Source organism: Yersinia entomophaga (genome assembly GCF_001656035.1).
GTDB lineage: Bacteria > Pseudomonadota > Gammaproteobacteria > Enterobacterales > Enterobacteriaceae > Yersinia > Yersinia entomophaga.
On record NZ_CP010029.1, the window covers coordinates 1,152,308 to 1,209,978 of the forward strand.

Sequence of the window (57,671 nt, forward strand, 5' to 3'; positions counted from 1 at the left end):
TGGGGCACTGGAAGCTGCATCTGGTGGTATTCCTCAGCACTTTTGCGCTATTTCCGCTGTTAGGGCTGGGAATGAACGTGTTGGTGCCGGGAATTCTAACGCCAACGCTGTATTTGGGATTCCTGTATCCTGTGCGCCTTGCCTGCCACGGTACAATCGGCGATTGCTTATACCTCGGTTGCAGGTGGAAACGTGGCGGCGGCGATTTGTAGCGCCTCGGCGTCCAGTATTCTCGGCGTTTTCTTGTCACCGTTGCTGGTGGGCGCGCTGATGCAAACTCAGGGCGGCAGTACAGATACCTTGCACGCCATTGGTTCTATCATCATGCAATTGATGGTGCCGTTTATCGTCGGCCATTTGTCCCGCCCACTGATCGCCAAATGGGTCGAGCGCCATAAAAAACTGGTCAATATAACTGACCGGTCATCGATTCTGCTGGTGGTTTATGTGGCTTTCAGCGAAGCGGTGGTGGAAGGTATCTGGCATCAAATCGACGGCTGGTCGCTGCTGGCGATTCTGGTGTGTTCGCTGGTGCTGCTGGCTATCGTTATTGTAGCGAATACGCTGGCTGCGCGTTGGCTAGGCTTTAATACCGCCGATGAAATTACCATTGTGTTCTGCGGCTCGAAGAAAAGTCTGGCCAACGGGATTCCCATGGCCAATGTACTGTTCCCGGCTTCCGTGGTCGGCGTAATGGTATTGCCGTTGATGATATTCCATCAGGTGCAATTGATGGTGTGCGCGGTGCTGGCACAGCGTTACGCTCGTCGAGTGGCGCGTGAGCGGGATGCGAGCGAAAAACGGGAGCAGGGCGAAGCCTGAGTTCACTCATTTATCCACTGATTTAAATCATAAAAAAGGGTCAGATCATTTCCGGCCCTTTTTTTTATTTTATCGTTTTCACCTGATGCGGGTTTACCGAGCTACACAGGCAAAGCCGTTAACCACGAATTTTATCGCGCAGCGCCTGCTTTTCCGCTTCACTGATAAAGGCCATCGTCAGGCCGTTTTCCTGAGCCTGACGAATTTCATCACGAGTCAGGCCCGCTGCAGGAGCTGCTACGTGGTACTCATTGGTAATTTCAATCCCCTGAACCGCCGGATCGTCGGTATTGATGGAAGCCAACACGCCGTGACGCAGGAAGGTCGCTAACGGATGTTTGGCTAAGGAAACCACGGTACTGGTCTGAATATTGGAGGTCAGGCAGGACTCGATACCGATATTGTTTTCTGCCAGATAATCCAGCAGGCGGGAGTCATCGATAGCTTTGACGCCGTGACCGATACGTTCCGCGCCCAGTTCGTGAATTGCCTGCCAAATGCTTTCCGGACCAGCGGCTTCACCGGCATGAACGGTAATGCGCAAACCCGCATCCCGCGCACGGTTGAAATGGTTGAGGAACAGCCCGCCGGGGAAGCCCCGTTCATCACCGGCCAAATCCAGCGCGGTAATGCCGTCACGGTGAGCCAGCAGGGCATCCAGTTCTTGCAGGCAGGCCTGCTCGCCAAAAGTCCGGCTCAGAATACCGATCAGACGAATATCAATGTCGCGATCGCGGCAGCCAGCCTGAATCCCATCAATGACCGCTTCAACCACACCGGCAACGGGCAGTTGGTGTTTCATCGCCATGTAATAAGGGGAAAAACGCAGCTCGGCATAGTGCAGACCGGCGTTAACCGCGTCCTCTACGTTTTCATACGCTACGCGGCGGCAGGCATCTAAATCGCCCAGTACCGCCACGCCCCAATCCAGTTTTTGCAGGAAGCTTATCAGGTCCGGTTCGGTTTTGGTGATTTGCACATGAGGGCGCAGCGCTTCTAACTCATTGGCCGGTAACGTCATATTGAACTGACGCCCCAGATCCAGAATGGTTTGGGCGCGAATATTGCCATCGAGATGGCGGTGAATGTCTGTCAGAGGAAGGCGGGAATCGATCATGGATGCACTCACTTATATTTATGAATGATATTTATTCTGGGTAAAGTGCAGAACAGTATAAAAACAAATGGATGAAAACATCCAGTGAGTTGCAGAAAAAAGAGATTCAGATCACACTTAATAAGCCGTTTTTTAATAAATTCGTTGATTGACGGCCCAAATAAGGCATATGACAGTGAAAAACACACCCTGCGTTAAGCAGGGTGTGAGGATGGGGGAAGGTTTACGATATATCAGCAGAAACTAGCGAAGCCTAATGATTACCGATGACAGCGTTCAAACCATTTATCAGTTTATCCATTCCGATTTCCACCTTACTGCGGGCGCAACCGACGTTAAGCCGTAGGAAGCCGCGGCCTTCTTCGCCGTAGGTAAAGCCCGGCATTATCGCCACTTTTTCCTGCTCAATCAGTACTTCCTGCAATTGGCGGTCGTCGATATGCAACGGGCGTAAATCAATCCACGCCAGATAGGTAGCCTGCGGCGGTTGCCAGTTAAGCTGCGGAAAGGCCTGATTTAACCGTTCCGCGACGTATTGCAGGTTGGCCTGTAAATAGGCGCGCAGCTCATCCAGCCAGGGCGCGCCCTGACGGTAAGCGGCAATATGTGCCACCAGCGCCAGCACCGCCGGGGAAGACAAACCGTCGCGACTTTTCAGCATGTTGCTGTAGGTTTCGCGGGTTTCACTGTCGCTGATAAAGCCGTAAGCGCCGGTTAACGCGGGAATATTGAAGGTTTTTGAACCCGATGTCAGCAGCGCCCAAGGAGATTGAGCCACCTGACTCCACGGCGTATGGGGCTGTTCTCCCCAGGTCATATCCATATGAATTTCGTCGCTAATGACCTTAACCTGGTGGCGTTCACACAGTTCGGCCATGTGCGCCAGTTCTTGCAGGCTCCACACTTTACCGGTTGGATTATGCGGGCTACACAGCAGCAGGATTTTGGTTTGTGGGCGCGCCAGCAGTGCTTCCAGATGAGCCATATCACAGTGCCAGTGATTATCCACTTTATGCAGTGGGCAAGATAATAACTGACGCTGATTGCCCAAAATCACCTTATAAAACGCATCATAGGCGGGCGTGTGAGTCACAACGTATTCACCCGGCGCAGACCAGCAGCGAATCAATTGCGCAACCATATAAATGACCGACGGGCCGTACACCGCCGTGGCGGTGTCGATACCGCATTGAAAACGTGCCTGATACCAATGGCGAATTGCCCCAAGAAAATCTTCGTGCTGCCAGCGGCTATAACCCAGAACGCCGTGCTCCAGACGTTGGGTCAGGGCTTGCAGAATCACCGGCGCGGTAGGGAAATCCATATCGGAAATGGTAAAGGGCAGCAGGTCGGCGCTGCCAAAACGGTCGGCAATATAATCCCACTGGGTACACCAGGTACCGTGGCGATCTACCGGCGTGGAGAAATCAAACATCAGGCTCTCACTTTTTATCGATGAGGGAAAAAACAAACGGGGCACCGGAGCACCCCGCAGAGTTGTATTATCGAGACTTATTATGCTGAGGCTATGAGTGAGTCTAATTCATCTTTCACCGATTGCACCTGAGGGCCGATAACTACCTGTAAATTATGGTCGTTCAATTGGATGACGCCCAGCGCCCGATTGGCTTTCAACACCTCTTTGTCCACCTTGCTCATATCTTTGACGGACATACGCAGACGAGTAATACAGTTATCCAGCGAAACGATATTCTCCGCGCCGCCCAGCGCCTGCAAAATAGCCTCGCTGTTATAACCGGATTTACCGACCACACCCGGCGTCGGTGCTTTTTCTACGCTGGCGCTGTCACTCTCGCGACCTGGCGTTTTGATATTGAAATGCTGAATGGCAAAACGGAAAATCAGGTAATAAGCCACGAACCACAGGCTGGCTACCACAGGCACCCAATACCATTTGGTGGCGGTACCGTGCAGAATGCCGAAGACTACGAAATCAATCAGGTTTCCGTCGGTATTACCAATAGTGACCCCCAGCAGTGCCATTACGGTAAAGCCTAGACCGGTTAACAGCGCGTGGATCAAATACAGGAACGGAGCCACAAACAGGAATAGGAATTCCAGCGGTTCGGTCGTGCCACCGATCACGCAGGCGACTACGCCGGAAATCAGCAATCCTTTAATTTTATGGCGATTCTCTGGCTTGGCGCAGTGATACATCGCCAGCGCAGCGCCCGGTAAACCTCCGAGGAAGGCGGGCATTTTACCTTGAGACAGGAAGCGAGTCGCACTTTCTGAGAAGCCGCTAGTGGTTGGGCAGGAAAGCTGCGCCTGGAAGATAGTCAGCGCGCCACTGACACTGTGACCACAGACATCCATCGTGCCGCCGGCTTCAGTGAAGCGAATCAGCGCCACCAGTATATGGTGCAGGCCGAAAGGCAGTAACAGGCGTTCGCCGCTGCCGAAGATCATCGGGCCAAAAATCCCCGCGCCGTTAATCAAGCGGCCCAAACCGTTAATGCCCGCGGCAAACCACGGCCAAATGAGGGGAATCAATAAACCGACCAGCCCCAGTACCACGGTGGTAACAATAGGAACAAAACGGGTGCCGCCGAAGAAGGCCAACGCATCCGGCAGGCGAATGGTATTAAAACGCTCGTGCAGCAGGTAAACGATGATCCCCACGATCACCGCGCCCAAAATACCGGTATCAATCGACTGAATGCCTAAAATATTTTGGATATTGTGGGTTTTCAGCACCAAGGGGTCGGTAGTCGGCAATACGCCGCTGGTGGTGAGATAGAAGTTGGTCGCCAGATTCAGCACCGCAAAACCGACGAAACCGGCAAAGGCAGCAACACCTTTGTTTTCCCGCGCCATACCTAAGGGAATGGCAATGGCAAACATCACTGGCAGGAAGCTAAAGGCAAAGGAGCCAACTTTGCTCATCCAAGTGAATAACAGCTGGAAAGCCGGGTGGCCTAACACCGGCAAAAGGGTAATAACGTCTTTGCTGCTTAACGAACTCCCAATGCCCAGCATAATGCCGCAGAAGGACAGCAAGGCGACCGGCAACATGAAGGTTTTCCCCAGACTCTGGAAAAACTCCCATAGCGTAATTTTTTGTTTTTTTACCGCCGACATAGGTGGCTCCTGGTGTGTGAAAAAGGATCTGTTCTGTGGATCTTTAGCGTCCTGAGGTTAAATTAAGATAAAACGTTTAACCTAAATAATATGCGCGGCAAATCACAGTTATTGTGGCCTTTAACGCCGGTAAATGAAATTCTGTGAGATACGCCCGAAAATGCCATTTTGTCGATAGAAACTCACTTTAGCTCAAGCTAATGATAAGCCGAGGGTGAAGTTTCCAGCCATAACAGGCACGCTGATGTTTAGGCTCAGGCAGGTCTTCCCGGCTTTTGGGGCGCAGGCCTGGACGGGTGCCGCCAGTAGGTGGATGAGAGGTTAAAATCGCTATGTAGCGCACAGATACTGATTAAAACGATTAATCGTTTTACCCAGATTATTGAATTGGGTGTAACATTTGCCCCGAAGCATAGATTTGTCTGCCAAAGGACGTGAGACAAAAATGATACCGAATAGCCGCGATGAATCATAAAAAGATCACCATTACCGATGTTGCCAAACACGCCGGAGTTTCTGTTGCCACGGTCTCGCTGGCCGTCAGCGGCAAAGGTCGTATTTCACCGACAACCGCCGAGCGGGTGAATCAGGCCATCGAACAGTTAGGTTATGTGCGTAATCGGCAGGCGGCTCAGCTGCGCGGGGGGCATTCCGGGGTGATTGGGTTGATTGTGCGCGATATCGGCGATCCTTTTTATGCGGCGATGACGGCAGGACTCAGCGAAGCTATTGAAGCCGAGGGGAAAGTGCTGTTTCTCACTCAAAGCGGCAAAGAAGGGAAAGGTCTACAGCGCTGCTTTGATTCCCTGATAGAACAGGGGGTTGACGGGCTGGTTCTTGGCGGCGGCGCGAATCAGGAAAGTGGCCTGAAAGAGAAGGCCGAGCAACAGGGCATCCCGTTGATTTGTGCCGCGCGTGCCAACGTATTGGACGGCGTCGACGTGGTTCGCCCGGATAATATGCAGGCGGCCAAAATGGCGACGGAACTGCTGATAGGCAGAGGACATCGTAAAATTGCTTATTTGGGCGGTCACGGTCATTCATTGACGCGGGCAGAACGATTGGGCGGATTTTGTGCCACGCTGGTGCAGTACGGTCTGCCGTTTCGTTCGGATTGGGTGATTGAATGTGATAGTCAGCAGCAAGCCGCGGCTGATGCGGCGGAAAGTTTGCTTAGCCATCATCCCAACGTTAGCGCGATTATTTGTCATCAGGCTTCCGTGGCGCTCGGTGCTTATTTTGGCATTCTGCGCACCGGCAGAGGAATTGGCAGCGCTGGGGTGGATACTTATCTCGATCAGCAGGTGGCATTGATCGGTTTTGGCGACGTACCCGAAGCAGAATTAACAGAGCCGCCGCTCACTTTTATTACCAGCTCGGCGCGAGAAATTGGCTATAGCGCCGGCCAGCGGTTATTGCAGCGTATTGCCGGTGTCGATTTGCAATTGCAAAACGTTATTCTCCCGCCGGTGCTTATTCGTCGTGGCTCGGTGTAGCCGGCACGATTGGCGCTATTGGCACGTAACAATCCATTTATCCTTCTGTTCCAGATTCGCTATAAACATCGCAATAATCCTATTCAATAGTCGACGATAATCGTCCGATCAAACAGAGACACCGATCCCTGTCTCAATTCTGACTGCCTACTGATGATTTAGATATTTGGTTCATTTTTGAAAGTAAAATTTAGCATTAACAGCTCTAATGAATCTGCGTGTATTATTCTTTAAATCTATAGTTCCAATCCGTTTTACAAAAAAGTGCCGGATGCATTTTTCGATTTTTATTAAATCAAGGAGGGGATATGCCAATTATTAGTTCTCCAACGTTGCGCCGCTATTTAAATTTAAATTTGGCGACTAAAGAATTAAAAACGCTGGAAAAAACGAACCTGCTGAAGGTTTCAAATGTAGTAATGACATGTTTGACCAGTACGTCGAGCAGCACAAAAAATATAAATAAAATCAACAGAATAAATAGCATCATAGCAAAGATAAACGATGTCAGATATCTCGCCGTCGTAGATAAACGCCGTAATGAAGTCAGTGAAGAGTTATCCGATTTGATGCGGATGAAAGTGACGCTAAACAGATTAAAATTCATAGAACAGGAAAAGGCTGCCGCGGCAGTGGAAGCCAGTAAAATAGCCGCCAAAGTGAGTGAGGCCAATCATCGTCGGTTAATAGAACAAAGTCAGAAAGAACACATCATCACCGGTTTGCTTTATTCCAGCACCACACCGCCAAATATGAACATCGACCCAGCTCCGGTTACGGCTGAATTGCAAAAACTGCCGCTGAATATATTAAAGACTGCGGACTCTTTGGGGCAGTTTATAACATTGACCAACGATAATATAACCAATCACCCACGAATGAACGCGCTGAAAGGTCAAACGCCGCGTGGTTGGACCAATGGCAAAACCTGGGATTCAGTCCCCGGAGTTGGGGCTTTGGGTAAAGGGGCAGAAAATGAGTTTCATGCCGATGAAACCGTGGTGGCATTAACGCAACTCGCCAATGGCAGCTGGAAATTAGCGACGGAGCATGGTTCTGCCAATCTGGTTTTGCATGAATACGCGCATGCCATTGATCGCAGCTTTGGTGAAAAGGCAAATATGGGAGATAAAGGTCTTGGTGAGGTTGGCGATAGTTTGAGCTGCCGTCAAAGTTTCCGCGATATATGGCAGACGGAGCTGGGGTCAACCTCCCAAACCGATAGCAATTATTATTATTGGCAAGGCGGTAGCGACGGCGGCGCGGAAGAAGCATTTGCTGAGGCCTTTAGCGATCTTTACGGAGGAACTTCCCAGCGTCCGTGGCCTAATATAAAAGCTTATATTGCCGCAAAAATGGCATCGGTTAATCCGGAGAATTAATCCTGTCGGATAGAGAGTTATCTTCGCCGTACTGATATTGCTGTCATTTTACCTCGGGCGCAGCTAAACCCACGCTTACACATCTACATCTATCGATAATCAGGAACGTGGCCATAAAAAATGCCAGCCCTGTAGCAGGGGCTGGCATTAATCATTATGTTTCGATCTTGGCCCAATCAGCGTTTACCTGAGGATAAGCGACTTCTTGTTCCGAATCGATATTACTCTGCGGCAGGGGCTTCAGCAGCAGGGGCTTCTTCTTCCTGCGGCATACCGCCAAACATACCGAACAGACCGGCAAATTCCTGCAGCGTCATTTTCTGACCGTTCAGATCGATTTTGTTATCGGCGAAGCTGAAGCTGCTGCTGATAACGTCATCTTTGGTCGTGGTCAGTTTGAACATCTGGCCCATCGCGGCAACGCCCTGAACCTGCTGAACGGCCATTTTAGCGGCTTCTTCAGCGCTGTAACCCTGCAAACGTGCAGCCTGAGTCGTGAACTCGGTCGCCATTGGCATTGGGATGGTCAGATTAGCGTCGATTTTCTTGATAGCACGAGTCAGGATTTCTTCCTGGCTGGTGATTGGCGTTGTCACTTTGCTTGGATCGGCCAGCACGACGTCCAGTTTCAGGGCGCTTTCGCCTTTGCCGTTTTTCCAGCTCAGCGGAGAGATGCTGAAGCTAGGATCGCCTTTCAGCAGGCTTGGCAGCTTGGTCAGAACCAGCTCGGTCATCTGCAACTGGTAAGTTTCAGGATCGATGTTACCGGTTTGCAGACCCTGCATAGCGATTTGGTTGTAGGAGGTAGCGAAGTTCTTCACTGCTTCGCCGTCCAGACCGGCAAAGGTAAAGTTCAGCTTACCGGAACCAAAGTCATTACCCTGAATTTTCAGGGAATCCAGCGTGTAGCTCAGCTTACCGTTCAGGTTTTTGTCCGACTCGCCCATCTGCGAAGTTAGCGTAAAGCCATCAAGAACCAGCGCTTCTTTGCCTTCCACGCTCAACAGAACCTGTTTGATCGACAGATTCTGGTCGCCGATGCTGAGATCAAACTTACCGGTTTTGCTGTCGTTCTTCAGGCTAAGGCCTTTAACAGTAAAGGTTTCTACCTGATCCATTTCGTTTTTCTTGAACAGCACGATGCTATCGCTTTCGCCGTTCAGTTTAACGTCACGCATATCTTTAGAGAAAGCAGCGTCAAGGCTGGCACCGGAGAAGTTCAGGTTCAGGCCGTCTTTCTCGTAGGTGATAGGGATCAGTTTGATCGCAGAATCGGTGCTACCGTTATAACCAATGCGTGAATCAGCGGTAAACGGTGATTTGCCTTTGGTGATATCAAACAAAGCTTTAACCGCAGCCGTGTTTTCCAGTTCGGAGTGAACCGACGCCATGCTAGGGATCAGGTTGAATTTCTTCAATTGAGCCATTGGGAAAGGACCGTGATCGATAGTTTCGATAAAGGCGATCTCTTCACCTGGCTTCATCACTGCATTTTCGCCGGTGATAGTCCCGTCTGGTTGCAGGATATAACGGACTTTACTGCTGAAGGTTCCGCGGTGGTAATCGGTATAAGCCAGTTTCAGACCGGCCTGTGGCGCCAGTCGTTTAATTTGTGAATTGGCGTTATCGACGATTTCACTCATCCGCTGTTCCATCAATTTGCCGGTGTACCAAGAGGCACCTGTCCATGCAGCGCCGAGAACGACAATAACGCTGACAGCCACTAACGATTTTTTCATGGTTCTGTTCATCCTTTTCTAATTCAGCAAATTCAATACGTTGAACGCGGTTGTAGGCACAATAACGCCCATAAGCGCGTTATTGTGAATGCAATAGCTACTGATTGGCAACAAATAAGAAAGATTTGTAACACCAATTAGTTAAATAATGTTGTAAACCCGCGCAATATGACCAGAACCGCGGAGGTTAATAGGGGATTCATTGGCGGAAACAAAGCAGGATTCCCCAGGTTGTAGCACAATCTGCTGTGAGTCTTTTTGCACAATACTCTGTCCGTCGATACAAAAGATAATCGCCGCGCTGTTCTGCTCGATGTTTTCCGACTCGTCCGTCAGGCGATGAATGGCAAAGGCAAAATCATCCACAGGGATCGGGAAGATCAGCGCGTTACCCTGTTCCTTCGGCGCGGTCAGTAACTCCGACTCCGGCTTGGGAACAAATTTCACGTTAGCAACTAACTCGGGAATATCGATGAATTTCGGCGTTAACCCGGCGCGTAGTACGTTATCCGAGTTAGCCATCACTTCCAGACCCACGCCGTCCAGATAGGCGTGCGGCGTTTCTGCATACAGGAACATGGCTTCACCCGGCTGTAGAGTAATAACGTTCAGCAGAAGGGGGGAGAACAAGCCGCTATCCTCAGGGTAGATTTGCGCAATGTGACGAATAGTATCCCACGGTTCGCCTCGCTGATTATTCAACGCGGATTTCAATACGCCCAGCGCTAACGCTTTTTGCTCGCCTTCCATACTTAACAGGCTGGCAAACAGCAGCGCCAGATGTTCGGCATCCGGCTGAAGCAGGAAGGCGCCGATATCCGGATGCGCCGCAGACACTGGCTGCAATAGCCCAACTAACTGCTCTGGCGTGCGGAAACCATTCATAGCGTGGAAGGGCGTCAGTGCATAAACCAGCTCCGGTTTATGGTTGGCATCTTTGTAATTACGCTCGGCGGCGTCTAAAGGAATACCGGCGGCATTTTCACGGGCATAACCGATTTCCGCCGCCTGTTTACTAGGATGAACCTGAATAGACAGTGGCTGAGCCGCACAGAGTACTTTGAACAGGAAAGGTAGCTCGCCAAAACGTTTAGCGACTGCATCCCCTAAATGGCCCGACGGGTCGCTGTCGATAAGCTGGCGCAGTGATTGTGGCTGCCCCTGAGCATCGACTATTTTTGAACTGCTTTTAGGATGCGCGCCCATCCACAATTCCGCCATCGGGATATGTTGCGGATTAGGAATGCCATAAAGACGGGTCAGGGCGTCGGTACTGCCCCAAGCGTAGTTTTGTACTGCATTGATCATCTTTTGCATGATTGAGGTCTGCTGTCTCAGCGGCTGAAAGGAATTCAGGCCAGATTAAAAATATAAGCTAGTAAACAATGAGGTTAGATGGGTTGCAAGGATTGCACACCGGGAATTATGCTTTTTGCCGTAAATTTGCGCGACGATCCCATTGGGAAGGATAGCAAGGATGGGAAGTCATCTGTGTTCTTGGCGCTGATATTTTGGTCGTTTTAGCGGCTAAAAACTGCGGTATAAAAAGAAGGTTTCCCAACAATCGATAACTTGGATAGATACTTTGGCAATGAAACTTGTTAAAGAAAATATAGATTCATGAACCCCAGCGTATTACCGCCAAACTGCTGGTGGGCAATAGGCAATAGGCGGTGAGCGGAAAATCGGCCGTTTACAAAAAATCAACATAAAAGTTATCTCCCAAACCTACAATAAAGGCGTCCCGGTCGCATAATCAGAATGATTGTTATGGCATGATAATCATTATCATCAGCAACTATTATTGCTGATGTTCGATACCTACTTATTCCGCTATCTGTGCTAAGGAGAGAGTCATGGCAGCCACTCGCATTGAAAAAGACTCAATGGGGCCAATAGAAGTACCCGCCGACCACCTGTGGGGGGCACAAACGCAGCGTTCACTGGAGCATTTCCGTATCTCCCAGGAGAAAATGCCGACCGCGCTTATCCATGCGTTGGCGCTGACCAAACGCGCTGCCGCTAAAGTGAATATGGATTTAGGACTGCTGGCTGAAGAGCGGGGCGTCGCCATTATTCAGGCCGCCGATGAAGTTCTGGCGGATAAGCACCCTGATGAATTCCCTCTCTCCATTTGGCAAACCGGTTCTGGCACTCAGACCAATATGAATATGAATGAAGTGTTGGCTAATCGTGCTAGCGAAATTTTGGGTGGAGCCAGGGGGAATGCGCGACTGGTTCATCCTAATGATGATGTGAATAAAAGCCAAAGTTCCAATGATGTCTTCCCGACGGCGATGCATGTCGCGGCGGTACTTTCGCTGCGTGAACATCTGTTACCGGAGCTGAAAGTATTACAAAAAACGCTAGCGGATAAGGCCGAAGCTTATAAAAGCATCGTAAAGATTGGTCGCACCCATCTACAAGACGCCACGCCTCTCACATTGGGGCAGGAAATTTCCGGTTGGGCGGCGATGCTAAACTACAGTCTGCATCATATCGAAGCCTCGATTCCCCATATCTGTGAACTGGCGCTAGGGGGAACGGCGGTAGGGACTGGCTTGAACACCCATCCGGAATATGCAGTGCGTGTGGCTCAGGAGCTGGCAAATCTGACCCAACAACCTTTTGTCACCGCGCCGAATAAGTTCGAAGCGCTGGCGACCTGTGACGCACTGGTTCATGGACACGGTGCGCTGAAAGGTCTGGCGGCCTCTCTGATGAAAATTGCCAATGATGTGCGTTGGCTTTCTTCCGGACCTCGTTGTGGTATTGGCGAAATTGCTATTCCGGAAAACGAACCCGGCAGCTCTATCATGCCGGGTAAGGTGAATCCGACCCAATGTGAAGCCATGACTATGCTGTGTGCTCAGGTGATGGGGAATGATGTTGCAGTGAATATTGGTGGCGCGTCCGGTAACTTTGAGCTGAATGTGTTCCGACCAATGGTTATTCATAACTATCTACAGTCAATTCGTTTGCTGGCTGACGGTATGCGTGGCTTTAATGAGCATTGTGCCGTCGGTATCGAACCGAATCGGGATCGTATTACTCAACTTCTGAATGAATCACTCATGTTGGTTACGGCGCTGAATACCCATATCGGCTACGACAAAGCGGCCGAGATTGCCAAGAAGGCGCATAAAGAGGGGCTGACCCTTAAAGCGGCGGCGTTGAAACTGGGGTATCTGACGGATCAACAATTCGATGAATGGGTAAGGCCAGAAGAGATGGTAGGAAGTATGAAGGATTAGCTCTTCCTTAAGCTAAGGATATAAGAAGTAATGATAAAAGCGTTGGCGGTGGGAAAGCTGACGCTTTTCAGTTTTAGATGACCGCGGTTGGTTTAAGGCAGGGTTCCGGTCAAATTCCAAATAGTCCCGCTATCCATACTTTGGTTCAATACGGAAACGGAGGCATTCACTGCGCCTTTTTGATTGATAGGATCGGTGATCGTTTGAACTGAATGCGCGATCATGGCAGCAGCCACCGTGCCGGTTCCTATTTGAACTTGAATATTGGCATCTCCTGCCGCCGTCCTTCCTTGCATGTCGAGACGGGCACTGCCCACAGTATGTAAAGTCCCAGGGCCACGGCCAAGGTCGGCATAATCAAGCATAAGGATAACTGCCTGACAATCTTTTCGTTGTGCGGAGGTAGGGTTAACAATTCCGCGAATAGGATTTTGAGTATTTGTCTTAGTTAATGGCATAGTATACCTTCCAATTCTATTAGGATTATGGCATTGCGCTGTGAAACGCTGTGAAAATATAAATAATATCGAGCTCTATTAACCCGGAATTATAAATATGCCTGATTCTGGTTATAAAAATAAAAAAAACACGAAAGATTTAGCTGCTTAAATAAATTAAGAGTGAACATTGTGTTAATTTGTTTCTTATGTGATTATTCAATCGGCTATATTGTTTCTTGCGAATATTTAAAATATCGTGTGACAGACTGGATTGGTTAGCCTGCTACTATTTTATCTTTAAGAATCAAACTAAAATCATTTTTATCACACAATTAATTATCTATATTCTGTGTGATGAGTATTAATCATAGCAATAAACAATAAGACTGCCAGAGAGTAAGCGATATTTTTTTCATCGCATCATTGCGCGTAACTAAATGATTTAAGTTACGGCTGTTTTTGGATAATGGGAAAATAACCCATTGTTTTTTATAAGCGGAAAATCCGCTGAGTCATTCGATATCTGTATAAAGATGCAGTCGTGGAATTAACAACCGCAACGGTTTAGCCTGCGGTTTATGTTTGTGTTTAATCTGTGTGGCATCGTAATTGGGTAGCTCTCCAATTTTAGGCATACCGGCACCTAACTCTTTTTGGCATAAAGCAATTAACGGCATAGGACAGGGATGCTGCACCTGCTTTTGCTGTTCCTGATACCAGACACGGGCAATGGGCTGAACCTTGACAGGGCGTTTAATTTTCAATTTTGCAGTTTCGGGTAATCTTTGCACGTCGGCAATTTCTTGACTTACCCATTCGGCCCATTCTTCTTTGGTAAAGGGCGGCACGGCGCGACCGGCATTCAGGCTCTTATTTAGCTGCGCCAGCAAATCTTCTTTGGTTATATTTTTAATTATATTCTTATTTGCCCAGCCGAATCGCACTGAACTTGGATTAATCAATGGGGTGAGGGTGCGGTAAGTATTTAGCGTAATCAGGCCGTGCAGGTGAGTGTGAACGAATTCAAAGCGTTGCTCGCTGGGCAGGCCGGACTCAACGGTAATAATCTGCTCTAACTGGTGTTTCAATTGATTAATATGTTCAATCAGGGTGATGCAGTCCCGATATTCTGTCTTATTCAATGCGAAACACAGTACGCCGGGGAGGCGAACGGCCGCTTTGCTGCTGACATTTTGCTTATTATGATGAATAAACAGGCGACGGAAGTGCTGTAAACCCAATTCGCGGGCTTCTTCTCCGACTACTGGCGTGACGTTAATCTGTTCAATCTCTTCATGCTCCAAGCCTTTTTCGATATCGGGCAGGGTGAAGACTTGGGCGGCCAATAATGGAAACTCTGCCAGCTGCTGGTGGAGCGACGCCAATGATAATTCCAGTTGGTTAAAACTGGTATTCATTCTCAAAATCAAATCGTACTTATCCATAGAGTTATCTCGTTAAAAACACGCTTTAGTTACAACATACATTAAGCTTCTTGCAAACAACAGTGCGCATTCAAGCAAAAGTGCAAAAACATTAAGGACAGAGCTAAATTCTTCATGCAGAACGAAGGGGGGCCGTGGGCAGAATTATGATTTTACTAAACGGTTATATTAATTTTTTCATAAGGTTAGCTTTATGCTGGCCGATTAGTGTAGCAGAATACGTGGGGGACTATCGGGCGAATATGTCTGACTTTTCGATATGAACGGCTTATCGGTATTTCTGGATGCTCGCTATTTTTTGATCGAACTGATGTTGATTATTTATTCCCTAGAAAATAATCCCTTAGATGTGAATCTGGGTAAGCAGGCTCTGGTTAACGCCCAGAGCCACGAAGATAAATATTCAACAGTTAAATACGCGCAGCTTCAGGTAACACACGTAAACGTTGGCCGACGGCCAACGCAATAAGCAACAGCAGCGCGATAAACCCGGTAACGCCGTACCAGCCCAAATTCAGCCAGAATATGCCTCCCAAGGTGCCCGCGACGCTGGAACCGGCGTAATAGCAGAATAAATACAAAGAAGAAGCCTGCGCTTTGGCGCGTCTGGCGCGGCGGCCAATCCAACTGCTGGCAACCGAGTGTGCTGCAAAGAAACCGGCGGTAAATATCATCATCCCAATCAATATGGCGATAACCGATGAAAATGCAGTAATCAGCACGCCACCCAGCATCAGGCCAATTGACCAGAGCAATACTGGCCCACGTCCCAAACGCGTGGTCAGGGCGCCGGCTTTAGGGGAACTGTAGGAACCAGTGAGATAAACAACGGACAGCAGGCCTACCAGCGCCTGACTCATCCCATAGGGTTCCCCCAATAGGCGATAGCCGATGTAGTTAAACAAGGTGACGAAACTGCCCATGATCAGGAAACCCTCGGCAAACAGCAGCGGCAGACCGGAATCGCGCCAGTGCAGTTTGAAGTTAATCGCCAGCGTTCTGGGGCGTAGCGAAGTGGCACGAAAGTGTCGGGAAGGTGGCAAAATACGCCAGAACATGAAAGCGGCGGCCAACGCAAACAGCCCAATCACCGCCAGCGCTACCCGCCAGGAAAAGAAATCGCTTAATACGCCGGCAATCAGGCGTCCGCTCATTCCCCCAATCGAGTTACCGCTGATATACAACCCCATCGACAGCGCGACAAAACTGGGATGAATCTCTTCGCTTAAGTAGGTCATGGCAACCGCCGCCACGCCGCTGAGGGATAAACCAATTAATGCGCGCATTAATAATATGCCGTGCCAGCTGGTCATCAAGGCACATACCAGGGTGCAGATCGCTGCCAGCATCAATGACACCACCATGACCGGTTTGCGGCCAATCGCGTCGGAAAGCGGGCCGGTAAACATCAATCCTACCGCCAGCATTCCGGTGGCAGTGGATAAAGACAAGCTGCTACTGGCGGGGGAGATACCAAAATCTTGCGACAGCAAAGGCAAAATAGGTTGCACACAATACAGTAAGGCGAATGTCGCCAGTCCGGCGGAGAAAAAAGCCAGCGTGACGCGAATAAACTGCGGTGTGCCGCGTTGGATATAAGGACGTTTATTAATCGGTAAAGTCGAGGTGTGGCGGGCAGAGGCAGTATTATCATTAGCTACCGGTGTCGGCGCTACAGAATTCGCAGAGCGCAAAGAGGTGTTCACTTTCATTCCTTATCCAAAAAACCACACTAAAACAGGCTGTTTGCCCCATAGAAAGGGGGAACACAGTGATCATAGGAATAGCGCAGTTTTTTGTCTAATATATTAATAATTGGGAATAAGACGTTTAACCTATTAATGGATTTTCATGCCAATCGAACTCAGACACTTACGCTATTTTATTGCGGTCGCTGAAGAACTGCACTTCGGACGGGCGGCGGAGCGACTTCGGATTTCGCAACCGCCGTTAAGCCAGCAGATTCAGATTTTGGAAGAGCAAATAGGCGCCCGGTTGTTAGCTCGGAATAACCGTAACGTCAGCCTGACGCAGGCCGGAGAGCTATTTCTCAAAGAGGCTTACCAAATTTTGGCGCAGGTCAATAGCGCGGCGGAAAAAGCGGGGCGGCTGCACCGAGGTGAGTTGGGTGAGCTGACCATCGGTTTTACATCGTCCGCCCCCTTTATCAGCGTGGTATCAAAAAATCTGAGAATATTTAGGCAGTTGCATCCATGCGTGCATATAAAAATGCAGGAAGTCAATACCAAACAGCAGATTGAACCGTTGCTTGATGGGCGTCTGGATCTGGGCGTGATGCGCAATACGCGTTTGCCCGATGCGCTGCAGCATCGTTTACTGCTACGGGAACCTTTGGTCGCGGTAGTCCACGAGGAACACCCGTTGGCCGCAGTGCCATTGGGAACGCTGAAATTCCATATGCTAGCGCAGGAACCTTTCGTTTTTTTTGCTCGTGAGGTAGGAACGGCGCTATACGACGAAATCTTGAATTTGTTGGCGCGAAGCGGCATCACGCCTTACATCACGCAAGAGGTGGGGGAAGCCATGACCATCGTTGGCCTGGTGTCTTCCGGCCTGGGAGTTTCGATCCTGCCAGCCTCCTTTACGCGGGTGAAAGTGGACGGAGTGAAATACCTGCCGCTGGATGAACCTGAGGCAACAACCGAGGTGTGGTTGGTCAATCATCGGCATCGTCCCGTTACTGCTCCCGCCGACGCGTTGATTCGTTTAATGATACCGGAAACGGTGGCGCAATCTGTTTGAATAAACGCCTTAAAGGGTGATATATACTGGGAATGTGTGCAGTAAATCACATAACTAATCAAATAGTTGACGCCTTATACCAAAAGCCCCAACATAGCCGTTAATATTTATTTAGAAGCGCGAAAATACTCGGTAAGTGGCAAAGAAGGAGCCGGTTTTGTGATTATGGATGGACAGCCTGGGCATATTGATCAAATCAAGCAGACCAATGCCGGGGCGGTATATCGCCTGATCGACCATTTTGGCCCAATCTCCCGCATCGAACTCTCGAAACGCGCGCAGCTGGCGCCCGCCAGTATTACCAAAATTGTGCGGGAACTGGTTGAAGCTCACCTGGTAAAAGAAACCGAATTTCAGGATGTCGGCAGCCGTGGGCGTCCGGCTATCGGGCTAGTGTTGGATACCGAGGCGTGGCACTATTTGTCTGGCCGCATCAACCACGGCAGCATCACTCTTGCGCTGCGGGATCTCAGCAGTAAACTGGTGGTTGAGGATTTACTCCCACTGCCAGATTCCCACCCCGAACCCTTGCTAAACCGCATTCTTAACGAAGTAGACCAATTCTTTATCCGCCACCAGGAGAAGCTGGAACGTCTGACCGCTATCGCGATTACCATGCCCGGCATGATCGATGCACCTGCCGGTATCGTGCATAAAATGCCGTTTTATGATGTGGATGAGATGCGCCTCGGCCCCGAACTGGAACAACGCACCGGTCTGCCGGTATTCCTTCAGCATGATATTTGTGCCTGGACTATGGCTGAAGCCTTATACGGTGCCGCCAAGGGCAGCCAGAATGTTATTCAAGTGGTGATTGACCATAACGTCGGCGCAGGAGTGATCACCGGCGGCAGGGTGCTCCACGCTGGTAATCGCAGCGTAGTCGAAATCGGCCATACTCAGGTTGATCCTTATGGTAAGCGCTGTTATTGCGGTAATCATGGTTGTCTGGAAACCGTTGCCAGCATTGAAAATATGCTGGAAATCGCCCAACAGCGGCTCAATGTCTCTATGAGTTCGTTGCTACACAGTTCTCCACTTACGGTGGAATCGCTATGTCACGCCGCAATGGCAGGCGATCAGTTAGCCAAAGATATTATTCTGGGCGTGGGTCATAGCGTGGGTCGGATTCTGGCCATTATGGTCAATTTATTTAATCCGGAGAAAATATTAGTCGGCTCGCCGCTTAATCTGGCGTCTTCTATTTTACATCCAGCAATTGAATCCTGTATTCGCCAGCAGGCATTGCCGGCTTACAGCGAAAATATTCAGGTAGAGTCCACCCGATTTTATAATCGGGGAACGATGCCCGGAGCAGCATTGGTTAAAGAGGCGTTATATAACGGCTCATTATTAGTGAAATTGCTACAGGGTTAATCCACTGCTGCTAATAACTTAGAGTTAATTATTAATAGGTATTAAATACTCTTTTCTCCGCTAATGACTCTCGCGCCATCCGCTCGTTAGCTAAAAAAACATTCCAGTCCGGCAAAACATTGCGCTAACGCAAGCTGTTTATCTTCATCATCGCCTAGACTTTTCAGCTCATCGACAATTTCGCCAAGGTTCGGCGGGACTATTTTGAGTTAAAACGGCAAAATTGCGGAGTAATTCCTTTATGTTAACGCGCGTATTTGTTACTGGAACGGATACCGCCGTGGGTAAGACGGTGGTGTCTCGGGCTTTACTGCAAACTTTCAGTCAGCACGGTAAAAATGCTGCGGGATATAAGCCGGTTGCCACCGAAAGCAAAGAAACACCGGACGGGCTGCGTAACGCAGATGCCTTGGTGTTGCAGGCTTCATCATCCATTGCGCTAGATTATTCGGCTGTGAATCCTTTCCCGCTACATGAGGAAGTGATCCATGCCAGCACTGACACCCTGATCGACTATGATCGGATGAGCGCCGGGTTAGCCGCGTTAGAGCAACAGGCTGATAGCGTAGTTGTGGAAGGCTGTGGCGGCTGGAGCGTGTTGATGAACGATCAACGCTTTTATTCCGAATGGGTGGTTAAAGAAAAATTACCGGTTATTTTGGTGGTAGGAATTAAATTAGGCTGTATCAATCATGCCATATTAACTGCTCAGGCAATAATCAACGATGGGTTACCTTTATTAGGCTGGGTCGCTAATAGGATTAACCCGGGTTTAGCGCACTATGCAGAAACTATTGATGTATTACGCCACCAGATACCTGCGCCACAATTAGGTGAATTGCCTTATTTACCTCGGCCGGAACAGCGCGATCTGGTTAAATATCTGGATTTATCTCCGCTGATTAAAGAGTGAATAAGTTATAATTTTTGCCTCATATCTCTTTTATTTTATATCCGATTTTGGCGGTTATATTTCCCGCTAAATCGGCGGCTTATCCCGAATGGTAAACCGATAATGGTCTTATCCAACGGGCAATTGCCGTTGCGATCACGCAAGATAATAATAAGCCCGGCAAGAGCGTGTATTCGCCCGTCATTTCACACACCATCAGAGCCGCCATAATCGGCGCATGAGTGGTGGCTGCCAGCAGTGTGGCCATGCCGGTCAGCGCCATAAGCAGGGCGACATGTTCACCTAAAGATGGCCATAAGGCGAAAATCTGCCCGATCAACATCCCCAAGGCTGCCCCGACAAATAACGTCGGGGTAAACACCCCTCCAGGCGCACCAGAACCGCTACTGGCTAATACCGCAATTAATTTACAGATCAGAACTCCGCCAATCAGCAATATTCCCGGTGGTACGGCCAGCATCGATTGCACCACGCTATAACCATTTCCCCATACTTCAGGGAATATTAGCGACAGCAAACCAACGATAATTCCTCCCAGCCCCAACTGAAGCGGAAGGGATAAATTCAGGGAACGAAAAACATGACCGCTGGCGGTCATGGCTTTCAAAAATAGTGGCCCGCTAAATCCAGCAATCACACCCAATGTGGCCATCAGCAGATATTGCATCGGTAACGGAGAAGGAAGCGCCTGCACCTGATATAACGGTGCCTGTTCGCCTAAGAGTATATTAGTTGTTAACAGCGCCGTCACTGCGGCAATAATCACGGGGCCTAGCGAAGCCAGCATTAAAGTGCCAAACAGAATTTCGGCAATAAACAGGCTACCCGCTAGCGGAGCGTGATAAGCACTGGCCATACCGGCGGCCGCGCCGCAGGCGACCCAAAGCTTCCACTCGTTAGCTTTGGCATAGCGTTGGGCAAAAACCGATGCAAACAGCGCCGCCAGCAGCACCATGGCACCTTCGCGACCGATGGCGCTACCGCTGGATACCACCAAGAGAGAAGCGAAAGACTTAACCAAACTGGCAGAGATATCGAGCCGACCATCGCCAATCTCGATCGCCTCCATATAATCGGTAGGGGCTGTGGGCCGTTGATGGCGATAGCGCTGGAATAACCACAACACACCACCTGCCGCCACTCCACCCAGCGCCGGTGTTAACGCCCGCCGCCAGCCAGAAATCGAGGAGGCAGCGGCCACCAAACTGCCATCGGTACGGGCAAATAGCAGCCACTCTAACCCCAACATGCCGCGGTGGAACAGCCAGACAATCACCGCCGAAGTCATCCCCAGCATGATTGCAATCAGCAACCGCCGTAACATGGCGCGATAAAAATGATGATGGAGTGGCTTTTTCATGCGTCGCGAGTTAACTGATTGAATTCAGACCACCATTGTTACTTGGCCGGATGTGAATGGCTAGTGAATATTTAGCTTGGATCAAAACGGAGAAAAATGCAGGCAGTTTTCGTTAAAGAAGAACAATGGAAGTAAAAAGGAAAGATTTAACAAGCTAGAAGCTCCCGCCAGAGGCTGGCCGCAAGGCGGGAGCAAAGGCGATTAAGCGTTATTTTTCAGATGTCAGCGTGAAATAGCTAGTCATCAAATTACGATAATCAGGAATGTGGTTGGAGAACAGCGCGCCCAGACCTTCTACGTCATTGCGCCAGTCGCGGTGCAATTCGCAGGCTGCGCCAAACCATGTCATCAGCTGAGCACCGGCGGCAGACATACGATCCCATGCGGCATCGCGAGTTAACGGATTGAAGGTGCCGGAAGCATCGGTAATCACGAACACATCAAAGCCTTCTTCTAACGCGGACAGCGCTGGGAAAGCCACGCAAACCTCGGTTACCACACCGGCGATAATCAGCTGTTTTTTACCGGTGGCTTTAATCGCTTTAACGAAATCTTCGTTGTCCCAGGCGTTAATTTGTCCTGGGCGAGCAATATAAGGCGCGTCCGGGAACAGGGCTTTTAGCTCAGGAACCAGCGGGCCATTAGGACCGGTTTCAAAACTGGTCGTCAGAATGGTCGGTAAGTTAAAATACTTAGCCATATCGGCCAATGCCAACACGTTATTTTTAAACTTATCCGGATCGATGTCCCGCACCAGAGACAACAAACCCGCCTGATGATCTACCAGCAGCACGGCTGCATTGTCTTTATCGAGACGTACATATGGTTTGTTCATTTCTCACTCCATTGTTTACTACCTGAATGGCCGTTGGTTGATATAAACCAACCCAACAGCGTGTAATCAGCGGCTAATTCCGCTGAGCAACTGTGTAATAAAGTATAGATAAAGTTCCAATAAGTGATAAGTAGCTCAAATTAAGCCACAGTGTTCCATAAACGGAACAATGAGCTTAGCGCGAAGGAAGAGGGAACCTTATTGGCGAACGGAGGAATAGTGCGCTTCAGACCGGATCACAACGAGGAATTTTGGAATGGAGAAAACGTAAATTGAGAAACCGTAAAAATAGAAAAGGGCGCAACCCGTGCGCCCTGATGAATATAGCTTAACGAAACTATTCGCCGCTGGTAATCCGGGTATAAACAATCTTTTGCGTATCGTTTTCGCAGTGCCCAACAACTTGGCCGCCGGCTTTTTCAACCTGATCGTTAGGTACGATTTCCAGCGTAAAACCCGACTCCGGTACACCGTTATTGATAATCTTTTGCGCAATATCCGCTTTCACGCTTTCGCAAGATGCCTGTGCGGCCAAAGGCGCAACCGCCAGTAACAATGTGCCGATAATAAGCGTTTTTTTCATCAGTAAATCCTTATTTGGGATGAATTGCTAGTGTCGCTAATAGTAGTTCAGACAGCCTGAACTTCAAGTAAAAAGCACCGTTCTTAGCTATTAAGGATTAATCTTATGGCCGCTTTGACGATCTAAACAACGCTGGGTATTCGGTTCCCAATAGGCATTGAAATTAGAGCTGCTCAAGCATTTATCTTTAGCATCTTCAGCAACGTCGTATTTGTCGAAATCTTTCTCTTTACGCGTATTAACCTTATTACGTAGGCGGCGGGTTTCATCCCACTGTTCTTTGCTTTGACGGGCGGCTTCTTTCGCCAAAGGGTCATTGGCATTATTGCCGCCAACGGTAACGCAGGTGCTTCCTTGCGAACAATGACTTAATTGCGCCTGCGCCATAGAGGACCAGGATAAAGGCAGCATCAATACCGCAGCAGGCAACAGAACGCGCAATGCGATACGCAGGCGATTGTTTTTCATCATTAAATCCTTCTTTATCGATGAGTTAAGCGACTCATTTTGTTTAAGCATACAAACCTATAGATAAACTATATCATTGCTCTGTGACGATGTACCCACTACCGCAAACTCATTTAACCTTTAGAGAGAAAACTCGTCGTTATGTTGAAGACTTCATTACTTTTTTTTGCCACCGCACTCGCGGAGATTATAGGCTGTTTCCTGCCTTACCTCTGGTTGAGGAAAGGGGCACCGGCCTGGCTGCTATTACCGGCTGCGGCGAGTTTAGGCCTGTTCGTCTGGTTATTAACGCTACATCCGGCAGCAAGTGGGCGAGTGTATGCCGCCTACGGCGGGGTTTACGTGGCTACAGCCTTAATCTGGCTGCGAGTGGTGGAGGGTATAAAGCTATCAATGTTTGACTGGTTAGGTGCAGGTATTGCGTTGATTGGTATGCTGATTATCGTGGCTGGTTGGCGGGTCAATTAGCGGAAATCAGTGAAAGTAATGAGTAAAAATAGAGCACAGTGACTTCACTGCGCTCGATCTGACACCGCGTATTATGATTCTCGATGAATGTTCAACCCAGCGAATGATTGGCTAACCGGCATCATTTCTAACGTATTAATATTGACGTGAGCGGGCAGAGTCGCTACCCAATAGACCGCTTCGGCAATATCACCTGGCATCAATGGGTTAGCTCCATCATAGGTTTTATTCACCTTTTCATCATCCCCTTTGAAGCGAACGGAGGAAAACTCGGTTCCTCCGACCAATCCGGGTTCAATATCGGTCACGCGAATACGCGTTCCGTGTAAATCCGCACGCAGCCCTAGGCTGAATTGCTTCACAAAGGCTTTAGTAGCGCCATATACGTTGCCACCGGCATATGGCCAGTTTGCCGCGGTCGAGCCAATATTAATCACGTGGCCAATATTACGGCTGACCATTTCTGGTAGCAACGCGCGAGTCATATTCACCAAACCCTTGGTATTGGTATCGATCATGGTTTCCCAATCATCGGCATTGGCTTTGTGCGCGGGCTCCAAACCTAATGCCAAACCGGCGTTATTCACCAGCACATCGATATTTCGCAGTGATGCAGGTAATTCGTCAATAGCCTGTTGAATGGCGGCGCGATTGCGTACGTCCAACCGCAAAATATGCAGGGCCTCACCTAATTCGTTCTTCAGTTGCTCCAGTTTTTCTAAACGTCGCCCGCTGGCAATAACCTGATGGCCGTGGCTAACAAATTTACGGGCAATGGCTTCGCCAAAACCGGAGGTTGCACCTGTGACAAAAACGATCATATTCCGTTCCTTACCAATAAAGTGGGGCGATAACTGATTTTATATCATTAGCATACTCGGATAATTTTTATCACGATATAATTACCATTACTTGGAAAGAATCCGAACTGAATAGGGTGGTCATGGTTAAATCGTGACCGAATACACCGATGTGCGTCATTTTCTTCGGTTACTTTACCGGAGGCAACTTCATCACGGTGAAGCAAAAAGGAAACTAACAGACAGGGAGAGAAAATACCGGGGAGCTATATTCCTCTTTGATTCGCTACAGCCTCTATCCCGAGCAGATTAAGACATTATAGCGTTACAAGAGAGTCTCACTAAAAATTACCGATTGTGCTTATCTCAGGTAAACATTAATCGTGACGCATTCATATGGTCACTGATAATGGAACGATAAAATTCTGGTGCCAATATGAATGGCACCAGAAAAGTTCGAGCATAAGCTATTATTTAAAGTTATGGTTAATTTAACTTTATAATTCTGAGTTTCGCTTTGTAGTGCTGTGAGTAATAAATTTATATAGGGATATTATTTTTTTTGGTTGTTATCGCAGCTTGTGTAAAAATGAAACACCTCACATTATAATTCAGATGGGAAATACTTTTTAACTAAGGCGGAAAGGACTGCGAGCGTTTCTTCATCCATTTTACCGTCATAGCACTCTGGGCGAAAATGTAGTTGGAAAGCTCGAATTAAAATCTCATAACCTATGTTAGTATCAGCACTACTGGTATCATAACCATAAATATTAAATAATTTTAGAATTTCATCTTTATCCGGCATGGAGTGATTATACTGGCATAAATATTCATTTTTTGTTTCATCATCATACCAGGCTCCGACGCCACACATATACAGTTCAAACCACGGGAAGGCAGCCCCGGGATCACTTTTACGCCCCAAGGAAATATCTGAATGAGCCAATACATGGGTGGGGGATATATCCGGATAACGTTGTAAGATGTTAAGCGCTAAATCTTTTACGGCTTCAATTTGCTCATCATTATAGGGTGGGAAAGTAAAATTACCATTATTATCAGATGCCTGGTTAACAATCTCAATGCCAATCGAACTGTCATTCAGATTGGTTCGCTGGTGCCAGCGACTTTCCCCTGCATGCCAGGCCCGATCATTTTCATCTACCAAATTAAATATACGCAGCTCGTCAAATCCGGCGGCTATATAGCTCGGATCCATAGGATCTGGAATTAAATAATGCGAACTGACTAACGGGCCAGTTAATGCGGTGATCGAACCGGTGAAATCAACGACGGTATAGTGGAGAATCAAATATCTAACGCGTTTATCGAATCCTTTCACAGCACGGAATGAATTATAATCTATATTTATTAATTGAGTGTTTTCCATTTAAGTACTCCTTGTTATTTGTGAATGATTAAAATTATTTTATTCATCTTGCCGTCCATTAACACCGATTGAGATTTACATTAATTTAATTTAATCGAACGGGCAAGTTTGATTTTAAATTATGGTGCGAACAACGACCGTTTTATATCACTAAGTCAATGTCGTATTGAATAGAATCAATAGCATATAGAGATGACAAAAAGTCATTCAGCTCATCTGATTGGTGTGAAACTTAAAAATCATTAAACATGACATCTGAAAGTTGTGTGTTACTTATTTAATAGATTTATGAATGGGCCGGGGAAACTAAAAAAATACTGGCGCAGCATTTATCAGATACAGGATGGTTCAGGATTTTATTTCTACTAAATTGATATCTTCGCATCTTAAACTCGCTAAAATGACAGAGACTCATATTAATGACATTATGGATGGGATGCTTAGTTATAATATTCAAGTAAGAAATTATTATTTTAACCGCCTGTTGAAGAACCAATAAAGAGCCAATGTAGCCGCTACGACCTGGAAAAAGTTATGCTGGTAAATATGTCTGTGGCCATGCTGACGACCTTAGGTTACCCCGGCGCTAATTGGCTGGATAACGTATCTCTCTGATCTGTATGTGGCATTTTTTGTGGTTGTGGCCGTATTCCTGATTATTACTTTAGGTGCCTATACATTACAGTATTAGATTTTAACTGAGTGGCAATTGTGCCTTTTATCCTGATTATCTTATACCGCAAGGAGTTTCAATGAGCGTCAAACTTATCGCAGTTGATATGGATGGCACCTTTCTAAACAGCAAAGGTCAGTATAATAAATCTCGTTTCAGAAAACTGTATCAACAGTTATTGCAGCGCGGTATTAAATTTGTTGTAGCCAGTGGCAACCAATACTATCAGTTGAAAAGTTTTTTCGATGATATTGACGACCAAATAGCTTATGTGGCTGAGAATGGCGGATATATCGTTGATAAAAAACAGGAAGTTTACTGTGGAAAGCTACCTTCTGCGCAGGTGGCTCAAGTGCTGGAATGCATCAGTACCTTATCGGGAATCAATTTTCTGGTATGCGGTAAAAAGAGCGCTTATATGCTGGAGACTGGCGCTCCCGATTTCTTTAATGGAATGCGTACCTATTATCACCATCTCAACACAGTCTCTGATTATGCGCAGATCGATGACGTTATCTTTAAGTTTGCCCTTAGTTATGAACAAGATGACGTAAGCGGGCTGATGGATGAAATAACACAAAAAATAGGTGACATTGTCACAACTGTTTCTAGCGGACATGGTTCTGTAGACCTGATAATTCCCGGGAATCATAAGGCTAATGGTATCAAGCGAATCCAAGGCATCTACGGTATTGCAGATAATGAAGTCATGGCATTGGGTGATGGCGGTAACGATCTGGAGATGTTAAGACACGCAGGTTACAGTTTCGCTATGGAAAACGGCTCGCTGGCGGCAAAACAAGCGGCGAAATACCGTGCTCCGGCAAATAATGAGGACGGTGTATTAAAAGTGATCGATGATTGCTTGAATAATCGACCACCATTTGATTTATACCACAAATAAATGATGCAACTACGTGAAATCAGCAGGGTCATAGCCGATGATTTTTCTCAGATTTCACGTAGCGCGATCGGAAATAGGCAGTGGTTTGCTGCTATAGCCAACAATTAATCGATGAACATCCCGTGAGCATCTCGATTAAAATTAATCTTAACGCAGTGTCATTGGTCAATGGGTAGTCAGGTCGTTCACATTAAAATTGGTTCAGAAGAACTGGAGTACTCGAAGGAGCAAGTTGAGTGAGCGAAGCATTCAATGAGTTATCGGTTAGCGGGAATACATGTCGGTCAGTAAAAGATATAGGTAACAAAAGAATGAAGCTGTGAATGAGGAATGTTTGCGAGCTTGACTAAGGATGAGTGCATTATTCAGAATCAGGTTTTAGTTGGGATAAATAAAACCCAAAATGAGCCTGGAATGAAGAGCAACAGGAATAAACAGCCAATGGATAAGGATTAAGGCCAAAATCGGGAAACTCACACACCTTTACCTCGGTTCGCATAATGTATATTATGTTAAATAGAATATGATGGTTGTTAATGAGTTCATGCACCATATCTCGGTGTGTTTATTAAGCCCTTCCCTTTAACAGAGATGCCTCGCTAACTTTGCCATAACAGCGCTTGACCTCCGTCCTTCCGCCTTATTGATTAAATACCCGCCACGGATAATACTGCTAAAGTAAGATTCTAAAATCTCGTGGAACTGGACATGAAAATTATTATCATAGTGCTTGTGTTGTGTATGAGCGCCTGTACATCTTCTAAGCATATAGGTATTAGCGGCGGTTCGGGTGGGATTTCGGGCGTTAGCATGGGCACTGTTATTCGGTAATTTACCGCGTATGTGGTTGATTATAGTGATGACGAATACCGCCTTTCGCGGCATGAACGGTTGTTTCCCTCGTAATATCCTCGATGCAATCTATGGTATAGAGAATAAATGTGAATACAGTCAGGAAATGTGGGACGGTTATCAATAGATACCTTTTTTGTTAATTTTATTACCCGCTATGACTTAAAAACTCTCGGTTTGCAGTACCAATCCTAACGCAGAATATACAGGCCGTTGCAGACTGACATGATGATCAGTCTGCATACAGCTGAGCGAAGCAAAACCGAGAGTGAAAATCAAACCCGCGCTTGGTTAATTAACCACGTAATAAGATAAAGTGGCTTTATCGAGGTGAATATCACATCGATTCTTATCCTCATGAGGCGTTTCCGCTACGGTAGAAACCAGCCATTGCCCTTTCGCCGTAATAGGTAGCGTTAATTTCCCATTGCTGTCCGTCTGGCCTTTTAAATCCACATCTTCAAAGGCGTAAGTGTGCGCCAAGGCGGGATGAGACAATGTATTATTTTTTTCATGGGCGTGATCGTGATGATGGTGTTCATGACCCTGTCCCTCGGCGTCGCTGCGTTCCTCCCCATCATTAAAAATAACGCCAAAGGTGTGATTCGCCAAAGGTTTACCGTTATACAGCAGTTGTAATTCCAAATCGTCGCCAATCGACAGTTCATTCGGATTCTGTAATGGGACAAACTCTAATCTTAATCCCATCGGTTGGGTAATAAACGGATTGGCATCGGGATTTTTCACAAAGCTGATGGTTTTACCGGACATAGTGTTATCGGTGCAAAAACTACCTGGCCATTGGGTTTTATCTTCTTCCTGACGCCATTCGTCTTTCTCCCCTACGCGCTTCACTGACCAAATAGTTGGCTTATAGGTAGACAGAGCGATATAAGAGCCAGGCTTCAAGTTCTCCTGCTGGAATTTGACGTTTTTACCGTCGATGTTAAAACTGTATTCCTTACTGCCGTTGGTCAATTTTAGCGGGGCAAAGAAATGCAGTCTTTGAGCCGGAATCGCTTCCCCATGTGGAAATCCGTGACCATAGGCCATTTCTACCGTTGCCGTAGTGGTGTTCGCCGGAGGCATATTGGTCCATAAATCATGGGCGCTGACCGTTGAATGTAACAACGAAGCGCACAGGCCAAGAGAAAAACACAGGGTATGAGTTCGATTCATTTAACTACTCCATATTTAATATCCAACAATATCTGGACGTTAAGGTCAGCTATCCCTTCCCGGCCACAGAATTTGAGTGTGATAATGTAACAAACTTCATTTCCTACGGCGAATGTTTTGTTATGTTATAACATAATTATCATCGCGGTAATTAACGATATCTCACAAAGTAGCGATAGTGAACATGGCCGCATAAATGCTCTGTAATGTTCTGCATGAAGCCATAACCCCCCTTTCCCGTTGAAGAATGATGAATTAGTGCTTTCATCACCTTTTCTATCGTATGATTGAAATCATATGCATTTCTAACAACTTGATTCCCCCAAATACGACAGCCGTCGCTCACGAGCTCATTTCCGCTTTTCAGCCACGAGCTATAGATAAAATCCGGTTTATAGCTATTTTTTTATAACTGTTTTTTATAACTATTTTGTTTATCACCCCTAGGCTTGCAATGACTAGGTTTATAGACATGAGGCGGGAATAATTAAGCCTCCTGAAAACTGCCGGAGAGAATCATTCAGTGAGAAATTACGATGAAAAAAAGTAAGACGCTGTTCTGGCGGCACGCTAGCGCCCTGTTTGGTTGGGCGTTAATCTATTATGTTGCGGGTGTGGTTTCGCAACAGTTTGATTCCCCGGCGTTTCAAATATCTCTGGTGTGGTTTCCCTCCGGGGTGGCTGTCGCTGCCTTTTTGGCGGTCCGCTGGGGCTCGTGGCCGCTGCTGTTCTTTATTTTTTCGATGGTGAGCGTTCTACTTGAACAACACTGGCGCGAAGATGTGCTCAGTGCGTTGTTCTATTCCGTCCTGTCGTTACCTGCCAGCGTGGTTATTGCCTGGATAGTGCGGCGTTTTGCTCGCCCCAATGACGATTTGCACGCTATTTTACTGTGGATAAGCGCGACTCTTATTATCAGCGCGCTGGATGCATTGATAACCGGTGGCGGAATTGCGTTGGCGGCAGGTTTACCGCTATTCAGCCTGTTCTGGGTCAGCCTGATTGCCGACGTGACCGGCATTCTGTTTGTGACCATCATTATTATGGGTTTCCTGAATATCAGAGTGCGTTCCGCTCGACTCACGCTAAGGGCAAAGCTGGCGGGAGCCGTTGTTTGGTTACTCCTTTGTGCTAGCACCTGGCTAATCTTTTCCGGAAAACTACAGGATTTCGCGGCCAGCGGCGCCGCGCTGTATTTTGCGCTGTCCTGCATTCCTATCGCTATCGCTATCGTGCTATCGATTATAGCCGGTAATCGGGGCGGTTCGCTGGCATTGCTGACATTGGGTGCCATTGTGATTTTTTATACCTATCAACACCAAGGTCCATTCTTCTTACAAGGGCTTCATAGCGGCGAACCCTTGCTGCTCACTCAGTGTTATCTGACCGCCACGGCTTTATTGATGGTATTCCTGCGTGGATTATCTCACTCAATACACAGTTTCAACCCAGAAACCGGTCGTATTGAAGGAGACGGGGTGATGTACCAGCTAAACCTGGAATCGGGCGAAATCCTGTGGGATAGCGACATTGGTGCCCTATTCGGTGAGCGAGGATCGACCGCTTTCCTGCATATTGATGCTGTATTGCCGCGCATCCATCCGCAGGACAGAGAAAAACTGAAACAACATTGGCGGGCGGCAGAAGGTCGGGAGCCGCAAGGTGCTTTGGCGTTGCGCATCCGGACAGCCAACGGAGAATGGCTTTCTATCGTGGATGGCGGCTGTGTGCTGCTGACCGGTACTGAAGGTAATCGTGTGATGGGTAACTGGCAAATTAGCCAGTACAACTAGATTAGCCCGTACAAACAAGGGAAATAGAGGTATGAACCGTTATTTACCGCAGAGATGCCTACTATGATTCAAATCGCCCTGCTGTTATTTGGCGTTGATTTTGTCCGCTCCAAAGCCCGATTTCTTGGTTTTCTTGGCGCAGTCTGGGGATTAATTGGCATCGGGATTTTTATCGATGGTATCGATGGTACGCTGTATTTTCCCATAAAGACCTTTGGCGTGCTGCTATTACTGGAAAGTCTGGTGACGCTCAGCGTGGCCGCCAGCGGCGTAGGCGCACAAAAAGCAGTGCTGTATTTTAAAGGCGGGTTGTTTTGTTTCGTGGCGCTGCTGATCCTGTCGAATAAAACCTACAGTAATCTGCTGCTGGCGATTATCTTCGGCTTTGCCTATTTCATTATTGGTGCGTTAGTGATTGCTTCCGCCTGGGTGGTTCGTTATCCCCGCTGGAAACAGGCAATGGCCGGCGGAGGCTGTCAGATTCTATTCGCCATGTTTATGTTTAGCCCTTATCCCACGCACTATCAGGCTACTGTGTCATTCTTTCTGGGTGTCCTAATGTTTATCAGCGGGGTGAATACCCTACTGCTGGCAAGGCGCGCCAACCAGTTGAGTGAAGGCACTTCGGTATTCGCGCTGTTGGCTCCTTCGGATATTCTGTCCGGATTGACCAAAAAGTCTGCGGCAAAACCGAGGGCACTTCCACCTGAGCATGTGGATTTCACTGGACCACTGACCGTGCATATCTGGACGCCAGAAGGTGCCGCGAGTGCCAGAACCATTCCGCGCCCAGTGATCAATCGCTATATTGCGGCGGTGGATACACAAGGGGTGATTTCCACCGGCCATGCGGCGCTGGAATTATCGCCGAAAGTGTACATCAGTCTGTATCCCGCAGCGGATATCGATCGTTCTCCATCCGAGTTCTTGCGGTTGCTTAAGGCTACGCGCGATAACGACGTTGACGGGAGTTTTCAGCCGGATTACGCCACCGAAGCGGCCAATTGGTGTGAATCAGACAGAAAAATATTATTCCATGAATACAACGGTCCGGCGCTTTTGCGCTATTGGGACGTTTATCAGCGCCAGAAAACCTATAACCTGACATCACGTAATTGCTCCAGCAGCGTAGCATACGCGTTAGAAGCGTCATTAGATGGCGTACTGGCCGAACAGGGGAAACACTGGCGGCCAGCGTTACGAACCTTGTTTATGCCTGAACTGTGGATCGCAGCTCAGGTTCGACGACGAGCAATAACCATGGCCTGGACGCCGGGTTTAGTGATGGATTATGCCCGTGCGCTGCGAGCGATTGTGCATCCGGTGCCACAATCCTGGTATCAGCGAATGCCGTGGAAATGGCGCGTAAGCGATGATAATAAGGCGGGAACAGAAACTGATAAGATTTTTTAGACCCAATCTTGTTGATTAAAAGTGACGGCGTCACTCATTCGGTGACGCTGTCGTCGCATTCTGAAAGCGTAGGTAGCGAAAGTTTAACGGAACGGAGGCTCGTTAAAGGTGCGCAATTTACGCGAGTGTAATTGGTCGCCCTCTTCGCGTAACAAATCAATGGCGCGAATACCTATCTGCAAGTGTTCGGAAATCGCCCCCTCATAAAAATGGTTCGCCTGACCGGGCAATTTGATTTCTCCATGCAAAGGTTTATCCGAAACGCACAGCAAAGTACCGTAAGGAACGCGGAAACGATAACCCTGAGCGGCAATGGTCGCACTTTCCATATCCACGGCGACGGCGCGGCTCAGGCTAAACCTCAGCGCTGAAGCAGAGAATCTCAGCTCCCAGTTACGATCGTCCGAAGTGACCACCGTACCGGTACGCAACCGCTGTTTAACCTCTTTCCCCGGCATTCCGCTAACCGCTTTGGTCGCGTCATACAGCGCCCGCTGCACTTCGGCAATGCTGGGAATGGGAATATCCGGCGGTAATACGGCGTCCAGAACGTGGTCATCCCGCAAATAAGCGTGTGCCAGCACGTAATCCCCAATCGCCTGACTTTCCCGCAGTCCGCCGCAGTGTCCAATCATCAGCCAGGCATGAGGCCGCATAACCGCCAAATGGTCACAGATCGTTTTGGCATTGGATGGACCGACGCCAATATTCACCAGCGTGATTCCCTGCCCGTTTTTAGCGATCAAATGGTAGGCCGGCATTTGATGTTTTTTCCACGCCAAATCCGAAGTGGTTTTTTGCGGATCGGCGTTTTCCGCCGTGATAAAAGTGCCTCCGGCGCAGGATAATGCCTCATAAGGGCTACTCGGATCGAGAATCTGTTCGCAGGCCCAACTGACAAACTCATCCACGTAGCGACTGTAATTGGTAAATAGAATATAAGGCTGAATATGTTCGGCTGGCGTACCGGTGTAGTGTTTCAAACGCGCCAGTGAAAAATCGGTGCGCAGCGCGTCAAAGTGAGACAGCGGGAAGTTCTCCGTCGCGGTATCCAATCCATCGGTAATACCGTCGCCAATCTTGGCTAGATCGGTGGTGGGAAAGTGCTGCGCCAATCCGGCGGTCATGGTGCGGTCTAATACCAGATCTGAACCGTCGATCACAAAGGGATAGGGCATATCTATTTGTGACGGCGTCACTTCAAAACGTGCGCCGTACTCACCTTCCAACAGAGTCAACTGTTCGGTGAGATAGCGACGGAACAACGCTGGGCGCGTCACCGTGGTGCTGTAGCAGCCGGTTCGGGAAAAACGTCCATAAGCGCGGGTACGAATATTGTCGCGGAACTGGCCTTCCCAACTGACGCTTAGCTGAGGATAGGCAAATAAACCTTTGGCACGTTCTGCCGCATCGGGCAGTTTTCCTTCGTGCACAAAGTCGCTGATAGCTTCTCGCAACGCAACTAATGCCGCACTGTACAGCGCCTCGAGTTTATCCAACGCCTCCGATGCAGTGAGATGAACACTATCTTGCGTTTTTTTCAAAATATCTCCTTAAAGCAAAGGGTAAGGCGTTTGATTTAGCTTACTAATATAGTCGTCTTTAGGAAATGATTGATATAGTGATTTAGTTTTATCAGAAGAACAAACAGAGCCACCTTCCTGAATCCTTTCTTGTGAAATAAACAGTATGGCTCTCTGCACAAAATGGAGCATTCCAAGCTGACTACTGCCGAAATCATCTATAGTGTTCTGTCTGCTATATGGATGACAGATTTTCTGAAAATGGCCTCAGTGCTGAAGGAACCATGGTAAATAATATAAACGGCCCCGATCATACTAACAAACACCCTATGGCGGGTTTTCCGCAAGTTTGTTACATCAAAAATACGGTAACTAATCCCAATATTATTATCGGAGATTATACCTATTACGATGATCCTGATAATTCCGAGGATTTTGAGCGCAATGTTCTGTACCACTTCCCATTTATTGGAGATAAATTGATTATTGGGAAATTTTGCGCCATTGCCAGAGGTGTTAAGTTCATTATGAATGGTGCAAATCACAAGATATCAGGCGTCTCGACTTATCCTTTCCAAATATTTGGAAACGGCTGGGAAAAAGTAGCCCCTTCTCCTGAAGATCTCCCGTTTAAAGGCAATACTGTGGTGGGCAATGATGTGTGGATAGGATTTGAAGCGCTAATTATGCCGGGAGTGAATATCGGTAATGGCGCGATAATCGCGTCCCGTTCTGTCGTAACCTCAGACGTACCGGCCTATTCGATCGTTGGCGGTAATCCAGCAAAAGTCATTCAATATCGTTTTGCTCCAGACCTGATTGTTAAACTTGAGCAACTAGCATGGTGGGACTGGCCAGTAGAAAAAATCACTCAGAATTTATCGTTAATAGTGTCGGATGACGTGAATGCGTTGGTTTCAATCATGGATATCTAGCTAATGTTGGCAGAGCTGACCTGCGGCGGTTTCCCCGTGGTCAGCGAGTAAGCCATATGAAATAGCTATAACGGAGACTATCTGCGCCAAACGGTAATTCCGACTTTCCGACTTTATCTCCCTCCCTCCTTTTATTCATGCCGAATTAATCAGCGTCGAACAGTTTATTTATTTTCTCTCGATTCTTACCTTATTTGTAAGAAATCAGATAGTGCCAATCACTGCCATTTGAATAATAAGTTCACGCCCATATCTGATATTCAATACCATTATTTATTAAGTAGTTACCTGTGTTATGTCATTTGATTTGGCCAGTAAAGATGTGGAATCTAGGACTTCCCACAAGGGAGAAAAAAGGTAGCGCCAAATGGCTTCAAGGTTATAGGCGCTATAAATAACAACATTACACCCTTTAAATTAAGAGAGAAATATATGACGACTAACAATTCACAACTGAGACATGGCCGAATTACTACTCCTAAAACTCGCGGATTAGTGGCAACCGATTTAGGATTAATCGGCGAATGGGAAAATAATGAAATGGAAGGCGGGAAAAATTTCCCTGACTTAAACGCGGGTCCGGTTCCTGCGCCGTTCCAGGCGGATAATCCAAGTAATATTCCTCCTAAGGATGGGTTGATTCTCAGCGGCGGCCACGCAGGCAACCGTGAATCGGTCAACTTTACCGATCAGGAAATGCAGCAAAAGCTGCGAGCGCTGGGCAAAGCCGATGACAGTTTCAGTTGGCCTAAAATTGCGGTAAAACCTGGCGAGCTGTTTGACGTCAAATGGGCCTACACCGCCCCTCACACCACTCGCGGTTATCGCTGGTTTATTACTAAGGACGGTTGGAATCCGCAGGCGCGCATCACTCGCGATCAGCTGGAAGTGGCTCCGTTCAGCGAAGATTTCTACCCGTTCGTGCCTTATTACTCACATCAGGCTAAATTGGTAGCAAAAACCAACCATCAGGTTCTTTTACCTACAGGTAAAAAAGGCCATCACGTTATTGTACTGCTTTGGATCGTGGCGAACTCTGGTAATGCTTTCTATCAGGCATTTGACGTTGATTTCGGTGCATAAACCCCATGGGTGATGCTTGACTATAATTGTTATCGCGACGCCGGTCTGCTTAGGAGTACCGGCGTTTTTGCCTTGTTTCCCGCTTTTCTTCTTTAATGTCCCTCTTTTGTACACTATCCCTGGTTCGCCCCTATCTTTTCGCGTCAATTTATTCCGTATAGCGATTGTTTTTGATAAACAAGGGGTGGTTTTGCCACCTATTCAAGCGTTTGATTGGTGTTAATGAGAATTAAAGTATCCGCTGTTGCAGATAACACATTATTTTCTGCGTTAGACATCTCTCATAAAGGGTCCCTTTTGCGTGGCAAAATCATTTTTACGCAGTGGAAATTTAGATGACATGCTTGCCTTGGGCGAAAATGGGCAACCGGTTTATGCTTCGGCACTCCAGCTTCGGGAAGCGTTACGCTTAAGAAAACAGCAACATATTGCTGACTGTCTGGCGATTCCTCAGCCAAATGAAGACGGCGACCGCATGGATTGGTATTCCCCTATATCAGGCAAGGTTACCTCCTGGATTGCGGCCAGCCATAGCCAGCGCACTTCGGCCATAAAGCAACTGGAAATGTGCCAGGCCACGGTGGCGGCGATTAGCCAACGCGCTCAGCAGGCGGAAAAAACCGGTCATAAGCTATTCGGCGCGCTGTTGGCAAAAGCCTTCCAATTTCCCGATCAGAATCACGTTTATTTGGTAGATGACAAACCAGTCATTACCTTCTGGGGTTTCGTCAATCTGGATAAAAAATCCCGATCCGACGCTCTGGATTGCCTGCGTGCCACGGTGCATGAGCCAGCCGTTGAGATGATGCCAGCGGCTGCGCCGGTTAGCCCGAAAACAGCGTCTGCCGCGACCATACCGCCGACGATCCCCGAGCCGGTGATTGCCCCGCCGCCACCGCCAGTAGCAGAAAACCAGCCGGTGCCGCCAAACCGCTGGCGTCGCCTGCGTTTATGGCTATTGTTACCGGCCGCCGCCGTGATTGCGGTTTTAGCGCTGCAACTGTCAGCGACCAAGCCTGCCCCCGTAGCTAAGCCTGCAGTCAGCCCAACCGTGACCAAACCGGCCACTAAACCGGTAGAACATCCTGCTTCAAAACATCCAGCTTCGGCAGCTAAACCCGCGCCTATCGTGGCCGCCGCCCAACCAGCGGCAGACAAACCTGCGGCAGAAGTCGAAAAACCCGCGCCGACAAAGACCTCAGAAGCGCGGCTGCCAAACCCATTGCCGGTGACTCATGCGACAGTGATCGCTCCAGTCGTACCTGAGCCACCTGTGGCTGCCGCAGTAGAAACCGTTGCCGTGCCGATTCCGAAAGATGCGTTGGTATTGCCAGCGGACGCGGTAAAAATCGGCTCCACCAAGTTTCTGAATGGCCGCTGGCGTGTATTTGTGGATATCAAAGATCCACTGACGGGCAAACCACCGGTACTGAAATACCAGATAAATGATGGCAAAGGCACCGCCCGCATCACCTATGGTGACAACATCAGTTGCCGGGTCAATGTTAATGCCGGTCTGATGCAATCTGGCAATCTGGTGATCAATAGTCGTACCAAGGCCCGCTGTAGCGATGGTTCCCGTTACCAGGTTCCCGAACTGGTGTGCAAACAAGGCCTGACCGGCCCCGCTGAATGTACCGGCCGCTATGACGCTGAAACCCTTCTTCCAATGACGATGAAACGTGAGAGTAAATAAACACTATGCTGGCAACGATCACGGATTATAAACAACGAATTACGCTGATTCAGAACAGCGGGATTCAATTTTTGGACTTTGCCTTAACGCCCGTCGTGGATGCCGATTTGCCCCATGCCTTTGTGCGTAAAAGCGCCAATGGCCCATTATTGCGTTTGATGTTTAATCAAGAACGTGGCAAATACCTGTTACCGGTGGCGGGTTCAGCGCCTGAAGTGGTGAAACCTGAATTCAGTTTCCCGCTGGATCAGTCACTTAAGTTGCTGGAGAACATCTGGCTGCCTTTACCTTTCTTACGCTTTAATCCGCCGCGTAACTTTATCGGTGGCCCGGATAACTGGGCGCGGATGCAGATTTTAGCGTTGGAAACCCCGGATCAGGACGGCAATACTCACCGTGTCTGTTTGGCGTTTGATACCAAGGTTTATCCTGAAGGTCACGATAACGAATTCCTGGCGCCCACCGAGCATGATATTGATACCGGCACGCATTTTGCGCTGGCATATCAAAATGATGAATTAGGTGAATTTCTCGATCTGACCTGGGTAGACGGCTGGCTGCGGGAAACTTTTATTCAACAGGTTAGCCAGCAGGAACAACGTACCGAGCGCGAAATTAAGGCCTCGCTGCGGGAATTTGAATATCAGGCGCACTATCTCAACCTGCTGGATATGTTAGGTAAGCAATTAGGCATACCGGACATCAAAATGACCACCGCCACGCTGCAAGAGCCCGCGGTGAACGTGGATCTGATTCTGGACGTAGGGAATTCCCACACGTGCGGCGTTCTGGTGGAAGATCACGGCGACGGAATCAACGGGTTGCAGCAGTCTTACGAGCTACAACTGCGGGATCTCGGCCAGCCACATTTTTTGTATAATGAACTGTTTGAAAGCCGCGTCGAATTTTCTCAAGCGGCCTTCGGCAAGCAGAATTTCTCGGTGGAAAGTGGCCGGGACGACGCCTTTGTCTGGCCGTCGATCGCGCGCGTAGGCCGCGAAGCCAGCCGAATGGCGCTGCTGCGTCAGGGTACCGAAGGTGCAACCGGTATTTCCAGCCCGCGCCGCTACTTATGGGATGAAGAGAGTTTCACTCCTGGCTGGCGTTTTAGCCGTACCGCCACCAAATCTCACGGAGAAGCGCCGGCGATCGCCCTACCGTTGACCAATCTGATCAATGACGAAGGCCAGCCACTCTACGCTTTGCCGTTGGAAGAACGTCTACCGGTATTTTCCCCTCATTACAGTCGCAGCGCCTTGATGACTTTCATGTTGTCGGAACTGTTGGCGCAAGCGTTAATGCAAATTAACAGCCCAGCGCAGCGGCAGAAAATGAACCATGCCACCGCACCGCGCCAATTGCGTAATATTATTCTGACGCTGCCGTCGGCCATGCCGAAACCGGAGCGCGAAATATTCCGTCGCCGGATGCATGAAGCCATTGGGCTCATCTGGAAAGCGCTGGGCTGGCATCCGATGGACGATGATTTCACCCGCGCTGAAGATAAAGCCAAAAGCCGCGTACCTGTGCCAGACGTTCACATGGAATGGGATGAAGCCACCTGCGGACAGATGGTTTATCTGTATAACGAAACTCAGGTGAATTTCGGTGGCCGCACCGAAGCCTTCTTCGCCAGTATGGCGCGTCCGGATAAACAGCTCGCCGCAGATGAAACAGCAGGGAAAAGTCTGCGTATTGCGTCGATCGATATCGGCGGCGGCACCACCGATCTGGCGATTACTCAATACGTTTTAGATGATGGCGTTGGCAGCAACGTAAAAATCACCCCGCGCCTGCTGTTCCGAGAAGGATTTAAAGTCGCCGGCGACGATATTTTGCTGGATGTGATTCAGCTTTATGTCTTGCCAGCGGTGCAGGCCGCGCTGAAAAAATCCGGTGTGCCTGCTCCTGACCTGCTGATGACTAAATTATTCGGCAATGATGGCCGCGCCGATGGGCAATCGACACTGCGTCAGCAAGTGACTTTGCAGCTATTTATGCCGCTGGGGCGCGCCATTTTACAGGCATATGAAGGTTTCGATCCGTTAGACAGCAGCGCCGAGATCGACGCTAGCTTTAGCGAATTGCTGATTCAGGCTCCCACCGCGCGCGTGCTGGACTATCTGAATACCGAAGTGCAGCGTGAGCTGCGCGCCGATGCTGAGCCTTTTGATATTCTTCAGGTTGCGCTGATCGTTAAACTCAGCAAACTGCACGCCGAGTTTCTTTCCAACCGAATGAACCTGACCCAAAGCCTGCGTTCGCTGTGTGAAGTGGTGTCGCTATACGATTGCGACGTTTTGCTGCTGACCGGCCGTCCTTCCCGCTTCCCCGGTATCGCCGCGCTATTCCGCCATTTACAGCCGTTGCCAACGAACCGGATTTTGTCGCTGGATGGTTATCACACCAGTGAATGGTATCCGTTTAACAAACTGGGTCGCATTGATAATCCGAAATCCACTGCCGCCGTCGGTGCCATGCTGTGCCTATTGGCGCTGGATCTGCGTCTGCCGGGCTTCTATTTTAAAGCCGGTGATTTTCAGCCTTATTCCACCGTGCGTTATCTTGGTATGTTGGACAGCAATAACACCCTAAGTACGGATAATCTGTATTACAGCGATATCGATTTGGATTCACCGTCCTACCAGTTACCGGCGAAAGGCAGTTTCCCCGTGCGCGGCGCGCTGTGTCTGGGGTTCCGTCAGTTGGATAACGAACGCTGGCCCGCTTCGCCACTCTATACTCTGTCGATTACTGATACAGAATTAGCGCGAAAAGTGGCTGGCGACGGAGATCTGCGGGTAAGACTCGCGCTGGTGAAAGGTGTGCAGGATAACAGTCCGGAACGATTCGAAATTGCCGAAGCGTTACTCGGAGACGGCAGCCGCGTGCCGCTGCAACATTTACGACTGAAATTGAATACTCTGGCCGGTAATGGCACCGGCGAGACGCATTACTGGATCGACAGTGGGAGCGTATTTAAAAAATGAAATCTTTAACACCCGAACAGCTGTCGGCCACGCTCACCCATCAGTTACAGGCGGTTGTGCAAGGCATTGATCACAGTTTTGGCTGGATTGAAAGCTGTCGCCAGCAGGCTCCACGTCTGGATACCGAAGCTGAGCGGCTAAAAATCAAACTGCGCCGCCATAGGAGTGAGGCTCAGCGTTTGTCAGTTATTTCTTCTGAAGCAATGACCATCGGGTTTTTTGGTCAGTCTCAGCAGGGGAAATCCGCGTTGATTACCGCGCTGACCACTAACGGCGACAATAAGCTGGAAACCCGCTTAGGGGATAAAACCTATGATTATCTGATGCATATCAATCCGGATAATCAGGCTACCGCATTGGCAACCCGTTTCACCCGCCAGAATGTGCCAGAAGATCGCGCTTATCCGGTACGGCTCTCTTTGCTCAATGAAACCGATTTAGCCAAGATGACGGCCAACATCTTCCTGCATGATTTTTTACAGGAAAAGGCACTTTACCAGCCTGATGCCCACTCTATCACCGAACATCTCAACTTATTGGCGATGCATCGCCAAAGTCAGGCCGTGAGCGGTATCACGGAAGATGATGTGGTGACGCTGTGGGATTATTTGCTGCGTCAGGATAAAAACAGCCAGTCCCTACTGAATACGCATTTCTGGCCCACGGCTATCGAACTGGCGCCCTGCCTGAGCGTAGACGATCGCGCGCGTTTGTTCTCGCTGTTATGGGGCGAAATCCCAGCGTTAACGGCAGCTTATCGTCACTTTGCGCATACTTTACAGCATCTTAACGGCGCCACTGTGGTATTGGCACCTTTGAGCGTATTAGTTGATGACCTACAGTTACCGGCGAACGGCCTGATGAATATGACCACGCTGGCCAACCTGAATGCGCCGTCGGATATTTCGGTTCAGGTTAGGCCGCTCTGTCAGGGGGAAAAACAACGGGAAGTGACATTGTCACTATCTGAGCTCACGCTACTGAGCGCCGAGCTATGCATCCCGCTACACTCCGCCCCGCGCGATCCGGCTTTTGCCACCGTTGATATGCTAGATCTGCCCAACTGGGGAGCCCAGCTTGATACGCCTATGTTAAGCGAATCCGAAAATTTGCCGCGTTACCCGTTGGCACAGAATTTTTTGCGCGCCAAATGTGAATATTTGCTGGATCGCTATACCGACCATCAGGCTATTAACCTGCTGATGTTATGCAGTGCCGCGGGTCAACGTTCTGAGGTGAAAAAAGTCGCCAAGGCATTGGATTACTGGGTAAAAAAAAACTCAGGGAGAAAATGCGCAGGTGCGTGCACGTCGTCATCCGGGGCTAATTTGGGCGCTCACTCCTTTCGATCAACGCGTCACTCATGGCCAGCATTATGACGAAGCGGTACAGCGTCAGGTTGGCAATCCCGGTGATAGCTGGGGCTCGGTGCAAGCGCTGGATGAACGCGGTACCGAACGAATGGCGACCTATTTAATCGGAGAAATCGCCCGAAATATTAAAGGCGAGCGCCTGACGGAGCAACTGCATGAATTGCAACGGGAGTTGCAGGATAATCTGCTCGGCCACTGGTATCACTCCGAAGGTGTCAGCGATCCGCAGAAAAGACAGCGCATTGCCGAAACTTTGATTAAAACCCTGCAAACTCGTACCGGCGTTCACGGTGAACTGCTGGAGCGTTTATTACCTGCCAGAGAGGAACTGCTGCGGTTATTCCTGCAACAATCTCACAGGGTTACCAAACAACCGCGAGCCGATCAAAAGATAGCCCAAACCAGTAGCGAACCCTTCAGTGTGGGGATTGAAATCGATTTATTTAGCGAATTACAGGAAGATGTCGACACAAACCTCGACGTTACCCCATCATTCACGACAAATAACGACTTCAGCTATGCCAAAGAGGTATACCGCTATTGGATCAACCATCTGCGTAGTTTGCCAGAAAATGGCCCATTAGTGGCTCTGCTGGGCGTGTCGAAGCCGACGATTGAAATGCTGATGGAAGAACTGATTACCGCCAGTATTCGTCTGGATATGGAAGGTGCCCTACAGCGCAAACTGGCCGATCAGGAACTGCCAGGTACACCGCGGGAACAGTTGGCAGATCAACAAGTTTCGCGTGCGTTAACCGTGCTGGGTGATTTTGTCGCCTGGTTGGGATTCCTGCAAATTGAACCGGCGCAGCGTCCAGACAGCCGGATTAATCGCGGGCATAAGATTTTTGCTCAGCCAGAAAAACCGGTAGCAAACTGGGGCACATCCCAACGTTTGACTCGTTTGGCTCTAACGCCAACCAATACCACCGCGTTTTATATTTATGACTGGCTGGTTGGCCTCAATGAACTGATTATGCAAAACCTCGGTTACTCGGCCGGAAAAGAATTGAGCGTGGCGCAGCGCGATCGGTTGGGTGCGATATTGCAGTTGATTAAACCTATGGCACTGTAGCCAGAAAAAGGTGCCTGCGGGTTATTAACCGTCCGGTTATTTTTGTCTGCGCTTTCCCCCTTCCGCTTGCGGCCTTGAATATCAGTGGCCGCAGGCGGAATATCTGTCATCAACCGCCAACGGCTACCTTTTTTTCCCCAGGCTTTTTATCTCGCTGAATGCTGTTTTTTAATCAGCTTAAAGCCAGACAAACTTTCCAGCATATTTTCAATCTCCGGCCATTCCCCGTAGCCCGCCGCCGTATGAAAATGGCCACCGCCTGATTTTATCACCCTCTCACTGCCCCACTGACTGGCAAACTGCTGCGCGCGATCCAGCGAGAGATATTCGTCATTATCACTGCAAATCAGCGTGCTGGGGAACGGCAACGGTTTTGACGGAATGGGGCGCTGCACCTGAATAGCCGCCGGTGCCGTAATGGCATCCACATCGGCCGGAGCGACCAATAATGCGCCAATCACTTTGCCGGAATGGTAACGCTCTGCCCACTGAGTCACGGTAATGGCACCGCAACTGTGGCCTACCAGAAAAATATTACCGGGAATACCGTCGATAGCGCGAGCCAGCCTCTCCCGCCACGTGTCACGATCCGGATTATCCCACTCTTTCTGTTCAACTCGCACTGCATTGATATATTTGCGTTCGATAAATGACTGCCAGTGTTCGGGGCCGGAATTGGTATAACCGGGAACCAGCATAAAGGTACATTGAATCATGGGATATCCTGCAATCAGAAATAAAACAGATATTGAGTCTCGATTATAATGGAACAGTTTTTAGCAACGGCGAGTTCAGCATCGCTACCGGGGAAATTACCGGTGCGTCCAGCGGCACATTTTTGCCGTAGCGCTCTTTGATTTTTTGCTGCACGGCCGGTGCGGTCAGATTAAACTCTCTCACCTTTTGCAATTGACCAATTTCTAGCCCGGTGGCTCGTTGATACATTTTCCACACCAGTTCGGAACAATACATCCGTTCATTAGACCAATCAAAAGTCAGATCGTAAGGCTTGTTTTGGAAGGCTTTTCCTTGCTCATGCAGCTGCCTGACCTGCGCTGCGGTCAATGGCGTCTTTAACCGTTTCACCAGATACTGCCCGCGGGCACCGCGTTTGATCCAGCGATCCAGCGGTGTGTATCGCACCGTGGCAACCGCTTCATAAACATAGGGTTTTCCCTGCTTAAACAACACTATTCCCATATGGCTATAGCGGGAACCGGTAGCAAACTGAATGGCCTGACTTTGGGATGAAGTAGACGAATGGAAGATAATGTCGCCTTCCTGCGGCTGATAGGCAAAAGCCAGCGCGCTGAAAAAACAGCCCAATAGGACAAACGCCAACTTTATCATCGAGATATATCCCTATCAATGTCGCTATTAATCACAGCTGACATCCTAACATCCTTCCGTGGCAGATATATCCATGAATTTTTGGTAATAAAAAGGGAACTGACGTTATTTACAACAGGTCAGTTCCCTCACACAGCCATCATTTATAGACTAGGCAGCGTTAATTATGCCGCCGCCGCTGCTTCACTCACCAACTGCTGTAGCTGCGACCATAATGCTTCTACATGGCGGCGCTCAGTGCCCAAAGTGCCAATGGAAATTCTGACCATCCAACGCCCGCCTAAAGTTGCCGTAGTCACATAAGCATTGCCCGACTGATTCAAGGTTTCCGCCCAAGAACGGGTGTAGGCATCCAGCGCTTCTCCTTGTAAACCCTTCGGTTCATGCCGCACGCACAGCGTTTGCAAATTCAGCGGAGCCACAAGCTTCCAATCCTCATGTTCCGCCATTTGCTCTGCTAACCAGCGGGCATTATCGATATCGCGACGCAACCGCGCCTGTAGCCCTTCAACGCCCTGCTCACGGATTAAAAACCACAGTTTGAGCGCCCGGAAACGGCGTCCCAGCGGAATCCCCCAGTCACGATAATTACGTACTTGACCGTCAGCCGTCGACTGTAAGAAGCTCGGGTTGGTGCTCATAATACGAATCAAATGCTCCGAATCACGTACACAATAAACCGAACAATCAAAGGCAGCTCCGAGCCATTTATGCGGATTCAGCACCACCGAATCGGCTTTTTCGATCCCAAGCCATAAGTGACGGAATTCCGGCAAAATCATCGCGGAACCCGCCATTGCCGAATCGACATGCATCCACAGCCCGTACTTCTGGCTTATATCACCGATAGCATCCAGCGGATCCATCGCCGTGGCCGCCGTGGTTCCGGTGGTAGCAATCACGATACAAGGACGGTTTCCAGCGGCCAGATCCTGCTGTATCGCTTTATCCAGTGCGTGGGGAGACAGGGCGTTGTGCTCATCCGTGGCGACTAACCTGATGTTATTTAAGCCAAATCCCGCCAGCATCGCCGCTTTGTTCACGCCGCTATGGGCTTCCTGCGAGGTATACACAATAAGCGGCGCGGCGCTATTTTGCATGCCGTCCTGCATCAATGCGTAGTCGGAAGTCCGTTCCCGTGCGCTGATTAATGCCACCAATGTCGCAGTCGATGCGGAATCCTGAATGACGCCACTCCATGCATCACTCAGACCAATCATTTTTAGCAGCCAGTTGGTCGTGACTTCCTCAATTTCCGTCAATGCCGGGCTGGATTGCCAAGATAGGCCAATTACGCCTAGCCCGGTACTCAGGCAATCACCTAATACCGATGACAGCTCAACGTTGGAGGGGAAATAACCGAAAAAGTGAGGATGCTGCCAATGCAATAAACCGGGCATCACTAGCGATTCCACATCCGCCATAATGTGTTCAAAGGATTCGCCTTTCTCCGGCGCGGTCATTGGCAGATTGGCTTTAATCTCACCCGGCAGCGTATTCGGATGCACCGGCCGCTGCTCAATATTCTGGCGATAATCAGCAATTAAATCGATCATGGCGTGACCATGCCGACGAAATTCATCAGGAGTCATAATTTATTATCCTAAAAGGAAAAAGTTAATGCCGCTTAGCACCAGAAATAGAATGGTTCATTGGTGTTATAGCCGATAAATGACTGCATGCTGATGCGTTTGCCCGAATCAAACCCGCAAATTGCATGTGGTCGACGCGTATTAATAATCACCAGTTCATTCTTTTGCGGCTGAATTCGCAGCGGGAATTGCAGACGTTCCTCTGGTAATTGATCGCCCTCAAACAGTTCGACCTCATCAAATGAAAACGCCTCCGTGTCCCATACCATTAATTCTCCCCCGGACGGTGGAGTTTCAATATAAATATTGGCGCTAAACTGATGTTCTAATTCGGCTATGGAGAATGGTAGGCAATCCACGTGGGGAACCGTTTCGGATAGATGAGCCGTCTCCGGGAACATGGCGCGGATAATCCCGGCAAACATCGGTTTTCCCTCAAAAGATGCGGTAACCGCTCCGTCTGGCCAATGTTGTTGGAAATGGTCAATCAATGCCTGCACCGGTGGTTTTGCTGGCGCGCAAATATTATCGATCAGTTCACGCATCTTGGCTGCATCGGCATAATATTTCTCTTTGGCACCGTCGCCATCAGGCTTGCCGTAGGTCATATTGAACGGCGTCCCCCAGCGATGCACGCCGTAGAAATTCTGCACAACCTGACCATCTTCATAAGTTTCATGGGTGTACTGGTGCAGTTTTGCCGTTTTATCGATGTAATCATTCAGCGATGAGGCAGTTTCTTCCGTACAGTAGTTAGGGATTCTTATGGCAAGAATTTCGCCACTGATTAACTTTTCCAGACTGCGTTGGTCAAGTTGTTCTAAGGTCACAATTTTGGATTGGCTAGCCGTTGTGGTCTGGTTGGTGATGTCTTGTAGGTTAGACATGATGATGATACTACTCCGTTAGTTTATATTCACTCATCAAAACCCTTTAAATACAAAGGATTACATTATCATCACTGCATTTTTGAGAGGATGCGCCAACCTGAGGCAATGGCTTCATTCAGCGTTCCCTCGCTAATAACCAAAGATGATAATAGTTATCTTTACCAATAAATAATCGCCTGTATATAACAAAATTAATTTATTTTATGAATATTTTGATTTTTTTCGTATAAAGCTATTTGTCTATAGTCCTGACCTGATAAAAAACCAACAAATACTGATTATTTATCCACCTAAAGGCCCACTTGAGGGAAAAATCGGGGAGATTGAAACAGATGTTGAATGAAGTGGTTAAAAATAAAATCTATTAATTTCAATGATAAATAGATTTTTTATATGCGTATAGCCCAATGATTTGATGACGAGATAGAGTGAACCTTGCCAAAATTGGCAACGCTCTACCCTATTGACTCTGCGGTTGTTTACAGATTAAAGACTTTAGGCGAGGAGTAAATGCTGCAACTCAGTTAAAGAACTGACCTGATAGCGCGGTTGAATTCCTTCTGGACGCGCATGCCCCTGAGTATTTAACCAGCAAGTATCAATACCTGCGTTAATTCCGCCCTGAATATCTGAATGCGGATTATCGCCTACCATCAAGATTTGCTCTTTGGGCGGATTTGCCATCAGATTGAACGCATACTCGAAAATTCCTACGTCCGGCTTGGCTACCCCTACTTCTTCGGAAATAACCAGCGGCGAGAACACGTTCTTCAAACCGGTGCGTTCCAAACGAACATTCTGTAAGTCAGTAAAGCCGTTGGTAATAATCCCCAATTGAGCTTTACCATGCAGCGCATTAATTAATTCCTGCGCGCCGGGAAGCAGAGCGCAAATATCCGCCATCGCGACCAGAAACTCACTGTTTAGCGTATGGGGCGATACGCCCAACCTGTTCGCCCACATTTCAAAACGAGTGCTTTGCAACTGTGCGGCATTAATTTTCCCGTTTTGATAATCCACCCACAATGGCTGATTAACCAATTGATAATGCTCATAATCCTGTAGCGTAAATTCAGTTTTGAAGCGGGAAAACATCAGTTTTAACCCTTGGTAAGCATCAAAATGAAATAGCGTTTCGTCCGCATCAAAAAGTATCCACTTGTACTTCATTCTTTCTACGACTCCTGCGGTTAATACGCCACTTGGGTTCCTGATTTTATCTTAGCCGGCTATTCTCCGGTAGTTTGTCTGTATGAGCAACCTTACAACGCCATACATCGTGCAAAATATCAGATCAATAAAAGCCTGATTCGGCTTTCTGACCGGATATTTACTCGGCTACGCCGCTAAAGAGCGCAGTATGGTACGGTTGATTTTTACTGGGCGATTGCCTTCGGTTAATGGCAAATTGAAAACCGAGTGCGTTTTTTCATTCAGCGTAGACAAGGCTTCATCCAATGGGAGTGCCATATCTTCCGCAATATCGATAAGTTCATCTCTGGACCACAGCAGCCGACCAATTAATAAACGTAATAGCGCCGAATGATCGGCATCTAATCCAAAAATTTCCACCGGTTTTACCCAGGTGGCCATGGGCTGAATAGGCTTAGATTTTTGTTCTACAGTAGCGGGAAACATCGTTGATAGCACTTTATACAGTTCGCGACTTTCCTGCTGCAATTGCGCCACTCTGGCATTATCGTTAATCATTTTAGCCGTGGTCTGAGTCACGCTAACCGGCGGTGATTGATGCAGGTCGGTATAGACCAATTTACTGTCCAGTGATAACCGCACATAAACCCGCTCCAGAAATTTCACTTCCTGCGGGGTAACTTTGCCATCGGCCTGAACCAGGTGGGCCAAAAACGCGGCAATAGCCCGTCGGGTTGTGACACTGAGCGGCTCCATTTTTTTACGTAACGCGCCCAAGGTGCTGGTTTTCTTTATTCCCGGCTGTAAATACGCTTTTAAGCGCATACGTTGACCGGGGCTGATATGCCCCCAGGCATCGACATGTTGGCTGAGCATCATTAATTCTGGCTCAGAAATCCCGCCGTCTACCATTACCGCCGCGCAGGCCAGATCGAGCGTTACCACCGTTACCCGATAAGCCGGGAGCGTTTCTGATTCCGTTGCTAGCACCGTGATAGGAAACAGTGCAATCGTATCCTGTGCCGACGGAGTAATATTATCGGATAAAATATCAGGTTCGACCCCAAGCTGTATTTTCTCCATAGCTCGGACTAACGCCATGACTTTATTACGCGTCACCTCTCCGGGGCTATTTAAGCGGGTAAATAGTTCGTTGTAGGTCATGAGCAGTAACCCGTATCCCACCCGCTCTTTGATATTGTCCAATTCTTGCTTTAACGCTTCTGGCCACAGCGTCATTGGCAGTAGCAAAATAGCTTCCAGATCGTTAATTTTATCGGGATTGAGCGCAATAAACTGGCTGTAACCGGCTAACTCGGTGTAACAATCCTCCAGAATCAGCCTTAGTTTCTCTCTGCTATCTTTAGCCACGACCACATCAGGCAAATCATGAATACGCCGGGTAAACTGTTGATCCATCAGCCCTGCGGAAGCCGAACGGTAGCAAATCTGTAGTTTGGTTTTATTCATAGGCAGTATGAAACCTTGCGGGAAATACTGTCTATATCGCTGTTGGAACAGCTGCGAGAAAACGCCAAAATTGCGCGTAGCGGCAATATTATGCGGCAAGTTAGGATCAGATAATGCCCAGGCTACGGCCCAATCCGCCGGTAATGGATGCTGGTCAACGGCTAACTGCCCTAAACCGATTCGTAAACCTAATGGTAAATCTGTCCCGTAGCTGCCAATCGGCGGCGAAGAAAGATAAGTTTTTTCCGTGGGATCGAGAGGTGTGAGATAAACCAATAAGTTACGTGCACAACGTTCGAATTCACGATGCTCGCCATAAATTCCGAGTAAACGGATAATTTCCGCTTTTAACGCCGGTTGCTCATTTTTGGCTGCAACGTCTACGTTTGCGTCAATCAATAAGCGATGTTCTAATCCATAGAAGAACAGGAAAACGTAGCCAATATAAGCTTCAGGAGCCTGACGCCCTTCTGCCAGCCATTGCAAATAAGCGCGGCGAGCCTCTGGCGATATCATGGAGTAGTTAGGACGTTCATCAGTCAGCGGCAAAGACATATCAACATGATCGGCGGCCACTTTCAGCGTTGGGTTAATAAACGCAGGCTCTGCGCCACTGCGATTACTTTTCAATTTATTCCCGATGTAGATCATGCCATCCGGTAAATTAATTCCGGCCACCACGGCCAGTTCCCCAGGAGGCAGCCAAGAGGCTCGCGATAGTGAGCCTTGAGGTAGCACTGAAGCCTGATAATTTTGTTTATTCAGCTCATCTGCCAGCCTGAAAATATAAAACTCATCGTCCGATTGCAGCGGGAGCGTCGCCGAGATGTCCCTCTCGTCGGAAGGTATATCGGAAAGCAAAGGCGAAGGTTCAGTTGCCAGTTCGAGCTTCGGCTTAGAGACACGCTTTGCGGCTTTCAAATAATGCCAAAAGAAGAAAATGCATAATAGTGCAGCACCAACGGCTATTGATGTTTCTTTTGGCAGCAGTGATAGCAAAGCCAAAAGAAACATTAACAGTATGACCCAGCCAGTTGTGGCAGATTTTATCTTAGTCACGATGGTTTATAAGCCCCTATCTTGAAATAATAATTTTTATGCTGCCCTTAAGGGCAATTTCTTAATAATAATTCTATTTTTATAAAGTACGCATTGCAGATAGCCGAAATCTCCCCGAGTTAATACAGGTGAAATCAACTCAGCAGATTATCAATATAAGTAATTTATAATAAAGCCTCCCGATAGCGGGAAAAACAATTATGCCAGCAGACGCTAGTTTGAGCACGCTGTTTGTAAGGAATAATGCCAGGGCGCTAACAATATAAGTGGCTAAAAAGTAGGTAGCAGTTGCCAGAACAGCCTGAGTGTATCCCTATCACACATAAAATGCTGAATGATTGCTATTTTCAAACAGAAGAATCTCGGTTAATCTCTCGGAATTAACTTTCTGTTTTAACGGATATTTTATTCTGATGGGAAAAATCTCATCTCAATGAATAAATGCCCTGCAAACATACTGGTTGCAATACAAGGATGACGGTGACAAACAGAATTAACTGGCTTGATACGCCCTCGCGTTTTGGTTTAATCAGTCGGACACTTCATTGGTTGATGGCTTTGTTATTTTTATGGCAATTTTTCAGCGTGATTGTCTGGCATACTTTCGGACGCACCGCATTTACCTTGTGGATGGATAAACAGGGTTCCCACGCAACCGTAGGCTTTTTGCTATTTATCCTGGTAATAATACGTGCTTTATGGCGTGGGTTTAATAGACACCGTTACCCGCTTTCGAGGCCAAATAAAGCGAACAAGATCGCCATTGTTGGGCATATTACGCTTTATTTATTGATGTTTGTGATTCCCTTTTTGGCCCTTCTCCGCTGTTATGCTGATGGCAAAGGCGTGGTTGTCATGGGCATCCCTGTGTTGCCAGCCACGGGGATTGAAATCAAAGGGATTACCGTTTGGATCGATATGATGCATGGGCCACTAGCATGGCTGCTGCTCTTTTGCATTGGCGGTCATATCCTGATGGCAATAATTCACAGTTTTATACGTCGGGATGCTAATCTCCGCCCCATGATTTAAGTAGAGGCATCGATTCAGGATCAGGGTGGAGCTTTTCTATTACACCCTCAGCAATGTGGCAGAATAACATTTGAACAAGGAACCGAACGACATGATACCTAAGACGAAATTGAGGAAAAACCTTCCCTACGTTTTGATCGGACTCAATTTACTTTTTACGGCGCAGGTTCATGCTGAAATTGACGATCGGCGCGTGATTGCCGACTGCAAAAAAATTCCTTCTTACGCTAATGCAGGAAATACCGCCTATCAAAAAGGTGATTACGTTACAGCGCAAAAGCATTTTATGAATCAGGTTGCCTGGACAGAAGCCTGCCACTTCTCTGACGAGGTAAAAGTAGATAGCGGCGCCCGAGCTACGGCTTATAACAATATGGCGCTAACCTATATTCGTCAGGGAGATCTGCTTAAAGCAAAAGCCTGGTTAATGATTGCTCCAGAAGATAAAAAATCGCAATATAACCTGAAGCTTATCGCTGATAAAATAGCCGCATTACCTAAACCGACAACTTATGCTGGTGAATATTGGCAATATTCAGGACTGGGTAATTGGAACTCCATTGAAGTCACGCCAAAAGGTAATAAATTCACCATAGATTACAATGGTTACTATTTTGGTATTATGGGCATCTACTATGGCCCTAATATGGGGCAATTCTCTTTTGTTAGCAGTATTCCAGCTGATGGCAAGGTAGAATACGACCAGAGTAAAGCAGATAAAGAAACTGATTATTCCGGTGACTGCAAAGTTAATATGCAATTTACTCATGCGGATGTGACTGTAGAAACTGCGGGTGACTGCGGATTTGGTCATAACGTTAGCGCTGATGGCAATTATATTCGCGTCAGATAATCACTGTTTATTAGATCAGGCAATCGGTATGGTTGCCTGCATTATTCTATTCTCATTCCTCTATTCCCCAGCAACACCTCATCTTATAACGTAATGACCGAGTAAATGTAGGTATTTATAACGAAAGCTGGCCTATTTACCTATGAACTAAATAAATTTAATATACTTAATGTTTTTAAAGCAAAAATAAGCAACATAATTATTTATTTAATACTAAATAATTAACAATTAATTTAAAATAGTGATCTTGATCACGTTTTATTTGATAAATATAGATAGTATGAATTTTGAGCACATCAGTGCTTGTCTATTTAAACTGCAAAGGAGTGTTAATATGGGATATATGGTTTCGTTTAATGCTAATCCAGTAAATGCGTCAGAAGAGAGCCATTCACCTCAGGAAGTTCATTTGACTCACTCTGAGACCGAAGCTCTTAAGGATGACGAGTAAATATAAGTAGTCATTAACATACTGACAACTAAGTTATTTGTCTCTTATTTTAATGACTAAAAACATTAAGCGCCGATAGTGGCCTCATCGGCGCTTAAATAACTCCCTTTCCATTAATAGTATCATTTAACCGAAAATTCCCCACATGACTGCTTGCTATTCCAGGGAGGAATTCCTATGCGTCCTATTGAGCGCGATTTCACATTATCCGATGCAAAAGATCGCGTTATCAAAGAAATTGATAATCTGGGTTTGATGTGGCGTAAAGAAGTTTACGGAAAGAATATTCTGACGATTGTTGTTACGTTAAAACATCCAAAGAATAACAATCAAACGATGGGCGTAGGTAAAGGAGATTATGACAATGCTTTTGTTGGGGCATTATTTGAAGCACTGGAGCATTATATTGAGGATTTTTCCTCTCCTCTAGCCACAGTACGGCCTGCAAAGACTCTGATGCGTAAGGGAATACTAGCTAGTGACGATGTGCTGGATATGATTAGCACTCAACCTGATAGTCATCTGGCTACGCGCCGCTTCGCCTCTACCGCGGGAGATTTTTATTATCCATTAGCGCTTTGCGATCCCAATTATTCCCGTAAACCTCTTGCCGATGATAATTTTGACTATCGTTATCTCGCTCGCTATGGAAGCAATAGCGGCATTGCTATTGGCGCAAACCGAAACGAAGCTTTATTACATGGCATAAATGAATGTATAGAAAGGGATGCATTATCTTTGTTTCTTATCCAGGGTTTATACAGCCGAAGCCCATGTACAATATATGAAATTGATAAGCAGAGTTTACCGGAAGACGTCGCACGCAGCTGGCAAAATTCAGAAGAGGAAATTCAACAAAGGATACGAGTACTGGATATTACTCAGGGACTGAAATGTCGTACTTATCTGGCGTTAGCTGAAAAATCAAAACTAATAAAATATCCAATAGGCTGCGGAACATCGCTACATCCGCACCACGCATTGCAGCGAGCGTTAAGTGAATTGGTACAAATCAATGCGGTATTTAATCATAGCCAAGAGATTCAACGAGAGAACGAAGTATTGCATCAGCGGTTATTAAGATACAAAAAATTAGAGCGTTGTTTTTGCATGCGAACCGCGGATATTTTTAACACCAATGAAGTCTTACTGTGTCGCCTGCCAGTTTCAGACCACGCAGACAGTCGCCCCGCCGAAGATCTTGTCGAGATAGAACAGGATTTAATTGAACAAGGGTTTGTTATCGGGAAGAGTATTCTCTATGAAACTTCTCAGGTGTGTCTAACCAATGTTTTAATTCCTAGCTTTGAACGCTTTTATATTATTACCAGCGGGAATATTGTTTTACCTCTGTTAAGAGGAAGGAGGTCTCTTGAAAAAAAAACTATCTAAAGATGATTTTGCCGTCAGGTGGTTAATCAGAGAACATCAATATATTAAACACCAGAAACAGATAGGGGATATTCCCGAAGGCAATATAGTGACCTTAACCGAAGAGGTTGACCTTAGCATGGGGAGTTATTTCCTGGCACATGCGGAAGAGGAATCCTGGCTGGGGCGAAAATTTATATGTGAAAATGAATTAGGTCGACAAAGCTGGCCCAGCGTATTAAGCGATATTAATTTATTAGGTCCGTTCAATTCTGCCAGACGGGAAGGAAACCATGTCACGTTCAGTTATATTGCCCCCTCTTCTCGCCGGCGCTCTAGTTTTTTCCAAAGCCTATTAACCGACCCTATGGGCGAAATTGATTTTTGTTTTATTCGCGATTTTGACGGCGCACTTCCCTCTGGCGATAAATTTTGGCAAGTTGACCACCTTTCTGCTGAGAGAATGGCTAGGGAAGAACGCCATTTTCAGATGCACACAGAACTCAGCCTTAAGGTGTTAAAAACCCAGGGTGTTATTTACGATCCCGCCTGTTCTACCGGTGATTTTCTGGCATCCCTGGCTAATAAACTTCCTGAGTTTAATTATATTGGTTCAGATATTTCTCCTCAGATGATCGAATTTGCTCGTGAGAGACATAAGGAACGGCCTATTTCTTTTTCCGTTGGCGACGCCATGTCTTCCCGGCAACGCTGCGATATTCTTATTCTGCGCTTTCTGAATGATGAAGTGATGCAAATAGGTAGCGCGGCGCTCGCTTTTAATCATTTGATCGGCCTATTGAATCCCGGCGGGATAGCATTTGTTTTTGGTCATACTCCCGTATTGGTTCCCATCACAGACCTGGCCTCGGCGCTTGGATTTGAGGTAATAAAGAATACGGCCAGCTCACTGGATCAGTGCCACATATTTCAGTTTTATATGTTGAGAAAATACCCATGACGCAAGTGCGTAGCTCAGGTTTCTTCCCGGTTGATGATCTGCACTCCATATATTGGGAGCGGCATGGAAATCCGCAGGGCGAACCTTGGATCGTTCTCCACGGAGGGCCTGCGGGGCAAAGTCATCTTATTCATACGGCATTTTTTGATTTGTCACTGTGCGACGTTTTAATTTTTGATCAACGAGGTTGCGGCCAATCTCTTCCTTACGGCGAGCGAAGAATCAATACCATCAACCATCTGGTGGAAGATATTGAGAGGCTTCGATGTTTTTTAAAAATGCCGCGTGCCAATATTTTAGGTCTCTCCTGGGGCTGTTGGTTAGGCATTTTATACAAAATTCGCTATGGCATGAGCGGTTTGAAACTGGTAATCGGTTGCCCTTTTATTCCTATTGCGACTGTGCAGGAGCTGCATTGGTTTTATTTCCATCAGCAGATCTGCCAGACGCATAGGCTAAAACCTTTTATTTTTGCTGAAAACCAACCTAAATCGGCCACCTACTATCGCTGTTTACAGATTTTGGCCACGGGCCTAGCCAGTCAGAAGAGATCTATGGCTCAACTTTGGGTGAATACCGATGAAATCGCGACAAATGCGCACCAGGATTTCCATCAGACAATCACGTTAACCGATGAATTTTTCAATCCGCGAACTTATTCCGCCATCATGCTAGAAATTCATTACCATGCCGCCGGATTTTTTATTACCAACGATATATTGCGACAAGTTGCGCAAATGGACGCTCAGGGTGTCACTCTCGTTTGTGGTGAAAAAGACCGAATGGGTATGGTTGCAACCAACTGGTTAGCCGAACGGGTTAACGTTGAGGTAATACTCGTGCGGGATATCGCTCATCAGGCGCTTCATACAGAAATGATTAAACAACTCCGGCATCTTATTGCCCGATAGACATCGCGCTATAGGCAGAGAGTCAACGATAAAAATCCCCGCAGCCAACGCAAACGGGGAGTATATTATTTCCAATAAAATCAATTATTACTTCAACGCCATTACTTCAACGCCATTACTTCAACGCCATTGCATCACGCATGGTAAAGAACAGGTCGGTTTGGTCAGTTAGACCCACGACGTTAGCCGCGTGAGGGCCATAGGCAGCAATGCGTAGCTGCGTGCCGGTATGACCTTGAGAGTCATCTTCGGAATTCCCATAACTGATCGCCATCACCGCGCCATCTTTGGTCATTAATGCCTGCGTCAACCCCGGCGCCTTGGCATCGGCCTCGACGATCTGGCTGGAATGAGCATGGTCGGCGGTCACAATCACCAGCGTGTTGCCGTCGGCTTTTGCGAACTCGAGCGCTTTTTGTACCGCTTCATCCAAATCAACAGTTTCACCGAACTGACCACAAGGGTTCGCGGCATGATCCTGTTTATCAATTGACGCCCCTTCTACCTGTAGGAAGAAACCTTTTTCATTGGTTTTCAACACTTCTATGGCTTTTTCTGTCATGGCGGCCAACGTTGGAATATCCGCAGTGCGTTCCGGATTCACCTCGCAGGTGACTGGAGATTTATCGATATTACCGTGGTATGACGCCTTCGGGCCTAACCAACGCACTGGCATATTACCCGCCGAGAATAGGCCAAGAACGGGTTTATCCTGATTTGCCTGAGTTACCCCATTGAGATCATTCAGACTCTCAACAATCAGATAACCGCGGGCAATAGCCTGGTCGCGCAAGGATTTATCCTTCCACTCGCCGGCCTTAGCCAGTTGCTCAAAAGATTTTGCTCCGCCGCCTAGCGTGATATCTGCCCGGGCTTGGATCATTTGCTCGGTTATCGAACCTCTTCCGCCGTTTTCCAGCGCATTGGTCGCGCATTTTTCGCTAGTTTCTTCAGGGCCATAGCATTTGCGACCGGTAACGTGAGCAAACTGAGCGGCAGGCGTGGCATCTTGCAACTCTGCGGTAGAAACGTTGCCAGTGGCTTTCCCTGCCGCTTTCGCCAGTTCCAGAATGGTGATGTGATCTTTGCCTGTAACATCCACACCCAACGCGCCGTTATAAGTTTTAACGCCGCTTGACCATGCGGTGGCTGACGCAGCGGAATCAGTTACATAATTCGGTTTTTGCGTCTTTTTGTCTAAAGAGTAATGCGTGTATTGACCCGTCAGTGGCAAGGCATCAATGCCTTTGAAGAAACCGCCGGCACCCGCCGCATAGTTACGCGCCGAGGTGATTTCAGAATCGCCCATTCCATCGCCAATCAGCAAAATGAC

42 protein-coding genes and 3 pseudogenes (2 of these 45 running past the window's edge) are annotated in these 57,671 nt (G+C 48.0%); 22 read left to right on the forward strand and 23 right to left on the reverse strand.

Features of this window, described 5'->3' with window-relative positions:
* Positions 1-822 (forward strand): annotated as a pseudogene (locus PL78_RS05190) (bile acid:sodium symporter family protein) (it extends 190 nt beyond the left edge of the window).
* 118 nt (positions 823-940) lie between these two features.
* Here PL78_RS05190 and add read toward each other — a convergent pair.
* The 3 genes from add to malX form a co-directional block, all read right to left on the reverse strand.
* Positions 941-1,939, reverse strand: coding sequence for an adenosine deaminase (gene add, locus PL78_RS05195; RefSeq protein WP_064513719.1), 999 nt, complete (start codon positions 1,937-1,939; stop codon positions 941-943).
* Positions 1,940-2,192: 253 nt separating this feature from the next.
* Positions 2,193-3,374: a MalY/PatB family protein gene (locus PL78_RS05200; RefSeq protein WP_064513720.1), complete on the reverse strand. Its 1,182-nt coding sequence runs from the start codon at positions 3,372-3,374 to the stop codon at positions 2,193-2,195.
* A gap of 80 nt (positions 3,375-3,454) precedes the next feature.
* Positions 3,455-5,041 carry a maltose/glucose-specific PTS transporter subunit IIBC gene (malX, locus tag PL78_RS05205; RefSeq protein ID WP_064513722.1) on the reverse strand — a complete coding sequence of 529 codons (1,587 nt, stop codon included), beginning with the start codon at positions 5,039-5,041 and terminating at the stop codon, positions 3,455-3,457.
* Positions 5,042-5,505: 464 nt separating this feature from the next.
* On the opposite strand from malX, the gene malI reads away from it, so the two are divergent.
* A complete protein-coding gene (gene malI / locus PL78_RS05210) occupies positions 5,506-6,537 on the forward strand; it encodes a Mal regulon transcriptional regulator MalI (protein ID WP_064513724.1) in 1,032 nt (343 codons plus the stop codon).
* Between the two features lie 332 nt (positions 6,538-6,869).
* Positions 6,870-7,919 carry an anthrax toxin lethal factor-related metalloendopeptidase gene (locus PL78_RS05215; protein WP_235601007.1) on the forward strand — a complete coding sequence of 350 codons (1,050 nt, stop codon included), beginning with the start codon at positions 6,870-6,872 and terminating at the stop codon, positions 7,917-7,919.
* 221 nt (positions 7,920-8,140) lie between these two features.
* Here the strand turns inward: PL78_RS05215 and PL78_RS05220 are convergent, their stop codons facing one another.
* Entirely contained in the window at positions 8,141-9,658 is a 1,518-nt protein-coding gene (locus PL78_RS05220; protein WP_064513730.1) for a YdgA family protein, read from the reverse strand.
* A gap of 141 nt (positions 9,659-9,799) precedes the next feature.
* A complete protein-coding gene (gene manA / locus PL78_RS05225; protein WP_064513734.1) occupies positions 9,800-10,975 on the reverse strand; it encodes a mannose-6-phosphate isomerase in 1,176 nt (391 codons plus the stop codon).
* 539 nt (positions 10,976-11,514) lie between these two features.
* On the opposite strand from manA, the gene fumC reads away from it, so the two are divergent.
* Entirely contained in the window at positions 11,515-12,912 is a 1,398-nt protein-coding gene (gene fumC, locus PL78_RS05230; RefSeq protein ID WP_064513736.1) for a class II fumarate hydratase, read from the forward strand.
* 92 nt (positions 12,913-13,004) lie between these two features.
* Here fumC and PL78_RS05235 read toward each other — a convergent pair whose 3' ends face one another.
* The 3 genes from PL78_RS05235 to PL78_RS05245 all read right to left on the reverse strand — a co-directional run bounded on the left by PL78_RS05235 (position 13,005) and on the right by PL78_RS05245 (position 16,503).
* Entirely contained in the window at positions 13,005-13,370 is a 366-nt protein-coding gene (locus PL78_RS05235; RefSeq protein WP_064513738.1) for a hypothetical protein, read from the reverse strand.
* A 494-nt stretch (positions 13,371-13,864) separates the two neighbouring features.
* Positions 13,865-14,797, reverse strand: a complete 933-nt coding sequence (gene tus, locus PL78_RS05240; protein ID WP_064513739.1) for a DNA replication terminus site-binding protein — start codon at positions 14,795-14,797, stop codon at positions 13,865-13,867.
* A 410-nt stretch (positions 14,798-15,207) separates the two neighbouring features.
* On the reverse strand, positions 15,208-16,503 hold the full coding sequence (locus PL78_RS05245; RefSeq protein WP_064518261.1) for an MFS transporter: 1,296 nt from the start codon (positions 16,501-16,503) through the stop codon (positions 15,208-15,210).
* A 145-nt stretch (positions 16,504-16,648) separates the two neighbouring features.
* Here PL78_RS05245 and PL78_RS05250 point away from each other — a divergent pair, with 145 nt between their 5' ends.
* The 3 genes from PL78_RS05250 to bioD all read left to right on the forward strand — a co-directional run bounded on the left by PL78_RS05250 (position 16,649) and on the right by bioD (position 19,850).
* A complete protein-coding gene (locus PL78_RS05250) occupies positions 16,649-17,560 on the forward strand; it encodes a LysR family transcriptional regulator (RefSeq protein WP_064513741.1) in 912 nt (303 codons plus the stop codon).
* Between the two features lie 159 nt (positions 17,561-17,719).
* Complete coding sequence (gene mlc, locus PL78_RS05255; protein WP_064513743.1) at positions 17,720-18,937, forward strand: sugar metabolism global transcriptional regulator Mlc; 1,218 nt, start codon at positions 17,720-17,722, stop codon at positions 18,935-18,937.
* 241 nt (positions 18,938-19,178) lie between these two features.
* On the forward strand, positions 19,179-19,850 hold the full coding sequence (bioD, locus tag PL78_RS05260; RefSeq protein ID WP_064513745.1) for a dethiobiotin synthase: 672 nt from the start codon (positions 19,179-19,181) through the stop codon (positions 19,848-19,850).
* 79 nt (positions 19,851-19,929) lie between these two features.
* Here the strand turns inward: bioD and clcB are convergent, their stop codons facing one another.
* The 4 genes from clcB to PL78_RS05280 form a co-directional block, all read right to left on the reverse strand.
* On the reverse strand, positions 19,930-21,210 hold the full coding sequence (clcB, locus tag PL78_RS05265) for a voltage-gated ClC-type chloride channel ClcB (protein ID WP_064513747.1): 1,281 nt from the start codon (positions 21,208-21,210) through the stop codon (positions 19,930-19,932).
* Between the two features lie 208 nt (positions 21,211-21,418).
* Entirely contained in the window at positions 21,419-22,045 is a 627-nt protein-coding gene (gene ycaC, locus PL78_RS05270) for an isochorismate family cysteine hydrolase YcaC (protein WP_064513748.1), read from the reverse strand.
* A gap of 337 nt (positions 22,046-22,382) precedes the next feature.
* A complete protein-coding gene (locus PL78_RS05275) occupies positions 22,383-22,628 on the reverse strand; it encodes a DUF1161 domain-containing protein (RefSeq protein WP_064513750.1) in 246 nt (81 codons plus the stop codon).
* A gap of 90 nt (positions 22,629-22,718) precedes the next feature.
* Complete coding sequence (locus PL78_RS05280) at positions 22,719-23,096, reverse strand: DUF1283 family protein (RefSeq protein WP_064513753.1); 378 nt, start codon at positions 23,094-23,096, stop codon at positions 22,719-22,721.
* A gap of 141 nt (positions 23,097-23,237) precedes the next feature.
* Between PL78_RS05280 and PL78_RS05285 the strand changes: the two genes are divergently transcribed.
* Positions 23,238-23,564: a YnfA family protein gene (locus tag PL78_RS05285; RefSeq protein ID WP_064513759.1), complete on the forward strand. Its 327-nt coding sequence runs from the start codon at positions 23,238-23,240 to the stop codon at positions 23,562-23,564.
* A gap of 71 nt (positions 23,565-23,635) precedes the next feature.
* On the opposite strand, the gene ydfG is transcribed toward PL78_RS05285, so the two are convergent.
* Complete coding sequence (gene ydfG / locus PL78_RS05290) at positions 23,636-24,385, reverse strand: bifunctional NADP-dependent 3-hydroxy acid dehydrogenase/3-hydroxypropionate dehydrogenase YdfG (RefSeq protein WP_064513761.1); 750 nt, start codon at positions 24,383-24,385, stop codon at positions 23,636-23,638.
* 583 nt (positions 24,386-24,968) lie between these two features.
* Positions 24,969-25,757 (reverse strand): N-acetylmuramoyl-L-alanine amidase, encoded by a 789-nt coding sequence (locus PL78_RS05295; RefSeq protein WP_064513764.1) that lies wholly within the window; start codon positions 25,755-25,757, stop codon positions 24,969-24,971.
* A 525-nt stretch (positions 25,758-26,282) separates the two neighbouring features.
* Between PL78_RS05295 and PL78_RS20750 the strand changes: the two are divergent.
* Positions 26,283-26,448, forward strand: a pseudogene (locus tag PL78_RS20750) (MFS transporter); the annotation flags it as partial.
* Positions 26,449-26,509: 61 nt separating this feature from the next.
* On the forward strand, positions 26,510-27,334 hold the full coding sequence (locus PL78_RS05300) for a Cof-type HAD-IIB family hydrolase (protein ID WP_064513765.1): 825 nt from the start codon (positions 26,510-26,512) through the stop codon (positions 27,332-27,334).
* Between the two features lie 1,143 nt (positions 27,335-28,477).
* Here PL78_RS05300 and PL78_RS05310 read toward each other — a convergent pair.
* Positions 28,478-29,365 (reverse strand): DUF4198 domain-containing protein, encoded by an 888-nt coding sequence (locus tag PL78_RS05310; protein ID WP_064513768.1) that lies wholly within the window; start codon positions 29,363-29,365, stop codon positions 28,478-28,480.
* Positions 29,366-29,901: 536 nt separating this feature from the next.
* Between PL78_RS05310 and PL78_RS05315 the strand changes: the two genes are divergently transcribed.
* The gene (locus tag PL78_RS05315; RefSeq protein WP_064513770.1) at positions 29,902-31,158 is read left to right on the forward strand and encodes an MASE1 domain-containing protein; all 1,257 of its coding nucleotides are present in this window, start codon (positions 29,902-29,904) and stop codon (positions 31,156-31,158) included.
* A 63-nt stretch (positions 31,159-31,221) separates the two neighbouring features.
* Positions 31,222-32,571, forward strand: a complete 1,350-nt coding sequence (locus PL78_RS05320) for a hypothetical protein (RefSeq protein WP_064518263.1) — start codon at positions 31,222-31,224, stop codon at positions 32,569-32,571.
* Between the two features lie 83 nt (positions 32,572-32,654).
* Here the strand turns inward: PL78_RS05320 and PL78_RS05325 are convergent, their stop codons facing one another.
* Positions 32,655-34,115 (reverse strand): AMP nucleosidase, encoded by a 1,461-nt coding sequence (locus PL78_RS05325; protein WP_064513772.1) that lies wholly within the window; start codon positions 34,113-34,115, stop codon positions 32,655-32,657.
* 263 nt (positions 34,116-34,378) lie between these two features.
* Between PL78_RS05325 and PL78_RS05330 the strand changes: the two genes are divergently transcribed.
* The 5 genes and pseudogenes from PL78_RS05330 (at position 34,379) to PL78_RS05350 (ending at position 43,246) form a co-directional block, all read left to right on the forward strand.
* Positions 34,379-35,029, forward strand: a complete 651-nt coding sequence (locus tag PL78_RS05330) for a Vat family streptogramin A O-acetyltransferase (RefSeq protein ID WP_071889752.1) — start codon at positions 34,379-34,381, stop codon at positions 35,027-35,029.
* Positions 35,030-35,461: 432 nt separating this feature from the next.
* Positions 35,462-36,112 carry a lytic polysaccharide monooxygenase auxiliary activity family 9 protein gene (locus PL78_RS05335; RefSeq protein ID WP_064513774.1) on the forward strand — a complete coding sequence of 217 codons (651 nt, stop codon included), beginning with the start codon at positions 35,462-35,464 and terminating at the stop codon, positions 36,110-36,112.
* A 301-nt stretch (positions 36,113-36,413) separates the two neighbouring features.
* Complete coding sequence (locus PL78_RS05340) at positions 36,414-37,808, forward strand: SrfA family protein (protein ID WP_064513775.1); 1,395 nt, start codon at positions 36,414-36,416, stop codon at positions 37,806-37,808.
* Between the two features lie 5 nt (positions 37,809-37,813).
* Positions 37,814-40,798, forward strand: coding sequence for a virulence factor SrfB (locus PL78_RS05345; protein WP_064513776.1), 2,985 nt, complete (start codon positions 37,814-37,816; stop codon positions 40,796-40,798).
* Positions 40,795-43,246, forward strand: a pseudogene (locus PL78_RS05350) (putative virulence factor). The gene PL78_RS05345 and the pseudogene PL78_RS05350 overlap by 4 nt, the downstream one beginning before the upstream one ends.
* A 146-nt stretch (positions 43,247-43,392) precedes the next feature.
* Here the strand turns inward: PL78_RS05350 and PL78_RS05355 are convergent.
* From PL78_RS05355 to PL78_RS05380, 6 genes are all read right to left on the reverse strand, one after another.
* Positions 43,393-43,962: an RBBP9/YdeN family alpha/beta hydrolase gene (locus PL78_RS05355; RefSeq protein ID WP_064513779.1), complete on the reverse strand. Its 570-nt coding sequence runs from the start codon at positions 43,960-43,962 to the stop codon at positions 43,393-43,395.
* A gap of 43 nt (positions 43,963-44,005) precedes the next feature.
* On the reverse strand, positions 44,006-44,593 hold the full coding sequence (locus tag PL78_RS05360; protein WP_064518266.1) for a YiiX family permuted papain-like enzyme: 588 nt from the start codon (positions 44,591-44,593) through the stop codon (positions 44,006-44,008).
* Between the two features lie 167 nt (positions 44,594-44,760).
* Positions 44,761-46,188: a pyridoxal phosphate-dependent decarboxylase family protein gene (locus PL78_RS05365; protein ID WP_064513780.1), complete on the reverse strand. Its 1,428-nt coding sequence runs from the start codon at positions 46,186-46,188 to the stop codon at positions 44,761-44,763.
* A gap of 35 nt (positions 46,189-46,223) precedes the next feature.
* Positions 46,224-47,075 (reverse strand): 2OG-Fe(II) oxygenase, encoded by an 852-nt coding sequence (locus PL78_RS05370; protein ID WP_064513782.1) that lies wholly within the window; start codon positions 47,073-47,075, stop codon positions 46,224-46,226.
* A gap of 498 nt (positions 47,076-47,573) precedes the next feature.
* Positions 47,574-48,248: a pyrimidine 5'-nucleotidase gene (gene yjjG, locus PL78_RS05375; RefSeq protein WP_064513785.1), complete on the reverse strand. Its 675-nt coding sequence runs from the start codon at positions 48,246-48,248 to the stop codon at positions 47,574-47,576.
* Between the two features lie 168 nt (positions 48,249-48,416).
* The gene (locus PL78_RS05380) at positions 48,417-50,759 is read right to left on the reverse strand and encodes a tellurite resistance TerB family protein (RefSeq protein WP_064513786.1); all 2,343 of its coding nucleotides are present in this window, start codon (positions 50,757-50,759) and stop codon (positions 48,417-48,419) included.
* 480 nt (positions 50,760-51,239) lie between these two features.
* On the opposite strand from PL78_RS05380, the gene PL78_RS05385 reads away from it, so the two are divergent.
* From PL78_RS05385 to PL78_RS05405, 5 genes are all read left to right on the forward strand, one after another.
* Positions 51,240-51,791, forward strand: a complete 552-nt coding sequence (locus PL78_RS05385) for a cytochrome b (protein ID WP_064513788.1) — start codon at positions 51,240-51,242, stop codon at positions 51,789-51,791.
* Between the two features lie 91 nt (positions 51,792-51,882).
* Positions 51,883-52,644 (forward strand): tetratricopeptide repeat protein, encoded by a 762-nt coding sequence (locus PL78_RS05390; RefSeq protein WP_064513790.1) that lies wholly within the window; start codon positions 51,883-51,885, stop codon positions 52,642-52,644.
* Between the two features lie 628 nt (positions 52,645-53,272).
* Complete coding sequence (locus PL78_RS05395; RefSeq protein ID WP_064513791.1) at positions 53,273-54,487, forward strand: YcaO-like family protein; 1,215 nt, start codon at positions 53,273-53,275, stop codon at positions 54,485-54,487.
* Positions 54,468-55,427: a class I SAM-dependent methyltransferase gene (locus PL78_RS05400; RefSeq protein ID WP_064513794.1), complete on the forward strand. Its 960-nt coding sequence runs from the start codon at positions 54,468-54,470 to the stop codon at positions 55,425-55,427. Before PL78_RS05395 ends, PL78_RS05400 begins: the two co-directional genes overlap by 20 nt.
* The gene (locus PL78_RS05405; protein ID WP_064513796.1) at positions 55,424-56,338 is read left to right on the forward strand and encodes an alpha/beta fold hydrolase; all 915 of its coding nucleotides are present in this window, start codon (positions 55,424-55,426) and stop codon (positions 56,336-56,338) included. The genes PL78_RS05400 and PL78_RS05405 overlap by 4 nt, the downstream gene beginning before the upstream one ends.
* A gap of 115 nt (positions 56,339-56,453) precedes the next feature.
* Here the strand turns inward: PL78_RS05405 and phoA are convergent, their stop codons facing one another.
* A protein-coding gene (gene phoA / locus PL78_RS05410; RefSeq protein WP_064513798.1) for an alkaline phosphatase crosses the window boundary here: on the reverse strand, positions 56,454-57,671 show its 3' portion. The gene runs 219 nt beyond the window's last position; only the last 1,218 of its 1,437 coding nucleotides appear in the window; the start codon falls outside the window, past its right edge; its stop codon occupies positions 56,454-56,456.

Excerpts from the sequence above, each read along its gene's own strand:
- add (WP_064513719.1), bottom strand. The coding sequence starts at position 1,939 with ATGATCGATTCCCGCCTTCCTCTGACAGACATTCACCGCCATCTCGAT.
- PL78_RS05200 (WP_064513720.1), bottom strand. The coding sequence starts at position 3,374 with ATGTTTGATTTCTCCACGCCGGTAGATCGCCACGGTACCTGGTGTACC.
- malX (WP_064513722.1), bottom strand. The coding sequence starts at position 5,041 with ATGTCGGCGGTAAAAAAACAAAAAATTACGCTATGGGAGTTTTTCCAG.
- malI (WP_064513724.1), top strand. The coding sequence starts at position 5,506 with ATGAATCATAAAAAGATCACCATTACCGATGTTGCCAAACACGCCGGA.
- PL78_RS05220 (WP_064513730.1), bottom strand. The coding sequence starts at position 9,658 with ATGAAAAAATCGTTAGTGGCTGTCAGCGTTATTGTCGTTCTCGGCGCT.
- manA (WP_064513734.1), bottom strand. The coding sequence starts at position 10,975 with ATGCAAAAGATGATCAATGCAGTACAAAACTACGCTTGGGGCAGTACC.
- fumC (WP_064513736.1), top strand. The coding sequence starts at position 11,515 with ATGGCAGCCACTCGCATTGAAAAAGACTCAATGGGGCCAATAGAAGTA.
- PL78_RS05235 (WP_064513738.1), bottom strand. The coding sequence starts at position 13,370 with ATGCCATTAACTAAGACAAATACTCAAAATCCTATTCGCGGAATTGTT.
- tus (WP_064513739.1), bottom strand. The coding sequence starts at position 14,797 with ATGGATAAGTACGATTTGATTTTGAGAATGAATACCAGTTTTAACCAA.
- PL78_RS05250 (WP_064513741.1), top strand. The coding sequence starts at position 16,649 with ATGCCAATCGAACTCAGACACTTACGCTATTTTATTGCGGTCGCTGAA.
- bioD (WP_064513745.1), top strand. The coding sequence starts at position 19,179 with ATGTTAACGCGCGTATTTGTTACTGGAACGGATACCGCCGTGGGTAAG.
- clcB (WP_064513747.1), bottom strand. The coding sequence starts at position 21,210 with ATGAAAAAGCCACTCCATCATCATTTTTATCGCGCCATGTTACGGCGG.
- ycaC (WP_064513748.1), bottom strand. The coding sequence starts at position 22,045 with ATGAACAAACCATATGTACGTCTCGATAAAGACAATGCAGCCGTGCTG.
- PL78_RS05275 (WP_064513750.1), bottom strand. The coding sequence starts at position 22,628 with ATGAAAAAAACGCTTATTATCGGCACATTGTTACTGGCGGTTGCGCCT.
- PL78_RS05280 (WP_064513753.1), bottom strand. The coding sequence starts at position 23,096 with ATGAAAAACAATCGCCTGCGTATCGCATTGCGCGTTCTGTTGCCTGCT.
- PL78_RS05285 (WP_064513759.1), top strand. The coding sequence starts at position 23,238 with ATGTTGAAGACTTCATTACTTTTTTTTGCCACCGCACTCGCGGAGATT.
- ydfG (WP_064513761.1), bottom strand. The coding sequence starts at position 24,385 with ATGATCGTTTTTGTCACAGGTGCAACCTCCGGTTTTGGCGAAGCCATT.
- PL78_RS05295 (WP_064513764.1), bottom strand. The coding sequence starts at position 25,757 with ATGGAAAACACTCAATTAATAAATATAGATTATAATTCATTCCGTGCT.
- PL78_RS05300 (WP_064513765.1), top strand. The coding sequence starts at position 26,510 with ATGAGCGTCAAACTTATCGCAGTTGATATGGATGGCACCTTTCTAAAC.
- PL78_RS05310 (WP_064513768.1), bottom strand. The coding sequence starts at position 29,365 with ATGAATCGAACTCATACCCTGTGTTTTTCTCTTGGCCTGTGCGCTTCG.
- PL78_RS05315 (WP_064513770.1), top strand. The coding sequence starts at position 29,902 with ATGAAAAAAAGTAAGACGCTGTTCTGGCGGCACGCTAGCGCCCTGTTT.
- PL78_RS05320 (WP_064518263.1), top strand. The coding sequence starts at position 31,222 with ATGATTCAAATCGCCCTGCTGTTATTTGGCGTTGATTTTGTCCGCTCC.
- PL78_RS05330 (WP_071889752.1), top strand. The coding sequence starts at position 34,379 with ATGGTAAATAATATAAACGGCCCCGATCATACTAACAAACACCCTATG.
- PL78_RS05335 (WP_064513774.1), top strand. The coding sequence starts at position 35,462 with ATGACGACTAACAATTCACAACTGAGACATGGCCGAATTACTACTCCT.
- PL78_RS05345 (WP_064513776.1), top strand. The coding sequence starts at position 37,814 with ATGCTGGCAACGATCACGGATTATAAACAACGAATTACGCTGATTCAG.
- PL78_RS05355 (WP_064513779.1), bottom strand. The coding sequence starts at position 43,962 with ATGATTCAATGTACCTTTATGCTGGTTCCCGGTTATACCAATTCCGGC.
- PL78_RS05365 (WP_064513780.1), bottom strand. The coding sequence starts at position 46,188 with ATGACTCCTGATGAATTTCGTCGGCATGGTCACGCCATGATCGATTTA.
- PL78_RS05370 (WP_064513782.1), bottom strand. The coding sequence starts at position 47,075 with ATGTCTAACCTACAAGACATCACCAACCAGACCACAACGGCTAGCCAA.
- yjjG (WP_064513785.1), bottom strand. The coding sequence starts at position 48,248 with ATGAAGTACAAGTGGATACTTTTTGATGCGGACGAAACGCTATTTCAT.
- PL78_RS05390 (WP_064513790.1), top strand. The coding sequence starts at position 51,883 with ATGATACCTAAGACGAAATTGAGGAAAAACCTTCCCTACGTTTTGATC.
- PL78_RS05395 (WP_064513791.1), top strand. The coding sequence starts at position 53,273 with ATGCGTCCTATTGAGCGCGATTTCACATTATCCGATGCAAAAGATCGC.
- PL78_RS05405 (WP_064513796.1), top strand. The coding sequence starts at position 55,424 with ATGACGCAAGTGCGTAGCTCAGGTTTCTTCCCGGTTGATGATCTGCAC.